At 50.6% G+C, this 47,519-nt stretch carries 46 protein-coding genes, 1 tRNA gene, 7 pseudogenes and 1 riboswitch (1 of these 55 only partly in view); of the genes and pseudogenes, 9 read left to right on the top strand and 45 right to left on the bottom strand.

The features are described 5' to 3' along the window. The 12 genes from DW965_RS09675 to DW965_RS21240 form a co-directional block, all read right to left on the bottom strand. Positions 1 to 1,442 carry the 5' portion of a phospho-sugar mutase gene (locus DW965_RS09675; protein WP_118659914.1) on the bottom strand. Its footprint begins 277 nt before the window's first position, so 1,442 of the gene's 1,719 nt are visible here — the first part of the coding sequence; it begins with the start codon at positions 1,440 to 1,442; its stop codon lies off the left edge, out of view. A gap of 275 nt (positions 1,443 to 1,717) precedes the next feature. Further along, entirely contained in the window at positions 1,718 to 2,977 is a 1,260-nt protein-coding gene (locus tag DW965_RS09680; protein ID WP_055266837.1) for an AfsR/SARP family transcriptional regulator, read from the bottom strand. Positions 2,978 to 3,232: 255 nt separating this feature from the next. Continuing rightward, positions 3,233 to 3,871 carry a metal-dependent hydrolase gene (locus tag DW965_RS09685; protein WP_158579571.1) on the bottom strand — a complete coding sequence of 213 codons (639 nt, stop codon included), beginning with the start codon at positions 3,869 to 3,871 and terminating at the stop codon, positions 3,233 to 3,235. A gap of 260 nt (positions 3,872 to 4,131) precedes the next feature. Continuing rightward, complete coding sequence (locus DW965_RS09690; RefSeq protein ID WP_117805124.1) at positions 4,132 to 5,748, bottom strand: amidohydrolase; 1,617 nt, start codon at positions 5,746 to 5,748, stop codon at positions 4,132 to 4,134. Between the two features lie 117 nt (positions 5,749 to 5,865). After that, positions 5,866 to 7,344 carry an alanine/glycine:cation symporter family protein gene (locus tag DW965_RS09695; RefSeq protein WP_117510525.1) on the bottom strand — a complete coding sequence of 493 codons (1,479 nt, stop codon included), beginning with the start codon at positions 7,342 to 7,344 and terminating at the stop codon, positions 5,866 to 5,868. 185 nt (positions 7,345 to 7,529) lie between these two features. Next, positions 7,530 to 7,704: riboswitch (Lysine riboswitch) on the bottom strand. A gap of 104 nt (positions 7,705 to 7,808) precedes the next feature. Next, positions 7,809 to 7,934, bottom strand: a complete 126-nt coding sequence (locus tag DW965_RS09700) for a maltose acetyltransferase domain-containing protein (RefSeq protein ID WP_117510523.1) — start codon at positions 7,932 to 7,934, stop codon at positions 7,809 to 7,811. Positions 7,935 to 7,977: 43 nt separating this feature from the next. Beyond that, positions 7,978 to 8,388 (bottom strand): peptide deformylase, encoded by a 411-nt coding sequence (locus DW965_RS09705; RefSeq protein WP_117805125.1) that lies wholly within the window; start codon positions 8,386 to 8,388, stop codon positions 7,978 to 7,980. A 41-nt stretch (positions 8,389 to 8,429) separates the two neighbouring features. Then, positions 8,430 to 8,846: a hypothetical protein gene (locus tag DW965_RS19335; RefSeq protein ID WP_173827430.1), complete on the bottom strand. Its 417-nt coding sequence runs from the start codon at positions 8,844 to 8,846 to the stop codon at positions 8,430 to 8,432. 72 nt (positions 8,847 to 8,918) lie between these two features. Then, complete coding sequence (locus DW965_RS09715; protein ID WP_117805126.1) at positions 8,919 to 9,524, bottom strand: class I SAM-dependent methyltransferase; 606 nt, start codon at positions 9,522 to 9,524, stop codon at positions 8,919 to 8,921. Continuing rightward, on the bottom strand, positions 9,511 to 10,062 hold the full coding sequence (locus DW965_RS09720; protein ID WP_117805127.1) for a hypothetical protein: 552 nt from the start codon (positions 10,060 to 10,062) through the stop codon (positions 9,511 to 9,513). The genes DW965_RS09715 and DW965_RS09720 overlap by 14 nt, the downstream gene beginning before the upstream one ends. After that, complete coding sequence (locus tag DW965_RS21235; protein ID WP_330421088.1) at positions 10,059 to 10,292, bottom strand: GNAT family N-acetyltransferase; 234 nt, start codon at positions 10,290 to 10,292, stop codon at positions 10,059 to 10,061. Before DW965_RS21235 ends, DW965_RS09720 begins: the two co-directional genes overlap by 4 nt. Further along, positions 10,280 to 10,627: a GNAT family N-acetyltransferase gene (locus DW965_RS21240; protein WP_330421089.1), complete on the bottom strand. Its 348-nt coding sequence runs from the start codon at positions 10,625 to 10,627 to the stop codon at positions 10,280 to 10,282. The genes DW965_RS21235 and DW965_RS21240 overlap by 13 nt, the downstream gene beginning before the upstream one ends. 195 nt (positions 10,628 to 10,822) lie before the next feature. Between DW965_RS21240 and DW965_RS09730 the strand changes: the two genes are divergently transcribed. The 3 genes from DW965_RS09730 to DW965_RS19935 all read left to right on the top strand — a co-directional run bounded on the left by DW965_RS09730 (position 10,823) and on the right by DW965_RS19935 (position 13,148). Beyond that, positions 10,823 to 11,659, top strand: coding sequence for an AIM24 family protein (locus DW965_RS09730; protein ID WP_117805128.1), 837 nt, complete (start codon positions 10,823 to 10,825; stop codon positions 11,657 to 11,659). Positions 11,660 to 11,820: 161 nt separating this feature from the next. Next, positions 11,821 to 12,792 carry an MATE family efflux transporter gene (locus DW965_RS09735; RefSeq protein WP_243036557.1) on the top strand — a complete coding sequence of 324 codons (972 nt, stop codon included), beginning with the start codon at positions 11,821 to 11,823 and terminating at the stop codon, positions 12,790 to 12,792. Further along, positions 12,687 to 13,148, top strand: coding sequence for an MATE family efflux transporter (locus tag DW965_RS19935; protein WP_243036563.1), 462 nt, complete (start codon positions 12,687 to 12,689; stop codon positions 13,146 to 13,148). The genes DW965_RS09735 and DW965_RS19935 overlap by 106 nt, the downstream gene beginning before the upstream one ends. Positions 13,149 to 13,212: 64 nt before the next feature. Here the strand turns inward: DW965_RS19935 and DW965_RS09740 are convergent, their stop codons facing one another. From DW965_RS09740 to DW965_RS09755, 4 genes are all read right to left on the bottom strand, one after another. Beyond that, a complete protein-coding gene (locus DW965_RS09740) occupies positions 13,213 to 13,887 on the bottom strand; it encodes an FUSC family protein (RefSeq protein ID WP_022461591.1) in 675 nt (224 codons plus the stop codon). 25 nt (positions 13,888 to 13,912) lie between these two features. After that, positions 13,913 to 14,545: a L(+)-tartrate dehydratase subunit beta gene (ttdB, locus tag DW965_RS09745; RefSeq protein ID WP_022461435.1), complete on the bottom strand. Its 633-nt coding sequence runs from the start codon at positions 14,543 to 14,545 to the stop codon at positions 13,913 to 13,915. Between the two features lie 15 nt (positions 14,546 to 14,560). Continuing rightward, entirely contained in the window at positions 14,561 to 15,466 is a 906-nt protein-coding gene (ttdA, locus tag DW965_RS09750; protein WP_022461434.1) for a L(+)-tartrate dehydratase subunit alpha, read from the bottom strand. Positions 15,467 to 15,571: 105 nt separating this feature from the next. Beyond that, positions 15,572 to 16,837, bottom strand: a complete 1,266-nt coding sequence (locus DW965_RS09755; protein WP_117761398.1) for an SLC13 family permease — start codon at positions 16,835 to 16,837, stop codon at positions 15,572 to 15,574. A 283-nt stretch (positions 16,838 to 17,120) separates the two neighbouring features. On the opposite strand from DW965_RS09755, the gene DW965_RS09760 reads away from it, so the two are divergent. Then, the gene (locus DW965_RS09760; RefSeq protein WP_117761374.1) at positions 17,121 to 18,035 is read left to right on the top strand and encodes a LysR family transcriptional regulator; all 915 of its coding nucleotides are present in this window, start codon (positions 17,121 to 17,123) and stop codon (positions 18,033 to 18,035) included. A 31-nt stretch (positions 18,036 to 18,066) separates the two neighbouring features. On the opposite strand, the pseudogene DW965_RS22140 reads toward DW965_RS09760, so the two are convergent. The 5 genes and pseudogenes from DW965_RS22140 to DW965_RS09785 form a co-directional block, all read right to left on the bottom strand. After that, a pseudogene (locus DW965_RS22140) lies at positions 18,067 to 18,614 on the bottom strand (histidine phosphatase family protein). A 154-nt stretch (positions 18,615 to 18,768) separates the two neighbouring features. Then, complete coding sequence (locus DW965_RS09770; RefSeq protein ID WP_117761375.1) at positions 18,769 to 19,749, bottom strand: DUF3878 family protein; 981 nt, start codon at positions 19,747 to 19,749, stop codon at positions 18,769 to 18,771. A 239-nt stretch (positions 19,750 to 19,988) separates the two neighbouring features. Beyond that, the gene (locus DW965_RS09775) at positions 19,989 to 20,231 is read right to left on the bottom strand and encodes a response regulator (RefSeq protein WP_226906357.1); all 243 of its coding nucleotides are present in this window, start codon (positions 20,229 to 20,231) and stop codon (positions 19,989 to 19,991) included. Next, positions 20,207 to 20,647: a hypothetical protein gene (locus tag DW965_RS09780; RefSeq protein ID WP_147398267.1), complete on the bottom strand. Its 441-nt coding sequence runs from the start codon at positions 20,645 to 20,647 to the stop codon at positions 20,207 to 20,209. The genes DW965_RS09775 and DW965_RS09780 overlap by 25 nt, the downstream gene beginning before the upstream one ends. Next, complete coding sequence (locus DW965_RS09785; RefSeq protein WP_117761377.1) at positions 20,601 to 21,320, bottom strand: transporter substrate-binding domain-containing protein; 720 nt, start codon at positions 21,318 to 21,320, stop codon at positions 20,601 to 20,603. The genes DW965_RS09780 and DW965_RS09785 overlap by 47 nt, the downstream gene beginning before the upstream one ends. 268 nt (positions 21,321 to 21,588) lie before the next feature. On the opposite strand from DW965_RS09785, the gene DW965_RS09790 reads away from it, so the two are divergent. Then, a tRNA-Arg gene (locus DW965_RS09790) sits at positions 21,589 to 21,665 on the top strand. Here the strand turns inward: DW965_RS09790 and DW965_RS09795 are convergent. The 9 genes from DW965_RS09795 to DW965_RS09835 form a co-directional block, all read right to left on the bottom strand. Then, positions 21,624 to 23,246 carry a site-specific integrase gene (locus DW965_RS09795; protein ID WP_330421093.1) on the bottom strand — a complete coding sequence of 541 codons (1,623 nt, stop codon included), beginning with the start codon at positions 23,244 to 23,246 and terminating at the stop codon, positions 21,624 to 21,626. The two genes, DW965_RS09790 and DW965_RS09795, sit on opposite strands and share 42 nt — an antisense overlap. A 20-nt stretch (positions 23,247 to 23,266) precedes the next feature. After that, complete coding sequence (locus DW965_RS09800; protein ID WP_005541444.1) at positions 23,267 to 23,473, bottom strand: helix-turn-helix domain-containing protein; 207 nt, start codon at positions 23,471 to 23,473, stop codon at positions 23,267 to 23,269. 528 nt (positions 23,474 to 24,001) lie between these two features. Then, complete coding sequence (locus tag DW965_RS22535) at positions 24,002 to 24,124, bottom strand: helix-turn-helix domain-containing protein (protein ID WP_442857826.1); 123 nt, start codon at positions 24,122 to 24,124, stop codon at positions 24,002 to 24,004. A gap of 117 nt (positions 24,125 to 24,241) precedes the next feature. Next, complete coding sequence (locus DW965_RS09810) at positions 24,242 to 24,676, bottom strand: sigma-70 family RNA polymerase sigma factor (protein ID WP_117761379.1); 435 nt, start codon at positions 24,674 to 24,676, stop codon at positions 24,242 to 24,244. 475 nt (positions 24,677 to 25,151) lie between these two features. Then, positions 25,152 to 27,632, bottom strand: a complete 2,481-nt coding sequence (locus DW965_RS09815) for an FtsX-like permease family protein (protein ID WP_117761380.1) — start codon at positions 27,630 to 27,632, stop codon at positions 25,152 to 25,154. Beyond that, on the bottom strand, positions 27,629 to 28,303 hold the full coding sequence (locus DW965_RS09820) for an ABC transporter ATP-binding protein (RefSeq protein ID WP_117761381.1): 675 nt from the start codon (positions 28,301 to 28,303) through the stop codon (positions 27,629 to 27,631). Before DW965_RS09820 ends, DW965_RS09815 begins: the two co-directional genes overlap by 4 nt. A 66-nt stretch (positions 28,304 to 28,369) precedes the next feature. Beyond that, complete coding sequence (locus tag DW965_RS09825; protein WP_158582833.1) at positions 28,370 to 29,485, bottom strand: HAMP domain-containing sensor histidine kinase; 1,116 nt, start codon at positions 29,483 to 29,485, stop codon at positions 28,370 to 28,372. Between the two features lie 5 nt (positions 29,486 to 29,490). Beyond that, positions 29,491 to 30,165, bottom strand: a complete 675-nt coding sequence (locus DW965_RS09830; RefSeq protein ID WP_117761383.1) for a response regulator transcription factor — start codon at positions 30,163 to 30,165, stop codon at positions 29,491 to 29,493. A 45-nt stretch (positions 30,166 to 30,210) separates the two neighbouring features. Then, positions 30,211 to 30,393 (bottom strand): helix-turn-helix domain-containing protein, encoded by a 183-nt coding sequence (locus DW965_RS09835; protein WP_117761384.1) that lies wholly within the window; start codon positions 30,391 to 30,393, stop codon positions 30,211 to 30,213. Positions 30,394 to 30,550: 157 nt separating this feature from the next. Between DW965_RS09835 and DW965_RS09840 the strand changes: the two genes are divergently transcribed. From DW965_RS09840 to DW965_RS09855, 4 genes and pseudogenes are all read left to right on the top strand, one after another. Further along, positions 30,551 to 30,919, top strand: coding sequence for a helix-turn-helix transcriptional regulator (locus DW965_RS09840; RefSeq protein WP_117492189.1), 369 nt, complete (start codon positions 30,551 to 30,553; stop codon positions 30,917 to 30,919). A 194-nt stretch (positions 30,920 to 31,113) separates the two neighbouring features. After that, complete coding sequence (locus tag DW965_RS09845) at positions 31,114 to 31,443, top strand: MobC family plasmid mobilization relaxosome protein (protein ID WP_016300376.1); 330 nt, start codon at positions 31,114 to 31,116, stop codon at positions 31,441 to 31,443. Next, positions 31,404 to 32,746 (top strand): annotated as a pseudogene (locus DW965_RS09850) (relaxase/mobilization nuclease domain-containing protein). The gene DW965_RS09845 and the pseudogene DW965_RS09850 overlap by 40 nt, the downstream one beginning before the upstream one ends. A 71-nt stretch (positions 32,747 to 32,817) precedes the next feature. Beyond that, the gene (locus tag DW965_RS09855; RefSeq protein ID WP_113999337.1) at positions 32,818 to 33,150 is read left to right on the top strand and encodes a DUF6050 family protein; all 333 of its coding nucleotides are present in this window, start codon (positions 32,818 to 32,820) and stop codon (positions 33,148 to 33,150) included. A 649-nt stretch (positions 33,151 to 33,799) separates the two neighbouring features. Here the strand turns inward: DW965_RS09855 and DW965_RS22540 are convergent. From DW965_RS22540 to DW965_RS09920, 15 genes and pseudogenes are all read right to left on the bottom strand, one after another. Further along, a pseudogene (locus DW965_RS22540) lies at positions 33,800 to 34,252 on the bottom strand (DUF4316 domain-containing protein); the annotation flags it as partial. A gap of 117 nt (positions 34,253 to 34,369) precedes the next feature. After that, positions 34,370 to 34,990, bottom strand: a pseudogene (locus tag DW965_RS22545) (DUF3846 domain-containing protein); the annotation flags it as partial. Beyond that, on the bottom strand, positions 34,990 to 35,625 hold the full coding sequence (locus DW965_RS21255; RefSeq protein ID WP_330421092.1) for an antirestriction protein ArdA: 636 nt from the start codon (positions 35,623 to 35,625) through the stop codon (positions 34,990 to 34,992). The gene DW965_RS21255 and the pseudogene DW965_RS22545, both read right to left, overlap by 1 nt. After that, entirely contained in the window at positions 35,529 to 36,116 is a 588-nt protein-coding gene (locus tag DW965_RS09870; RefSeq protein ID WP_243036561.1) for a hypothetical protein, read from the bottom strand. Before DW965_RS09870 ends, DW965_RS21255 begins: the two co-directional genes overlap by 97 nt. Then, positions 36,103 to 38,202, bottom strand: coding sequence for a type IA DNA topoisomerase (locus tag DW965_RS09875; RefSeq protein ID WP_117761389.1), 2,100 nt, complete (start codon positions 38,200 to 38,202; stop codon positions 36,103 to 36,105). The genes DW965_RS09870 and DW965_RS09875 overlap by 14 nt, the downstream gene beginning before the upstream one ends. Then, positions 38,195 to 39,271, bottom strand: coding sequence for a CD1107 family mobile element protein (locus tag DW965_RS09880; RefSeq protein WP_055266787.1), 1,077 nt, complete (start codon positions 39,269 to 39,271; stop codon positions 38,195 to 38,197). The genes DW965_RS09875 and DW965_RS09880 overlap by 8 nt, the downstream gene beginning before the upstream one ends. Next, positions 39,261 to 39,533 (bottom strand): DUF4315 family protein, encoded by a 273-nt coding sequence (locus DW965_RS09885; protein WP_055266785.1) that lies wholly within the window; start codon positions 39,531 to 39,533, stop codon positions 39,261 to 39,263. The genes DW965_RS09880 and DW965_RS09885 overlap by 11 nt, the downstream gene beginning before the upstream one ends. Positions 39,534 to 39,559: 26 nt before the next feature. Next, the gene (locus DW965_RS09890; protein ID WP_117761390.1) at positions 39,560 to 41,539 is read right to left on the bottom strand and encodes a C40 family peptidase; all 1,980 of its coding nucleotides are present in this window, start codon (positions 41,537 to 41,539) and stop codon (positions 39,560 to 39,562) included. Next, entirely contained in the window at positions 41,536 to 42,558 is a 1,023-nt protein-coding gene (locus tag DW965_RS09895) for a DNA cytosine methyltransferase (RefSeq protein ID WP_117761391.1), read from the bottom strand. The genes DW965_RS09890 and DW965_RS09895 overlap by 4 nt, the downstream gene beginning before the upstream one ends. Continuing rightward, the gene (locus DW965_RS19340; RefSeq protein WP_181983161.1) at positions 42,551 to 42,724 is read right to left on the bottom strand and encodes a hypothetical protein; all 174 of its coding nucleotides are present in this window, start codon (positions 42,722 to 42,724) and stop codon (positions 42,551 to 42,553) included. Before DW965_RS19340 ends, DW965_RS09895 begins: the two co-directional genes overlap by 8 nt. After that, a pseudogene (locus DW965_RS09900) lies at positions 42,717 to 45,145 on the bottom strand (VirB4-like conjugal transfer ATPase, CD1110 family). The gene DW965_RS19340 and the pseudogene DW965_RS09900 overlap by 8 nt, the downstream one beginning before the upstream one ends. Further along, positions 45,063 to 45,497, bottom strand: a complete 435-nt coding sequence (locus tag DW965_RS09905; RefSeq protein WP_117761392.1) for a PrgI family protein — start codon at positions 45,495 to 45,497, stop codon at positions 45,063 to 45,065. The pseudogene DW965_RS09900 and the gene DW965_RS09905 overlap by 83 nt, the downstream one beginning before the upstream one ends. 14 nt (positions 45,498 to 45,511) lie before the next feature. Then, positions 45,512 to 46,381: pseudogene (locus DW965_RS09910) on the bottom strand (VirB6/TrbL-like conjugal transfer protein, CD1112 family). A gap of 20 nt (positions 46,382 to 46,401) precedes the next feature. Then, positions 46,402 to 46,485, bottom strand: a pseudogene (locus DW965_RS09915) (Maff2 family mobile element protein); the annotation flags it as partial. Between the two features lie 90 nt (positions 46,486 to 46,575). Continuing rightward, the coding region (locus tag DW965_RS09920; RefSeq protein ID WP_119198345.1) for a recombinase zinc beta ribbon domain-containing protein at positions 46,576 to 47,519 on the bottom strand (944 nt) is incomplete at its 5' end.

The raw sequence follows: 47,519 nt of genomic DNA on the forward strand, positions 1-47,519 counted from the left end.
CGGAAGTTGGTCATCATGGTCTGGATCTCTTTTGCACCGTCGATACCTTTTAAGGTCATCGTTGCAAGACCCTCTTTGTAATAGCCGTACTCTTCGTACATATCCACCATGGCATCCCACAGTGTCTTGCCCTGCTGTTTGTAGTATGCAGCAACCTCGCACAGCATCATAACTGCCACGCAGGCATCTTTGTCTCTTGCATATGTTCCAGCCAGGCAGCCGTAGCTCTCCTCCAGGCCGAAGACATAGTTGTGTGCACCGCTCTGCTCAAAGAACTTGATCTGCTCGCCGATGTATTTGAAGCCGGTCAGAACTTCGATCAGTGCCACGTTGTAGGCTTTTGCGATTGCTTTTGCCATATCTGTGGTAACGATCGTCTCAACGAGAGCCGGGTTCTCCGGCATGGTTCCGTTCTTGGTGCGCTCGCGCAGGATGTACTCTGCGATCAGCATACCGGACATGTTTCCGGTGAAGCTTACGTACTCGCCGGTCTTGCTGTCTTTTGCATAAACGCCGAGACGATCTGCATCAGGGTCGGTTGCAAGGATGATGTCAGCGTCTACTTCTTTTGCCAGTTTCAGCGCCAGTGTCCATGCTTTCTCGTCTTCCGGGTTCGGGTAAGCCACCGTCGGGAAGTTTCCGTCCGGCATTTTCTGCTCTTTTACAACGTAAACCTGATTAAAGCCAAGCTCGCGCAGAACGCGGCGTACCGGCACATTTCCGGTTCCGTGAAGCGGTGTGTAGACGATCTTCATATCTTTTGCCGCATCTTTGATGATTTCCGGATGAATGCTCTGCTCTTTTAATTTTGCGACGTAACGGTCATCAAAATCGGTTCCGATGACCTGGAACAGGCCTTCTGCTCTTGCATCATCTTCTTCCATCGTTTTAACGGCAGAAAACTCGGTTACTTTTGCTACCTCTGCGAGAATGTTTTTGTCGTGCGGCGGTGTAATCTGTGCGCCGTCCTCCCAGTATACTTTGTATCCGTTGTACTCTCTCGGGTTGTGGCTTGCGGTAATGACGATACCGGAAATACAGCCGAATTCACGGACAGCAAAAGAAAGCTCCGGTGTCGGACGCAGGGACTCGAACAGATACGTTTTGATTCCGTTTGCATTCAGGCAGAGTGCTGCTTCGCGTGCGAATTCCGGAGACATTCTTCTGGAATCGTGTGCGATGGCTACGCCTTTTTCCTGTCCGTTCTGGGAAATGATGTAGTTGGCAAGGCCCTGGGTTGCCTGGCGTACGGTGTAGATGTTCATGCGGTTGGTACCCGCTCCGATGACACCGCGGAGTCCGCCGGTACCGAACTCAAGCTGACGGTAGAAACGGTCTTCGATTTCTGCCTCATTTCCTTCGAGTGCTTTCAGCTCTTCTCTGGATGCCTCATCAAAATATGGATCATTGCACCATTTTTCATATACTTCTCTGTAACTCATGTTTGTTATCCTCCCTGTCTGTTGTACTTTATTTAACTTAAGACAGCAGACTTTTTTCTGGATTTAAGCTCGTTTCATTACAGCTTAAAGTTACCATTTATTTAGTCTGCCGTCAACTTAATTTTTAATTTACAATTATTCAGAGCCATGTAAAAACTCAGAGGCGGCTGTGGATCCTGCTTGCAGGAATGAACAGCTGCTTCTGAATTTTTATAGGACGAGAAACCGCAGCGAGATGCAGCGCAAGCGGAATCTTCCAAGCAGCTGTACGCGAATCATAAAACATCGTCTCCTTCTAAGAACTCAAGCTCTTTTTCGGTCTGAATTGCCGGCAGTGCACTGTATTTCAGATTCTTTGCCCAGCCTTTTTTCTCCTCGGAGAAGCGCTCGCTGATTCTCTTGTAGACGAGTTCGCATCCTCTCTGGCTGCCGCCCTGCAGCAGAATCACATACTGGGACGGGCTGTATTTTGCAAAGAAATCGGAATGACGCAGGCTGCGTTTCATTACCTCAAGCAGCTTTTCGGACATACGGTCAAGGCGCGGACCGCCTTTTGCCGGGTAACCTTTTCCGTCTGTAATGGTGCACAGCATCAGCCACGGCATCTGTCCGTTCAGCTCGGACATACGGTAAACAAGTCGGTAGCAGTCACGGAATCCGGCGAGGGAACAGAAGAATGCTCCGCCCTTTTCTCCCGGGCTCTCCTGAAGATCTGCCTGTACCTCTTCGATCACGCGGTGTCTGCTGCCCATGCGGCTTCCCAGATAGCGGTACTGCTCCACCAGTTTCTCGCTCGGTGTAACGCCAAGCTCTTCAAAGTAATGTTTCGAGGTCTGCTCGTACAGTTTCATGGCCTCTTTGTATCTCTCCAGGCCGATCAGCGCCTGCATCTGGACTGCCTGCCACTCGTCGAACGGATACAGTTCGGAAGCAACAGAAGTCAGTTTCTGCAGCTCATCGAACTCCTCGTTTTTCAGAAGATACTCACTTACTTCTTTCAGTGCATCGGAATATACTTTTTTCAGCTGCGCGCGCTCCGCCTGTACCCACTCTTCCTCGCCGAAATCTGCAAGGAACTCTCCGGTGTACAGCTCCAGTGCTTCGATCATCTGATCCATGCGCGCTTTCTCGTCTGTCTCTTTTCCTGCTTCCAGGATCTTATTTTTGATATCAATCGCATCTACCTCGACCGGCATCGGGCTGGTCCAGTGGTAAACGCCTTTCTGTGTATAAATGTACTCAAACTGCGGAAGTCCTGCCTCGACAAGGCTTCTTTTCAGGCGATGTACGCCGACACGCAGGCTGTTTGCCGCGTCCGCCACATCTTCTCTTCCGTATGTGCTCTCCAACAGTCTTCCTCTGGAAATTCCATTGTCCTTGTTATAGAGGAAAATCTGCAGAAGTCTCATCGATTTTGTTGCCATTGTTTTCCGGAAGGAAATCGGCTGGTCGCCGTACTCCAGGAAAAAACTTCCCATCATGTGTACTTTTAAAAGCGGTAACTGTTCTGTTTGGTTTTTCATTTCTTCGTTCATACTAACTCCTGTATTGCCTGTTGTGCTCTAATCTCTGTTGTCGGTTGCGCTGCGCTCCGCAATCGGCTGCGGTAACGGGCCGGCGGTTCCCTGTTCGTTCATTTCAAAAACAATTACGGACGCCGGATTTCTGTTTTCTATTTTACATCATTTTAATCAAAAATCCTACTATAAAATGTATAAAATATTAACTTTAACACCGAAAAATTCCTGCTTTTTCTTCCTTTGTCTTGTTATCTTTTTGTCAATCCCATCTCATCCGTAAATTGCCCGCATGATTTTAGCCATCAGCCGCCCTGCAGGCGCCGAGATCACCAGTATTACAGCAAGAGATACCATGCCGCACCCGAGCAGTGCGCGGTTCACAAGTCCCCGTGCTGAGCAGAGTCCGAGGCAGAATCCCTTCTTCCAGGGCCAGAACAGCTTTTCCGGTTTCCGGTTGAAAAAATCGAGCACCAGATGGGACAGAAAGCCCACGGCAAAATAAGCGGACACATCCGGGTAGATGATGTCCACGCACGCCGTCAGCAATGCCAGCGCCGCAAATGAATGCATGAAGGAGCGGTGCGGCTGCTGTTTCCCATAGGCGCAGATCAGCAAAAATGCTGCCGTTCCGGCGAGGAGACGCAGCACGCTGCTGTCGCTTGTGAGGCGGCGGTAAATTCCAAGATTCAGTTTATACTCCGCAAGAATTGTGAGCACCGCAACTGCAACTGTTGCCGTAGTGATCTTATCGGCATCGCGGTGCGCCTGTGAAGTGCCGACATCAATGTCACTGATCAAACCGCCGATCGCGGCAGCCCCGGCACCGGCCACAAGCGCGGGAACCGTCTGCGGCTGTAAAACAGCAAGTGCCGCTGCTGTTCCAATAAAAAAATGTGTTCTTCCAAGCATTTGTCTGTTTTTTCCTTTTGTAAAATTTCCTTTATCATAGCACATTCCCTCCCTTTTATGCAACCATTTGTTCGATTCTTTTACGACCGTATGGTCCTATCAGGATCAAAAAAGAACCTCCTGCGACCATTCATCGCCGCAGGAGGTTCTCCTCTGTTTCTGTCTTTATTCCATACTATTTTCAGGTTATCTTATTTTACGTTTTTCCCTTCATTGTATGAATTTTCATTTGACATTTATTACTCATTTGAGTTATGTTCTTATGCTTCATATACCAGTTCACCGGCAAGATACGTCCGGCACACCGGAATGTCTTTGATCGTGCTCTCATCCACCTCAAACGGATTCTGACCCAGTACGACGAAGTCTGCCATCATGCCTTCTGCGATCTGGCCTTTCACGTTCTCCTCGAAACTTGCCTCGGCGCTGCGGATCGTGTAACTGTCGAGTGCTTCCTGTACGGTGAATTTCTGATCCGGCAGGTACGGGCCGACATGGTCGCGCAGCGTTGTTCTTGTGACAGCGCACTGCATGCAGGCGAGGGCATCCGGCAGCTCTACCGGGCAGTCAGTTCCGTTGCTGACGGAGACGCCGTTATTCATCAGCGTCTTCCAGCTGTAGCTTGTGCTCGCAAGCTCTTTGCCGACGCGCTCCTCTACGATATGGTTATCGTAATCGAGGAAGATGCTCTGTGCGTAAACGTGAAGATGCATTTTCGCGATTTTTTCAAGCTGATCGGCTCTTGTGATCTGGCAGTGCACGATGCCGTGGCGGTGATCTTCTCTCGGGTTTTCAGCAAGGGCTTTTTCATAGGCACTTAACACGCGGTCGAGGCACGCATCACCGATCGTGTGAACTGCAGCCTGCATGCCGTGTGCATTGGCGTAGCCGATCATCTCATCCATGGTTTCCTGGGTGAATACCGGGATTCCGCAGGTGGACGGGTCGTCTGCGTATGGGCGACTGAGGAATGCTGTTCTCGCACCGAGTGCGCCGTCGCCGAGCATTTTCAGCGGGCCGATTTTAAAGCGGTCTGTGCCGATGCCGGTCACATTTCCAGCCTCAACGAAACCTTTTAAGGATTCCAGATCGGTAAAGTTGCTCTGCTCGTAAACGCGGACGGTCAGCTCGCCGGAATCCTCGAGTTCTTTGTATGCTTCGTTGACGGTCTGCCACGGAACGGCGCGGTAAACGCAGTAATCATCACTCTGGCTGCTGGTGACGCCGTAGCTGTTCAGGGCTTTGCAGGCGCTGCGGATCATATCTTTGATTTCCTCTTTGCTCGGCACCGGAATGCTGTCGTAAACCGGTTCCATTGCATTGTCGAAGAATCTTCCGTCCGGCTCACCGTTTTCCATACCGATCTCTCCGCCCTCCGGCTGCGGGGTATCTGCGGTGACGCCGAGGAGTTCCAGCGCTTTGCTGTTGACTACGAGGCAGTGGCCGCACGCTCTCGTCGCGCAGATCGGAACTTCAGTTGATACGCGGTCAAGATCGTAGCGGTTCGGCATGCGGTCCACGTCCGTGAAGTAATCCTGATTCCAGCCGCGGCCCATCAGCCATGCGCCGTCTTTTCGCGGATGCTCTTTCTGGAAGGTGTCGAGGCAGGCGAGCATATCTTCCAGGCTTTCGGTATGTGCGGCAAGCTGCGCTTTCAGCAGGGAGCTTCCGTAATTTAAAAGGTGCATATGGCTGTCGTTAAAACCGCTGCAGACGAATTTTCCGCCGAGGTCTACAACTTTGTCGCCGGCTGCTGCAAGGGCATCTGCCTCTGCGCTGCTTCCGGCGAAAACAAATTTGCCGTCTTCTACTGCAAACGCTTCGACAAGCGGCAGTTTTCCGGTGTAGACAGCTCCGTTTTTGTAAATTGTTTTCATATCATTATCCTCCTACTGTCATCTAAATTTGATTCTATTCTTTTCTGCCCATTTGCGCAATATACAAATTCAGACACGCTATTCTCATGCGTGTCTGGATTCGCTTTTGAATATTTTTTATTTCGTTTTCTCTTCGTAGAACAGGCAGGCGTTCTTGTCTACCGTGCCCTGGCCGAAGTTTCTTGCTTTGTAGTCTTTCAGCAGTTTGAAATACTGGTTCGAGAGAATCAGGATCACTGCTACGTTGACGAAGGTCGGGATCGCAGATGTGATATCAACGACAGTCCAGATAAAGCCCTGGTTGTTTGTCTTTACCAGATAGATCGTCCACAGTACGCCCGGCAGAGCGCGGACTGCGTAGAAGATTTTCATGACGATATCTTTCATCTTGCCTTCTTTTTTATACAGATGCTCCAGAATTGCCAGATAGTAGGTGAACCATCCGCCGGAAGTCGTTACAGTGAAAATGACCATGATGACTGCCAGAAGGATGCTTCCAAATTTGCCGAATCCGCTTGCAAATGCACTTAAAGCAAGTGTTCCGCCGTTCGTTCCGTCGGTCCAGTTTCCGCTTAAGATAACGGAAAGTGCGGTGATCGTACAGATAACCATGGTATCAAAGAATACCTCGAAAGATCCCCACAGACCCTGCTCTACCGGATGCGGTGTTTTTGCGGAAGCATGGATCATTGGAGAAGTACCCCATCCAGCCTCATTGGAGTATACGGAACGCGCCATACCCACACGGATAATCTCGCTGACTGCGCAGCCGGCAAAACCGCCGATCGCTGCTGTTCCGGTAAATGCGTTTGTTACGATGGCTGCAAATACGCCAGGAACGCGGTTGATGTTGATGATGATCATGCCAATTCCCATCAAGATATAAAGAACGCTCATAAATGGAACGAGCTTGCTGAACAGACTTGCGATTTTCTTCGTACCGCCGCTTGTAACGACATAGGTCAGAATGCAGAGCAGAACGCCCATCACGATAACGCCTTCTACTTTGAAGCTTCCAAGATTGATATTCTCAATACCGAACGCACCGGCTACGACCTGAGATGCGGTCAGGTTGGAAGAGGTTACGAAGAAGGTGGAGAAAATACCGATGCCGAAGATGAGCGCCGGGATCAGCCACAGCTTGCCCCAGTGGCGCTCCTCGCCAAGTCCGCACTCCATGTAGTAAGTCGGACCGCCGTAGTACTCACCTTTTTCGTTGGTGTGACGGTAGTAGCAGCCGAGGGTAACCTCAACCTGTTTTAATATCATACCAAGCAGAGACGAAAGCCACATCCACATAATGGCTCCCGGGCCGCCTGCTGCAACTGCAGTTGCAACACCGGCGATATTACCGAATCCTACGGTACCGCCGATAGCGGTCGAAATCGCCTCAAACGAGGAAAGCATACCCTTTCCTTCACTTGCTTTGTCTTCTTTCTGGAACAGTTTTCCGCCGGTTCTCTTCATAATCCAGCCAAAGTGACGGAACTGGAAAAATCCAGAACGAACGGTAAAGTACAGACCGGTCAGAATCATCAGCGCGATCAGCGGCACGCCCCAAAGGACACCGTCCAGCCAGTTAAGAAATGCTATCATGTCAAAATCCTCCCTTTTTTCTTTTCCGGCAACAGTTTTCTTCAGACGTATCCTGTAACACCCGTTTCGTCTTTCGTTCTCCAACCAAACAGATTTCCACCCCTGGAACCTTTTGTCACGGTTCCAACTGCAGTACAATAAAAAGAGCAGCGGTCTTCACCACTGCTCCATTAAATCTACGTTCATGAAGCAATAGCTCCTCCACCAGTACGGTGAGAGTGCACAGCCTGTTCGACTGTACCCCAACGCAGACAGTTTTTCGGGAACTGCCCCGTTTCGGCGAATGCTCCTTTCCCTGCCCGTCCCAGACCCCGTTGTCTCAGGACAGCTACTCTTAGCCTTCGCGCCTCTATTGCCGAATATGTATATTGACAGGTATTATCATATGTTTCTTTTCGCTACTTGTCAATCGTTTTTTCGACATTATTTTACAAAAATTTTATATTTTCGAAATTTGTCCTGATTTATTTGACTTTCTTGTCTCCCTCTGACGGCTTCAGCTGGTTGAACTTCCACAGACGCTCCATATAGCCGGACTGCTCTTTGGCCAGCTCTTCCACATTCGGGTTGTAAATGATTCCTTTTACCATTCATTCTCTGTCTGTCATACTGTCCTCCTGTCTGCTGTAGGATCTAAATAAGTATCCCTTCCAGATGATCCATCTCATGCTGGCAGATCTGGGCTGGCCAGCCGGTGAATTTCTGGCGTTGTTTTTTCCAGTTCCAGTCGTAGTATTCGATTTCGATGTTCTGGTACCGCTTTGTTTTCCGCACGCCTGGCAGGGAAAGGCAGCCTTCTTCTGTTTCGTAGGGGCCGCTTTTGCGGACGATCACCGGGTTGAACATGATGATGTCGCGGAATCCGGCGTTTACGATGATGATGCGTTTTTTCACGCCGATCATATTTGCCGCCATGCCGACGCATGCCTCGCGGTTTGCTGCCAGTGTGTCCTGCAGATCTCTTCCCACCTGCAGATCTTCCTCTGTCGCCGGGACGGATTTCTGTCCGAGGAAGAGAACGTCTCTCATAATTGGTTTTACCATTTGTGTTTCCTTTCTCTTTCGGCCTTAAAGGCCAAAATCGTTTAATTTTCTATTTGAATCCACATATCGCACGATGTGCATCCGATTACGTTTTTTCCGCCTTTCTGCTCCAATCGTTCTACTGTTCCGCTGCAGAACGGACAGATCCAGTCAATCTGTTTTCCGGCTTTGACGGCCTGCATCATGTTGACGAATTTTGTCGTATCTACATTTTTCGAATTGCAATTCTGCGTCCAATCACCGGAGAGTACTTTTCGCAATTCGCCGTTTTCATTCAGAATAACGGTGTCGCCCTCCTCGATGTTCCAGTCATACAGCATCTGATCCTCCTGGCGGATGCGCGATTCTGTTCCGTTTTCATCTTTCAAAACAACAACTGCCATGACAGGCTCGTCGGCACCGCGCTCCTCACAGCCGAAATCAAGGTCTTCCTCAATTCGCATTACCTGATATTTCATAAAAACGCCCTTTCTTCAAATATAATTCATGCTTTTTTGTATTCCACACGGTTTTTGCTGTTACAAAACTTTTTATTCCTGAATCGTAAAAATCACAACCCGCTCCCGGCTATCCCCGCCCGGAAACAGATCCATACAGTCGATCTCATCGAGAAATTCCAGTTCCGGCACCGTCATCAGATACGAGATATAAGCATCCGACGGGTAATAGAAAAACAGCTGGATCTCCCGCGGATTTTCGTAGTACGATTCCAGCAGTCTTGCCATCGCTTTTCTTAAGATTTCAAGCGAAAACGGGTTAAAAAAATACACCCGGTCCACTTCCGCAGGAACGGGAAAATTTTCGGCGCTCTCCAGCACAAACTCCGTCCGCGCACCAGAGGCCGCCGCCTTTTTGTTTTCCATTGCCTTCGCATAAATCCGCTCATCATACTCCACACCGATGGACTGGCACCGGGTCTGCGCCGATAAGAAGAAATCTACGCGGCCCTTTCCGCATCCGTAATCGAGCAGCGTATTTCCCTTTCGGATCATCCCCGTGTTTGCCATCCGCTCCAGCACGCAGTACGGGGTCGGCTCATACGGATACCGGTACAGATCCGACCGGCTGTCGTCCCGCCCCATTGTGTGGATCTGAAGCAGCTTGTCCCAGCGGTTTTCGTTTTTATCCTCTCTCATCGCCCGTCTCCCGATACTGTTCGAATAATTCCAGATACTCCTGTTCCACCGCATCAAACGGCCGCACCGCGTAGTCCAGCGTGATGTGAAGCTTCGGTGCATCCCCCTCCTGCGGCTCCTCCAGCAGATTCGTCAAATCGTACCACAGCAGATCATTGTCGATCTGTTTCATCATCCGCTGCTCCTCCGCCGTCAGATCACTGCCAAGATATTTCTCATAAATCACCGAAAGCAGATGGTCCTCGATCTCGCGGTACCGCGGCATTTCCTGTTTTAATGGCCGCGGCACGTCCGACATGTAACACTCGCTCGCGTCATGCAGAAGGCACGCCAGCACCAGCCGCCGGGAATAGCCGCGCGCGGCCGCCTCTTTCGCACAGCAGATGCAGTGCTCTCCCACTGACCAGAACGTCGTCACATGGCCGTTTCCGCGGCAGATCATCGGCAGCGCATGCGCAAAATCCTCCACACAGAGCAGTTCCGGAGCGGGATGCACAGGGTCAAAATGTTTTCTTGTATACGTTGTTATTGTGCTCATTCTTTTATCTCACTATATGATTTTACTGCCGGCTGTCCCGCGTGCGGCTCGCCGATGATTTTTTCCATCCAGACCATATCGTACCAGCGGTCGAATTTGTAGCCGCAGTTGTGGAAGGTTCCCACGAGTTCGAATCCGAGATGCGCATGGAACTCGGCGCTGTTTTTCGTCAGATATTCATCCTCGACCTGCGGATAGCCGATGCAGGCGTAGAGGTTCAGAATGCCCATTTTTTCAGGCGGTCCGCCAGCTCTTCATACAGTCTCCGGCCAAGGCCTCCTTTTCTTGCATTGTGATCGAGATAAATGGTCAGCTCGCTCGACCAGTCGTATGCGGCGCGGCCGACAAAGGCATGTGCGTATGCATAACCTTCGATTTTTCCATCCTGCTCGATGACGAGGTATGGATATTTTTTCATGATATCACGCATGCGGTTCTCAAATTCTTCCAGAGACGGCACGTCCCACTCGAAAGAAATGACGGTGTATTCTACATAGTAAGCATAAATCTCCAGAATGCGTGCGGCATCCTCTATTTTTGCATCTCTGACAGTAATTGTACTCATAATAAACTCCTCCTCTGACCGTACTGCTTGCGTTTTCTGAACTTTATCTTATCACTCCGCTGAAAAATGGACAACATGATTTCCAGATTTCCTTTTTTTCTAAATTTTTCTGTGCTCTTTGCTTTCTTTCCTGTATAATAAAAGAAACAAGACGGATCACTATTTTTCTTCTTAATGAAAGAAAGGAACGTGCCTATGAAAATTTTAAATCTCGAAAACGAAAACCGGAAATTCACCAAGTCCATCGAAAATTTCCACGTCATGGAATATCTCCAGGATTCCAGCGTCTCGCCGATGACTGCCATGGAGGAGTATTACATGAGCAAAATGAATGTGCGCCGCCGCCAGGTTGTCATTGAACTGGACAAGGAGCACTCCGCGATTATCCAGTCCGGTGCGATGCAGTGGATGGGCGGCCATGTACAGGCGACCGCCGGAATCAAAGGGATCGGCGACCTGTTCGGAAAGGCCATCAAAGGCGCCATGACAAAGGAATCTGCCGTAAAACCGGAGTACGTCGGCGACGGATATCTCGTGCTGGAACCGACCTACAAATACATCATTCTTGTGGATGTCGAGAAATGGGGCTCCTCCGGAATGACGATTGAGGACGGCATGTTCCTCGCCTGCGACGGCAGAGTCAAAACCAAACTGACCGCCCGCAAGAGCATTTCCTCCGCTGTCCTCGGCGGCGAAGGCTTCTTCAATCTGAGCCTCGTCGGCAGAGGCGCCGTTGCCCTCGAAAGCAACGTACCTGAGGACGAGCTGATCGAAGTCGAACTCGAAAACGACGAACTGAAAATCGATGGAAACCTCGCCGTCTGCTGGTCCTCCAACCTTGATTTCACCGTAGAGCGCTCCACCGGAACCCTCGTCGGATCCGCCGTCAGCGGTGAAGGCCTCGTCAACGTCTACCGCGGAACCGGCCGCGTCCTCATGAGCCCGGTCGCCCCGACAGATTCCCTGCCGACTGCAACCAACACGACCCAGGCGAACCCCGCTGTGAAGAACAACCTTCCGCCGGAAAATTAAATTCGAATCCTCTCCGCCCCTATGCCTAATACGCATAGAAAAAAGTCAAATTAAACCTCGTTTTTGATTGACACTTTCTTCAAAACATGTTAGCGTAAAATACGCATTTATCTTTACATTCTTAAGAAAAACCATACGATAAAATACATGTTCTGGAGAAAATGATGAATAGAATAAACTGGACTGAACTGAAACCGCAGATTCAGCAGGTCGGGCGATTAAGTCTGCCTGCGATTCTTACACAGATTACTACGATTGCGATGCAATACATTGATTCCGCGATGGTCGGCGCGCTTGGGGCGAATGCTTCGGCGGCGATCGGACTGGTTTCGTCGACGACGTGGCTCCTCAGCGGTACGATTTATGCGGTTTCAGCCGGTTTTTCTGTTCAGGTAGCGCATCAGATCGGGGGAAATCATGACAAGAAGGCAAGGGATGTTGTGCGGCATGGCATCGCGTCCGCGCTTGTTGTGTCGGCTGTTTTGTGCCTGATCGGGCTTCTGATCAGTCATCCGCTGCCGGGGTGGCTCGGCGGTGCGCAGAAGATCCGGCGGAATGCCACGCTCTATTTTATGATGTTTGCCATCATGCTTCCGTTTTCCCAGCTCAACTCGCTGATGTCGTCCTTCCTGCAGTGCAGCGGTGATATGGTGACACCCAGTATTTTAAATGCCGTCATGTGCGTGCTCGATGTCATTTTCAATGCTCTTTTGATTCCGGTTTTCGGTGTCATGGGTGCCGGTATGGGAACGATGCTGGCCTGCGCCGTCATCAGCCTCACGGGTGCCTGGTTCTGTTGTGTCCGCAATCCGCGGCTGCGTCTCCGCCGGAAGGAAAAAACGGTTTTCGATGCGAAAATTCTGAAAACTGCATTCAAAATCGGTTTGCCGGTTGCCGTACAGGAAATCGCGATGAACAGCGCCATGGTTGCTGCCACCATGCTGATTGCCCCGCTCGGCTCCATTGCGATTGCGGCCAATTCGTTCGCCGTCACCGCCGAAGGCTCTGCTACATGCCAGGCTACGGCATCGGTTCCGCCGCGACAACGCTCGTCGGCAGAAGCTACGGCGCCGGAAATTACAAGCTGGCGAAACGCTACGGAAATATCTGCATTGCCATGGGCGCAGTCCTGATGGCCATCACTGGAGGTCTGATGATGATCTTCTGTCCGTTCGTCTTTAGTATTCTGACTCCTGACCCGCAGGTTCGCTCGTTTGCCGCCGAGGTACTCCGCATCGAACTGCTCGCCGAGCCGTTTTTCGGCGCTTCCATCGTTGCCGCCGGAGCCCTCCGCGGAACAGGCGATACGTTTGTGCCAAGCCTTCTGAACCTTGGCAGCATCTGGGTCATCCGCCTCGGTCTCGCGGTGCTTCTCATCACCCCGCTCGGCCTGCGCGGCATGTGGATCGCCATGGCTATCGAGCTCTGCATCCGCGGATTGCTGCTGCTCTACCGCCAGCATACATCGAAATATTATAAAATATCATAAACGCCATACAAAAAAGAGGTGATCTGCCGGCACAGAGCAGATCATCTCTTTTTTTGCATCCTGCTTATTTTTTGTTTTTCATTCCAAAGTTTTTCTGTTCATCCTCGCGGAACAGACGGTTTTTATCCTTATAAGACTGAAACGCATGTTTTGTCGCCTTCCACATGGTCCGGAACGAGAGCCCCTGTTCTTTATCATATTTCGATGGCAGTAAAAGATAGCAGAGAAGGGAAATCAGTACGCCGATGCCGGTATCCAGAATCCGGGCAAGCGTATAGAAAACAACTCGTTCCTCACCAACTGTGTAAAGTACCACAAAGTAGACCACGATTCCCGGCTGGATCGCAGAGTCCGCCTGCAGTGCCAGATTGCACCACAATACCAGGCAGAGCCCTGCCGCCAGCCACAGAAAAGCCGGAATTCCAAACGGCTGTTTCTGATACAGCATGTAGAATGGAATGACCAGGATTCCTCCCACAAACGTTCCGATCAGGCGATTGATTCCATTGTGGAATCCCTCTTCAAACCGGCTCCCAACCCCGTACACTGCGCCGATCAGCGCAAAGCAGGGGTTGCGGCCGCCAGGAATCAGATATTCATAAATCAGGGAAGTCAGCAGAACAACCACCGCTGTCCGCCACATGCGTTCCGTCAGACGGGGTGATTTGAAATCCTTCAGCGGCGTGAGCTGCCACTTATTTTTCACCTCCGCCCGGTCCAGCATTTCCTGTGGTCCCATAGGCTGCTCCTGTCAAAAACTCTTATTATTTGATAAACTTCACTTCCGGATAAATTGCCTGTTTTGCAGCCTCTTTGCGCTCGTTGAAAACAACTTTGTTCTCTTCAAACAGGTTGCGTCCTTCTGCATCAATAGAAACGATCAGCGGACCGAACTCTTTTACTTTATTGCACCATAACGTCTCCGGCATTCCCAGTTCATCCCAGTGATGCTCTGCAATTCTTTCCACCTCAGTCGCGGCAACAACCGCGCAGCCTGCCGGGAAGACACAGTGAATGGCACCGAATTCTTTACATGCACGCTCGGTATTCGGACCCATGCCGCCTTTTCCGACAATGACACGTACGCCGGTCAGTTTTGTAAATTCATACTCGAATTTCTCCATACGCATGGAAGTAGTCGGTCCGACAGAAACCATCTCGTAATCATCTTCTGTTCCCTCAATTTTCCGTACGATCGGGCCGGCATGGAAAATTGCCTTGTCTTTGATATTATATGGAAGCTCTCTTCCGTACTCAACGAGTCTGCGGTGTGCAACGTCACGGCAGGTCATGAGATCGCCGTCCAGCCAAACAATATCTCCGATGTGGATATCTTTCAGGTCTTCTGCGCTTACCGGTGTAATCAGAACTTTTTTATCTCCTCTAATTTCGATCATAATTCGTACCTCCGTTTATGCATTAAATTTCCAGGTGGAATGTGTATCACAAGTTACTGTCAGATCAGGATTTACCACGATATGGCCGCGGCGGTGGGACCAGCATCCCACATTTACGGCAACGCCGATCGTGGATGGATGGCGGGCGGTGTTTTCAATGTTTACACCCATAACGGAATATTTTCCGCCCATTCCCTGCGGTCCAAGGCCGATGGCATTGATGCCGTCTTCCAGCAGACGCTCCATTTTTGCTGCATTTGCATTTTCATTGTGGGAACCGATCGGGCGCATCAGCGCTTTCTTTGAATTTAATGCTGCGGTTTCGATGGATGTTCCAACTCCAACGCCGACAAGAAGCGGAGGACACGCATTTAAGCCGTAGCTTGTCATCTGATCCAGTACGAAATCGGTGATTCCTTCATATCCTGCACCTGGCATCAGAACCATCGCTTTTCCAGGAAGCGTACATCCGCCGCCTGCCATGTAAGCGTAGATTTCGCATTTGTCACTGTTCGGAACGATATCCCACCATACGGTCGGGGTTCCTTTTCCTACGTTTTTCTTGGTATTGTACTCATCAAAAGTCTCTACCGAGTTGTGGCGGAGCGGTGCTGCAAAGGTAGCCTGTACAACAGCCTCTTTCAGCAGGCCTTCCAGTTCATTGATGTACGGAAAATTCGTTCCGCATTTCAGCCAGAACTGAAGCACGCCGGTGTCCTGGCAGCTCGGACGGTTTAATTCCACCGCCAGTTTCTGGTTTTTGGTCATCGTCTCATACAGTGCTTTCGGAAGCGCTGCTGTTTCCTGGGAGCCCAGCTCCTCCAGCTTTGCAACTACATCGTCCGGCAGCTTTTTGCCGATGTGGGCAACAAAATCAGCTACCATGTCTGTTAAAACTTTTACTCCATTTTCGTTTGTCATAATATACCTCCTATGAATGATTTTCATGAGTGAACTTTGTGGTGCGGGGCAGGAATTTTCTGCCCCTTGTGGTGTGTGATACCTGTTTATGCGAAGGAATGCTTATCATGGATAAAAAGGAAACAGGATGGGCAGCAGTATCATGCAGATTGCAAAGGATACGAGGATCAGAGGCAGGCCGGATTTTACATAATCCTTGAATTTATAGCCTCCGAGTCCGACTACCATCGTGTTTGCAGGCATACCAATTGGTGTTGCATACGCGCAGGAACCGGCGATAACAGTTGCAATCACAACGGACCGCGGGTCTGCTCCAAGGCTGTTTGCAAGAGAAACAGCGATCGGAATCATAAGTGCCGTAGTGGCTGTATTTGACATAAAGTTGGTCAGTACACAGGTTACCAGGAAAATTACCAGGAGAAGCAGAATCGGATTTGGATTGGATCCGAGCAGACCGACGATTTTATCGGCGATCATACTTCCTGCCCCTGTGACATCCAGTGCTTTTGCCAGGGAAAGAGAGCCTCCAAAGAGGAGAACTACTTTTAAGTCAATGGAATTCAACGCTTCTTTTTCTGTCAGAACCCCGGTCAGCACCAAAAAGAGTGCGCCAAGACAGGCGGAAAGCTGAATGCTGATTCCAATTAATTCTTCGAAAATCATAGCGAAAATTACAACGATCAGAACAACAAGTGAAATGATCTGTTTCCATTTCGGAACATTGCTGAAATCTTTCTGCTCTTCCAGGTTCTGGGCTGCTTCGTTCTGATTCTGCGTAAGAAGTTTATATCCAAAACAGACGAAGTAGAGGATTCCTATCAGCAGCATCGGAATTCCGATTGGCGCGTACATGAAAAAGCTGGTTTTGATTCCCATCTCCTGCAGTGCATTGACGCCCATCAAATTTCCCGGCGCTCCGATGATAGAGAGGTTTCCGCCGAGGGCTGCCGCGAATACAAGCGGCATCAGCAGGTGGCTTCTGGAATAACCGGACTCATCTGCGATTCCACAGACAACCGGGATCAGTACGGCAGCGGTTCCGGTGTTGGATAAGAATCCGGACATCACGCCGGCAATTACCATAATGGCGATGATCAGTGTTTTTTCGGTTTTGGCAAAGCGGGTTACAAGTCCTCCGATTTTGTTTGCCATTCCCGTCTCGAAAAGTGCCTGGCCGACAACAAACATGCCGATGCAGAGGATAACGTTGCTGTTTACGTATTGAGAGAAAGTCGTTGATACATCCAGAATTCCGGTGAGAGTCAATCCAAGCGCACAGATCGAAGCTGTCAGACCCAGCGGAATTTTCTCCAGAATGAAGCTGACAATCGCAAATACCAGAAACAGCAATGTGATTGTGGTTTGAGACATTCCCAAATCTCCTTTCGTTTTTTCAGTTTTCTTTTTCTTGAAAAGCATCGGCCGAACACGTTTCTTTTGTTACTTGTATTATACGGCGTGTACTGGTTAAAAAACAAATTGGTGGAATACATGACCCCATAAAAAATTTTTATATTCGCAAAACAGGGGCTCTTTTTTTGTGCATTTTTACCTGGTTTTGCGGGAAACCGAAAAAAAATATAGAAACATTTACGTCTCTATGGTATCTTAATGGTAATATAACGTTGTCTCAACGAACATTTGGAGGGGAAAAATGACTTTAAATCAGCTTCGTTACTTCTGTATGGCAAGCCGGTGCCACAGTATTACAAAAGCAGCCGAGGAATTGTACGTGACGCAGCCGACCGTATCGGTTGCTATCCGTGATCTTGAAATTGAATTCGGCGTCAGTCTCTTTTCCAGAAAGGGAAATCAGTTAATTCTGACGCGTGAAGGGGAGGAATTTTATCAGAAAGCAAATTATATTCTCCAGTACTGCAATGAGCTGCAGGCGGATTATTCCAATCTCTCCCGTGTGCGCCCGCCGATCCGCATTGGTATTCCGCCGATGCTGAGCACCGTCTTTTTTCCCGAGCTTCTTCTCGCTTTTTCAGAAGAGCATCCCGAAATTGCGGTATCTCTTGAGGAGTATGGTTCGGTCCGTGCCTGTAATCTGGTGCAGGATGACACACTGGATCTGGCGCTTGTCAATATGGAACAGTATAATATTGATAAATTTCACCATGCCGTTCTTGCGGATGACCAGGTCGTATTTTGTGTAGCAAAAAACCACCCCCTGGCAGGCAGAGAAGTGGTTTCCATTCAGGATATGGCAAAACAGCCCTTAATTTTCTTTAATGCTGACTCGGTGCAGAATCAGCTCCTGAAGCTGCGGTTCGAACTTGAGGGGTATACACCGAATATCATCATGCGGAGCAGCCAGATTTACACGACACTGCAGTTTTTAAAGACGGGCCGCTATGCCTGTTTTCTGTATTCCAGCATGACTGATAAATTTCCGGAAATCATCGGCATTCCGATGCAGACACCAATTCGAGTGAAAATCGGCATGATATGGAAGAAAAGCAGATACATCAGCAGCGATATGCAGACGCTGATCTCTTTTACAAAAAAGTATTATCAGATGCATTCGTTGATTCCATCGGACAAAAAAACGAACGGGGATTGAATATATCCCCGCCGTTTTCTGTAATCTTTTTTTATTTCTCTGGAAAATCGTATCGTACAATCTCACAGTTTTTCACACCAAATGCCGCATATTCTTCATTCGTCATATCGTGAAAATACGACTGCACGACACGCGCAATGCCGTTGTGTGCGACGAGAATATACGTTTTTTCATCGGATTCTTCCCGAATTTCATCCAGCAGATTATAGATTCTCTGCGCCAGCCGCAGAGTCGATTCGCCGCCCTCGTGGCTCATTGCGAAGCTTCCTTCGCCTTTTTGAAGTCCGCTCCATCGCGTGCTGTGGACTCCCATTTTCCAAAATTCTGCTCCGTCAGCCGCGGCTCCGGCCGCGCCGGGATGCCGGTCATCTCGGAAATATGTTTCGCGGTGTCTGCCGCACGAACCAGCGGGGAATACAGAATCTCATCCGCCTGAATCCCCTCTTTCAGGATTTTCTCCCCGGTCTCAACCGCCTGCTGATGCCCAAATTCCGTCAATGCAATATCCGTCGCCCCACAGATCTTATTCTCCACATTCCAGATCGTCTGCCCGTGACGCACAAAATAAAAATGTCCCATGAAATGATTCCTCCTGCTTATCCTCGTCAAATGTTTCTTTCTTTTCAGAATATCACAAGCCCGCATCTGCCGCAATGAACTGTTTTTAAAAACTCCATTTCCACCAGATGAATCTTATTTTATTCACTTTTTGTACCTTTTCTTTAATTCATTTTCAATTTTTAAACGTCTCAACCTCCACAACCCGGTCTTTCCCTTTCGTTCCCCAGATCATCAGATGGGCCTTATATTCCACCGAATCCCGTGCATAAAAGAATGGCTCCTCGCGCAGCAATGATGCGCGTTTTCCTTCGGCTTCCAGTATCTTTTTCCGTTTCATTGCCTGCTCCTGGATTTTTCGGATCTGGGTTCCTTCTTCGCCAGTGAAGCGTCGTTTCGGGTAATTCTGTGCTTCGCGGGCCAGTTTTTTTTCCAGTAAATCCACGACTTTCGCGTGGCGGCTCGTATGCAGCAGTTTTGCGATCTGTTTTGCGAGGAGTTTTCCCTGCCATTTTTCATAAAGTGCAAGATACCTCAGCAGCACTTTATCGCCTGCCTCCGATGCCAGTTTTTTCATCTCCGTAATTGCCTCTTCCGTCGCTTCCCACCACGGGCATGACGGTACGAGATACTGATCCGGCACGGCCGGGTAGCAGCAGAAATTGAGCGGCGGGAAATTGGCCAGCGATGCCAGACGCATTTCTTCCTCGGTGCAGAACGCCTCGCCGAGGTATTCCAGCTTGTCCCGCAGGATCGCAATACGGAACTCAATCTGCCGCAGATACTCGTATCCGTCCACCCAGAAATGACCCGTTTTTCCGTAATCAAACAGATGCACTTCCAATGAAAGGCGGCTGAAAAACAGCGTGCACACCGTCTCTCCCTGCCGCACGATCAGAACGTACTGCTCCCCGTCTTTTTCCAGTGCAGCATCTATTTCTCCCTCGTATTCCTTCTGATACGTTCCCGTCAGCTCCGCGTCATGAAAAACGAGAAAGCTCTCTGCCGCATCGTTCATCAGATAGACAAGCCAGATCTCCTTTTCTCCTCCCCCGTACCGCTCACCCGGAAGCAGCAGCTCGAACTGCCCCTGCGAAAGAAGCACATCCAGCCTTTCCAGTTCCTCGGTCCATGTGATATTTTCTGCAATTTCCATTCCGTGATTCTCCCCTGTTTTCTTTTACTTCCTATGATACACTATAAAAAGGCTCCACTGCAATCCAAAGCAGTAGAGCCCCTTCTCCAAATTTTTCTGTTATTAATCCGTCCCGTTATCCGGCGCATGCCGTCCGCACTTTCTCGTCCAGCGTCGTCTGAATTTCTTTTAAGTTCACCGGTTTCAGAATATGCCCGCGTCCGCGCACCGCTTGCGATCCGTTGCAAAGGTATTTGCTGTCATCGCAAAAATCGGAACATCATTGTCCTCACGCACACTGTTTCGAATTTTTTCGTCGCCTCGATGCCCTCCATCACCGGCATCTGCATATCCATGAAGATCGCAAAATAGCTTCCCGGATCCGACGCTTCAAACTGATCCACGGCCTCGGAACCATTCTCCGCCCAGTCCACGACAAGGCCGAGGCTTCCGAGCAGCTCCGTCGCAACCTCTGCATTCAGTGCATTATCCTCCGCAAGCAGAACAGCAGCACACCTGCAATCAGTGCCACCAGATACAGCGGGTGGTCAAACAGATACGCCATGATGGTCGGTGTCCCCACATCTTCCACATAGCTCTGCACAATTTCCGCTCTGCTCTTTCGTGATACGTTGTAAAGCGTTTTTTCCCACAGACCGTAGAAACTCCGGTCAACCTCTGAGAGTACGCCCATCCGCAGGGACATCGATGCACCTGGCACAACTTCCACGCGGAGGCGGTTCTGCGTATCATCTCTTGCCAGCTTCTGCGCTGTGTAGGTCATCAGCAGTGCACCGTCCACATTCTCATTGACCAGTCTCTGCACACATTCGTCCGTATCTTTCACCGACACAATTTCTGCATTCGGCCATTCATTGTTCAGGATTTCTTTGACCGTCACACCATCGTCGATTACCACTATTCTCTGCAGTTTTCCCGACGCACCGCGCCGCCGCAATTCCTTTTGCCTCCCCGTTTTCATACCACGAGTATTGATTTCCGTCCGGATTCATCACGCCGCGGATCACGGCGCCGCTCTCTTTCAGCTGGGAAAGAAGCGCTTTTTCCTCTGCCGTGTAATCAGTATTCACTTCCACGGAACCGTAATATTTATTGTACAGATCAGACCGCCAGTTCGGTGTCTCCACGTTCATGCTCGTAAATGCGGTGATCGCCGGATGGCGGGAAAATGCAAACTCCTCCTCGCGCTCCGGTATCTTTTTGGCAGCCGTATAAATGTCTGCTTCTCCATTTTGCAGCATCTCCTCACATTCCTTCGCCGTCTTATCGTATCCGACGTAGGAAAACGTACACTGCATATATTTGGCAATGCCCTGCATCATCTCATATCCATATCCGCTCCACAGTCCGTTTTCGTCCTGCATGTGATAGCTGTCGAAGGCTGCTGCTGGACCTATGAAAAAGCCTATAAGAGAATTTATCAGGTACTCACAATGGAAAATTCCTGAAGTAAACTGCGGAATCGCAAGTATGTGTTTCGTCTTGAAAAAGCAGCAAAAATATAGTATAATATTTTTGTTGCTGACCCGGCTGAAACATTTATAATTCTTGTTTCTGTAGCTCAGTAGGATATAGCGTCCGCCTCCTAAGAGAAAGCCGAGGCATTCCCCAAATTGGGGAACGTTCTAATGTTACCAAATCAAAAAAAATCTGTAGATTGACAACTCGAAAAAGAGTTGATAATCTTATATATGGCCGAAGGGAAAAATCCCAGAAACCCAGTAAAATCAAGGGTTTGCGGCATGTGTCGTCATAGCTCAGCTGGATAGAGCACTCGCCTCCTAAGCGGCAGATTGTTCGATTCCTTCGAGCAATGAAAATTGCATAAATCTTAAAAATGTCTCAGTAGCTCAGCTGGATAGAGCACACGCCTCCTAAGCGTGGGGTCGGAGGTTCAAATCCTCTCTGGGACGCCAGAAAGCACCGCTGCAAGCCTTTTTTCGGGGTTTGCAGCGTTTTTTTGTTCCTCCTTCTCCAGGTAATTTCACTTCCGTTACCGGGAGATTTTTATACGCCGCATGATGTATATTTGCTAATTGGACTCGAACGCTTTTCAGAAATTTGCTAAGAAAATTCTGCGTTTTGCTAATTCGATTTTTCGGATCACTTTGCCGGGCTTGCGCCGCTATCAGGGCTGCGAGCGCACTTGCCAGCTCCGGCGACTTTTGAAGCTGCTCCACAAGGCTTTCAAGGTCCAGGGTCGCAGGCTCCGATTTTGCCGGTTCCTCCGGCGGACGGACATTGCGAAGATCAGGCTTGGCATAGAAAGCTGTCTCGAATTTCTGAGCATTGACCTTTCTATCCTCGTCCAGAATGTGAGCATAGATACTGGTTATCATGTCGATCTCGGCATGGCCTGTATCGCCCTGGGTAGCTTTCAGATCACCGTGGTTCAGTTTCAGCTTGTAGGTGGTACTGGAATGACGGAGAGAATGAAAGACCACCTTCGGCAGCCCTGCGTCCTCACGGAGCTTTGCAAACTCTTTGAGGATGATCCGATCCTCGCAGGGCCGTCCATTGGGAAGTGCCACCACCAGATCGAAGTCCTGATACTCGTCGCCCAGGAAGCCTTTCAACTCGTCTTGGGACTTCTTCCATTCCCGCAGGATGTAAGCCAGCGTTTTCGGCAGCCACACCTTACGGATACTGGAATCGGTTTTCGGCTTTTTCAGGATAATTCTTGTGCTGGTGTTCGGCATGAGCGGAGTGAAGATGTAATAGATATCCTTCTCACCCAGCGTTTCAATCGCCCGTTTGGAAGCCCGTGTCAGCTCCTTGTCGATGTAGACATAGGCATTATCCGCCGCAATATCTTCATCGGAAATATGGACGTTTTCCCAGGTCAGCCCCAGGATTTCACCCATACGCAGAGAGCAGGCAAAGGAAAGGTTCATTGCCACATAGAGCTTGCTGTCCGTGCATTTGTCCAGGGCAAGGCGGATCATATCCGCCGTCCAGATATCTCGTTTCGCATACTCCGTTTTCGGGAGGATCACATTGTCAAAGGGATTTCTTGCAATGATTTCCCATCGTACCGCCTGCTTAAACGCACACCGCAGGAGCTTGATGATCTTTTCAATGGTCTTGTCGCTGACATAGGTGGTAACAGCCTTTCGGGTCTTGGTAGACACCGACTTGGTTTTCTGCAAGGTCTGGATATAACCGTCAACCGCACGGGGAGTAACCGCCTGTACCTCCATATCACCGATGATCGGATTGATATAGTTCGCAATCAGCGCCGTTTGGCTGTCATACATAGACACGCCCCATTTCTTTTCTCCGTAAAGAGATACGAAGTCATAAAGGAATTCGGTGATCGTCTGATTGCTTGGTGGGAGAAAAGTTCCCGTGTGCTGCTGATTTTCGATTTCCGCCTTGCGCTTCAAGGCCTCTTTGTGGGTATGCCAGGTTTCCCACTTCTGTTTGGTTTCTCCGTTTTCGTCCACATAGTTGTAAACAACGGAATAGTTTTTCTTTCGCTTGATTATAGATGCCATATCGTTCTTCCTTTCTTGGATCACAGGTCGAGGGAGTCAAGCCACTCGTCAAATGACCGCTTGGAAATGCGTATGGCGTTACCAATTCGCACGATTTTGAAGTGCCCTTCTTTTACAAGGATATATGCGGAAGTTCTTCCAATGCCCAGGATTTGAGCAATATCGTCAACCGTATATGTCCTTCTTTCAGGGGTTTCTTTCTTCGTGCCGTTCCATGTTTGAGACATGAGAACCCCCTTTCAGTTATGAAAAGGAACAGCACGAATATGTGTGGGTAATATAACTTCCACCATCATTTTACCGTGCTGCTCCGTGTTTGTCTGCTGCTAATTGAAAAGTTTACGATCTATCCATAAACTTTCAAAAAAGAAAAGTAGGCTTACGGACGGCTGTTGGCACAGCTCCACGGGAGTTTCACCCCGGCCCATGCTGATGGGTGCGGCGCACAATGCTTTGTGGGCGTTCAATGCGCGAGTATCTTTAACCCTGCCCGTGTGTCATCGCCCACAAGCTGCCACGCTTGCTTTGCGGTCTGGCGCTGTTCGCTCGCCCGTTACAGTGGTCCCGTCCTGCGGACTTGAAACGAGGTCATGGCGCACCGGCCGTATGGCTCGGCACAAACAGGAATGTATCCGTTTGCCTTATACTGCGGCGTTGGCCTCCCAACGGGCTTTCTTTGTCAAGGTGCTGCCTCCGGCCACGAAAGAGAGGAAACAGGGAAAGGGTAAGCTGTTTTCGCTTTCAGACCGGGCTTGTCAACTCATGCTGACAATGGAATGAATGAGCTTGATCTCCAATCGGCGCTTCATGTATTCGTCCACCCGAACATGGGGCTGGCCGTCAGGATCGTAAAGTGTCCGGGTGCAGAGCTTGTTGATATAGCCTCATAGTACCGAAGCACCTGATCCACAGCCTGGGAATCCCCATCACGGGCGGCGTCGATCACCGAAAGAGGAAGAAGCTCCTTGCTCTTGTATGTAGGCTTCATCGTTTCTTTAACCTCCCTTCGGCATGAGTGCAGCCAATTTGATCCGCAGCTCATTGAGTGATTTTGCCCGTCGCCGCTGCACGGCGCTGCGGGACATTCCCACAAGGCGGCCAACCTCCTGATCCGGCAGGTCCAAAACAAAATGCAGAACCAAAATACTCTGCTCCTGAACAGACAAACCGGCGAAGGCATCAGCCACAAGCTCGTTTTCAATATGTAGGTCATACCCGTGGGACGAGAATGTAAATCTGTCACTGGGGTAATGATCTACAACGCAGAGCTTGTCTATCTCCATTTGCGGAAGGTCGCTGAATGACAGTTCCCTGTCACGGCGCCTCTGCATTTCCCGGAGGTAGTCGATTGCCTCATGGTACAGTACCAGCTTGCAGTAAGCATCGAACTGGCACCGCTCGCCATAGTCATTGCGGGGGATCATATCCATCTTTTCACCCCCTTTCCTGGGGGAATGAGGTGGGTTTCTCCCTTTCCGCTAACAAGGCGAACGCAAAGCCGCTCGCTACCCGCTAAAAGCCTCCTTTTTGAAAATTTATCAAAAATTTTTTTCGAGGCGGGCTTGTCCTCGGAAAACAGCAAAAAGCGCCCAGCAAGTCGCAACGGACCTGCTGGACGCAGAAATGTTTTATAAAGAAGATTACTTGCATGGTATAGTTCATATCCAAAGCCGGACGACTCCGACGGAGGGGCTACGCTTTTTTTAGCTGGTGCAGATCATGGGCACTGCAAAAAGGCAAAAATGACACGGCGATACCTCCTCGGACACCGCCGTATCCTTAAAAAAGGGCGACTTTATCACACCCTCCGTAAATCCATTTTTTCAAAAGGAAAACGGCGGCCTGAAATGCAATATTTTCAAGCCGCCGTCATCTTTGCAAAGCCGGACGGCTTTTGCTCAGGTGTTATTCGATATTCTCAATTGTTTCAACAATGTTCATTTTTGCAATAGAGTGCAGCGGGATCGCCGTTGCCAGCAGACAGGCAGCAACAGAAACCACAGCAGCCTCTATAATCGCAATAACGGGAACGGCAACCAGTTGTAAGGCATCCGTCTTTGCAGCCCCGACAAAGATACAGCAGACATAGCCCAGCACTGCGCCAATCACAGAGGCAAAGATAGCGTAATAGGCACCTTCCCACAAGAATGTTTTATAAAGGCTTGCGGCACTCATGCCAATAGCCCGCTGCATACCAATTTCATTGACACGTGTATGGATGTTGCTGTAAACGGTGTTTATGATATTCAATATGCCAATGATGCCAATAAAGATAATCAGTACCCAGCAAAGCATTTTGATTTGTTCAAAACTCTCTGCCATTTCATTGCTGCTTTCAAGGTAAGAAAGCCAGTGAGCACCCGGATATTTGCTGCACCAATCATCCAATATACTTTCAAAAGAATTCGTATCTACGCCATCCTGCAATGTCAAATAGATTTCAGAATAGGTATCATCCTGCATCAGCGAGCAATATATTTCTTCGTTCACGATAAGTTGCACACCGTTGGTGAAACCTTCATTGTTGATTGTAATAGGAGTATCAATTATCCCTATCACACGAAGCGCCCTGCTGCCCAACTGGATCGTATCACCAATAGAAAGCTCCGTATGCTCCACAGGCATATCCCCGTAAGAAAAGGGAATAGGATTTTTGACAAGGCAGCCTGTTCCATTATTTAGCGCCTGCTTATCCTGATCAGAAAGATTGGGAGCGTAGATTTCTAATAGCCCATCGTCAATATTGACAAGCTGAAAAGTTTCGTGGCTCTGCACGGACAAATCTGTTTCAAAGGGAAGTTCGTCACCAGCACCCGGCGTAAATACAGAAAGCCTGACAGTGGAAATGTCTTTTACAGTGTCGTTTGCCTCCAATGTGCTTATAGCTTCTGCCGGAATACCTGATGTTTCATTTGTAACAGCATAATCGCTGAAATACATATCCTGAATCGAACTGCTGGCATCAAGCAGCCCAGTAAAGCTCTGCAGAGCAACAAAGACGGTAATGCTCATAACAAGAGACAGTATTGTAAGAAGCGTCCTGCCACGCCCGCGTTTCAAATTGAGTCTTGCATAGTAGGCTTCAAAATTGTAGATTTTGTGATTTCTTTTCCTGCGGCGTTTGATCTTAACAGACTGGCCAGACATAGCAACTGTCGGGGATACACGCGATGCGTACCGAGCAGCTGGAAAGGCAGCCATTAGCGCAAATAAAAGTGTGACCGCAATACTTGCAAGGAGCATGGGGAATTTTACCGTACTGGCAGCGCTGATTGCTTCGTTTAATTCGGAAACACTATTTGCCATGAATATATCAGGATTGAGAGCACCCGTAGCAGCAATTAGCGTAGCCTTTGCTGCTAATGTGCCAAGTACCAGCCCAATCGGAATACCGATTCCGCAAAGGATCAGGAGCTGCAAGGAAACAAGACGATAGATTTGTCCACGCTCTCCGCCGATTGCACGAAGTGTTCCATATTCTTTAATTCGTTTTGTAATGGAAATTTTTAGAATATTATAAATTACCAGTCCGGCTGCAAACAAAACCAACAAGCCTACCAAAACACACGCCACCGTCATAAAGGAAAAACCTGCACCAGCATCACTGTTGGATGTCTCATCATAAGAAATACCGACAGCATCAAGAAGAATCCAGTTATATTGGATATACCGATCCTCTACATCCAAGTTCTTCGCAAGATCATAAACGATGCTCTGAAAGTTTTTCTTGTCATGGGTCTTAAAGTCAGTAGAATAAAGCAGATATTTTTCTGGTAATAGTTTTTCTGCGGTTCCGTTTCCTACAATTCCTTCAACTGTACCTGTTGAATAGCCGATATAGCTGCTTTCAAGAATACCCGTTAATATGAATTTTCCGCAATATTCAAATTCAGGAAGTGAACCATCCATAACAGATACGCGCACATCCAAAGAAACGGTATCTCCAACCGCAGCATCTAATCCAAGATACCTCAAGCTATCCTCTGATAATGCAATTTCACTTGCTTTCTCCGGCAAATGCCCCTCTTTTATCTTGCTGATTGCTGGGTACATCGCCAAAGCGTTGTCATGATACTCTCTGAGATACAAGTTCAGGCTGCTATTACCAAGGGTTGTGCTGCCTACAAAGACGGTATCTCCTACATCATATACTCGATCATCCTCGTGGAGTTTCTGTGCTTGTTCCCTGCTGAGTTGATGAAATGTTACATATCGGTTTCCGTTTAGGCTCGCAGCCTGCTCTATTCTCATAGACTGCAAAATTCCAATGGACTGACCAACAACGGTTGTTATGATCGTTGACATGATAACTGCAATCAGGATTAAAGTCGCTGTAATTTTTTGCGTTTTTAGTTCTTTCCATGTAAGAGCTAAATAGGATTTCATCTTACTGTCACCTCCGAAAGCACTCCGTCAATGATGGTAAAACGACGCTCTGCCATTTCTGCAATATGAGGGTCGTGAGTAATGACAATAAGTGTCTTTTTCATTTTCGCCCGAAGATCGCAGAGCATTTTCATGACCTCGCCGCCGCTTTTGCTGTCAAGGTTTCCCGTAGGTTCATCAGCAAAGATGATGTCTGGTTTTGTAATCAGAGCGCGGGCGATTGCCACGCGCTGCTGCTGCCCGCCGGACAGTTCATGGGGCAGATGGTTCAAACGGCTGTCGATCCCTAAAAAGGCTGCGATCTCCTGTAAATAGGCATTGTCCGGCTGGCGCTTGTCGAGAAGCAGCGGCATGATGATATTCTCCTGCGCTGTCAGCACCGGGAGCAGATTGAATTGCTGGAAGATGAAGCCGATCTTTTGGCGGCGGAACGCCGATAACTCCTTGTCACTGCCGTGATGGATGTCAGTATCGCCATACAACACCTTGCCGGAAGTTGGCGTATCCAATCCGCTGATGATGTGAAGCAGCGTACTTTTGCCACTGCCTGACGGCCCCATAATGGAGATGAAGTCACCGGAGTGGATTGTCATATTTGCATGGCACAGCGCAACGACTTTGTTCTCGCCTGTACCGTAGATTTTGGAAACATCGTTTACTTGAATATCCATGAAAAACTCTCCTTATCGGTTTGATAAGGAGAGTATAAAAGGCAAATCTCAAAAAACGCTCAAGAGTTATGAGATTTTCAAAATAGCGGAGGCAACAGCCCCGATATCGGTATTTGCGATTTTCAACGTACCGCCGTGTTTGCGGCAAAGAAGATCGCAGATATAAAGTCCCATGCCCAAATGCTCCGCTTCTTCCGTACCTTTGCGGAACGGCTGGATGCCGTTTTTCAAAAACTCCGCCGGAAATCCGTCGCCATCATCCGCAATTTCCAGTTTCAGATTTTCGCCCTCTATGGAGAGTTCTACCGAAACATTCTCTTTTGCAAATCGGAGAGCATTTGTTGTAAGGTTCTCAGCAACTTGAAACAACATCCCTTTATCCAGTGTGACAGTGCTGCCTGCGGATAGACCGTGAAAGTAAAGCTGCTTTCCATGATCGGCTGCGGAAAAGCCAAGGGCTCTTTCCAAATCGGCACTCAGCGCAGCGGTGTCAAAAGTCACTTTTTCCGGCTGCACCTGCTCCAACCGTTGAACCTTGCTCATAGTTTCTACATAGCGTTCGATGCGCCCTGTATAGGCTTCCATGCGCTCAAGATTATCCATGAGCTGCGGCGTATTGCCGCTATCTGCACACTGTTTTGCCATTTTTGCCGAGCCTTTTAAGACCGTTATCGGGTTTCGGAGATCGTGGGAGAACGCGGCGTTCAGCCGTTTCCGTTCCTCAGTTTGCCGCCACAGCTCGCGGTTGCTGTTCAATAGCGATTGCCGCATGGTTTCAAATGCAACACAGAGCTGTCCCAGCTCGTCCCCAGACACGGATGGAATGGTAAAGTCCAAATCATTCTCCATCATGCGGTTTGCTCCATCCATAAGAATAGCAAGTGGCTCTTTCAGCTTACAGCGATAGAACAGAGATGCAGTTAATATCAAAGCGACAATGAAGAATAGCATCGGCAAAACGAACTGAAAAATGGCCAACGCATTTCTAACTGCGGTTGCTCCTACTACCGGTTCCGGAAACTCTGTCTTTATTGTGGAATCTGCTCCAACGATAATTTGCACGCCAGATGGGGCGAATACTGCACTCAATTTTGTGCAGCCCACAAAAACAACAGCCGAAAGGCTTAATGCCAGCAATAGGTTGATGAGCGTCAGCGTGAACAAGGACTTTTTCAGGCTCATATTTTTTATCCATTCCATTTGTAACCCACCCCCCAAACTGTTTCGATATAACTGTGATGCGACAAGGCAGTAAACTTGCTTCGAATTTTTCGGATATGCTCCATAATGGTATCACTGTTGCCTTCGCCATCAAGTCCCCACACAGCTTCATAAATCCGTTCCCGGTCAAATACCTGCCCAGCGTTCAGTGAAAGCAGCTCCACAATGTCAAATTCCTTTTTTGATAAGTTGACAGGCGTTCCGTTGATAGATACCTCTCGTTTAGAGTAGTCGATCACCATTTCAGAGAAAAAGCGGAGTTCGGATTGCCCCTGCTTTCTGTTTTCCCGCCGCAAGTGTGCAGCGACCCTTGCGCCTAATTCATCAATGTCAAACGGCTTTATGATATAGTCATCCGCTCCAACCTGAAACCCTTTGATCTTATCGGCGGTTTCTATTCTGGCCGTCAAAAATAAGATGGGACAAGAAATGTGGCTGCGGATTTTCTCGCATACGATAAGTCCGTCCATGCCGGGCATATTGATGTCCAGCAGCACAAGATCAGGATGGCAAGCCGCCTGTTTCAATGCTGTTTCGCCATCATACGCCGTATAGACCACAAAGCTCTGCATTTCAAAATAGCTTTTCAGAACATCAACGATGCCTTTTTCATCATCAACGATGAGTAGCTTTTCGTTCACAAATCAACGCCTCCTTTTGCAAGCATATAGTATCGCATGAAAATCTCAAAAATTTCTCAACTTTTTCGTTCTTCCATCAACAGGCTTTTCAGCGTCCTTTGGTATCAACCACATACGGCTGAATTTTGCAACACCCGGTATTCGGTTTTCTTCGCACAACTTTTGAACCCGTCGTTCGGAAATGCCCCACTTTTTTGCCGCTTCTGGGGCAGAGATATATTCAAGCATTTTGCTATCCTCCCGTAAAAAATCCTTTGTCATTATTATATACGGTTAGCCGAATGATAGCAATACCGAGATATGAAATATAAAGTGTATGAAGAATGGATATCACATCATTCCATGTGCAGACTATGAAATATAGAATGTATGTGGGTGATGTTGAATGGCAAAAGTTGAAGACTGCCCTGGCTTTGAAACCTTCGGTGCAGATGTAAAAGAAGCACGGAAGGCGAAGAACCTTGCACGAAAAGATTTAGCCGAAAAGGTGAACATTGATACCAGGTATCTTGCCAACATCGAAAACGAGGGCACGATCCCAAGCCTGCCGGTCATCATTCAGCTTGTAAAAATCTGCGGCCTGCCGATGGAGAGATATTTCAATCCAGAGGTCATGCGAGAGGAAAGCGAGCTGCGCCAGCGGGTCGGACAGAAGTTAAAACTCTGCCCGGAACAGTATTTGCCTATCGTGGAAGGTGCCATTGACGGGGCCTTAAAAATTGAAAAGCCGAATGAAGAAACGGAGGGTGTCTGAACATCCTCTGTTTTTCTTATTTTGTGGGCATTTTGGGGCTTCCGCAACGCTTTATAAGTAGGGATAAGATACGGTAGCAAGCACAGCAAGCGAGTACCCGCTTGCGAATTTTGAGATTTTCAGGTCCCTTGCCCGAAAATTCAAAATTGCTTGTTGGGATAGTCCCAAACCCTTATAAAGAACGGAGGCGGCGCATGGCAAATCGAAAACGGAATATCCAAATGAAATTCTATGTTACGGAGGATGAAAAACGGCTCATAGACGAGAAAATGAGCCAGCTCCCCACACGCAGATATGGTGCATACCTCCGAAAGATGGCGATTGACGGATATATCATCTATACGGACACCGCAGATATCAAGGCATTTACCAAAGAGCTTTCTGCCATCGGCCGGAACATCAACCAGATAGCCAAGCGGATCAACGCCGGAGGTCCTGCGTATCAGGCCGACATGGACGAGATACGGGAAAGGCTGGACGAGATATGGCAGTTACAAAGACACATCCTATCAAATCAACGCTGAAAGCAGCCATTGACTATATCTGCAACCCGGAAAAGACGGACGGAAAGCTGCTTGTTTCTTCCTATGGCTGTGCCGCCGAAACTGCGGATATCGAATTTTCCTGGACCCGCCGCCATGCCATCGACAAGGGAACGAACCTGGGCCGCCACCTGATCCAAGCCTTTCAGCCTGGGGAGGTCACGCCGGAGCGGGCCCATGAAATAGGCATGGAACTTGCAAAAGAAATCCTGGGCGGCAAGTATGAATTTGTCCTTACCACCCACATAGACAAAGATCATGTTCATAACCACCTGATTTTCAATACGGTCAGCTTTGCGGATCACAAGCACTATCATTCCAACAAGCGGAGTTATCACTATATCCGCCGCACTTCGGACCGGCTTTGCAAGGAACACGGTCTGTCTGTCATCATCCCAGGACAGGACAAGGGCAAGAGCTATATTGAACATCAGGCTGCACAGAACGGCACCAGCTATAAGGCAAAGTTGAAAGCTGCCATTGACCGGCTTCTGCCAGCCTGTTCCGATTTAGAAGAACTGCTTCGTCGCCTGCAGAGAGAAGGCTATGAGATCAAGCGGGGCAAATATATCTCCGCCAGAGCGCCGGATCAGGAACGATTCACCCGTCTGAAAACCCTGGGTGTGGACTACACCGAAGAAGCCCTTGCCGCCCGGATTGCCGGACGTTCCAGACCTTCCCGCCAGCCGAAACAGCGGAACGGAAAGATCAGCCTGCTCATTGATATCCAGAACAACATCAAGGCACAGCAGAGTGCAGGCTTCACCCATTGGGCGAAGCTGAACAATCTGAAACAGGCCGCCAAGACCATGAATTTCCTGACGGAACATGGGATAAGCAGTTATGGAGAACTGGAAAGCAAATTGACCGCAGTATCCGCACGCAGGGATACCGCTCATGCAGAGATCAAGCGGATAGAAAGCAGAAGTGCCGAACTTGCCCTTGTGATGAAGCATGCCGGAACTTACCGTCAGCTAAAGCCGCTTTATGAAAGATACCGTAAATCGAATGATAAAGAAAAGTTTCTGCGGGGGCATGAGAGCGAGATCATCCTTTTTGAAGCGGCCGCCAGAGAATAAAACGGCTGGGGACTGTGCCGCTGCCGACAACGGAAAGCATGAAAACGGAGCTTGCTAATCTCAACGCAGAAAAGGAACGGCTCCTTGCTGAATATAAAGCCGCAAGAGCCGAAGCCCAGGAATACGAGACCGTCAAGCAAAATGTGGATGCGCTGCTGACCGTTGCAAAGGAACAGGAACAACAGCGGCGGCATGAACTGGAATAAATTTCATTGAAAGACGCTGGGCGCAGCTCCCGGCATCCTGTATAATGGAACTGCGGAAGGAGGTTTTACCGATGACAAGAAGCGAAGCAATCAAAGCATTTTTCTTCAAAAGCGTATTGCCCGTGACCGTGGCACTGATCCTGTATTGTATCTTCAAATCTGCCTGCGTGAAGAACGGAGAGGTTGACTATGTATGGCTCTGGATACTCTGCGGGCTGCCGTTTGGCCTCCATCGGATGTGCCTCTGGATCGTGCCGGGCGGCGGCTCCCTGGGTGGAGGAATCGCCTTGTTTGCATTGAACTTTATTATCGGCGGCGTGATTGGTGGTTTCGTCCTGGCATGGCGGCTGATCGTGGCGGTGTGGTATGTGCCGCTGACGGTGTACCGGCTGATTGTTGGATGATTTTCTTGCGTCATGGAAATATGGAAAACTGCCGCTCGTGCCGATGGAAAAACCATTCACAACCTGATGGAAAAAGACAAGCCTTTTCCCACAGGCCTGCAAACAGCTTTCCCACAGCCTCGCAATTCTGACAGTTTACGCACATTCCCACAACGCCTACTGCGGCGGCTATCCATCCTTTCCTATCCAATCCTAATGAGAAAATACTATGGAAATTCCTTTTCAACGGAGGTACAATTTGTACCCCTGTTCAAACAACAGAACCGTGTTAAAGTAATTTGATGATAGCAAAAAGAAAAAGCGGGAGTACAGCCAATCGGATGAACCGAAAAGCTGTACTCCCGTTTTGTGTATCAGAAAGTGTTTGGAATCGAGCCATTTTCTCTATGTGCCAGCAAGCAGACCGACACATGAGAAATCATAAAGGCTCCCATTGAAAATACGAATACAGGGAATTATTCTGCGTTTTTCGCCCCCTTATCTTCACATATTTTAGACCGTTTGGAATTGTAATGCGGACAAGCGACCAGACACGCCCGGAAACTCTGCTTGCAGCCGTGAACACATTTTTTACAGATATGGTTATACTGCCGCCTGCCGTTCTCACCCAGGAAGAACGCCCATTCCAACCTCCACTTCTTGCTTCGGCTCATAGGCAGTCGTGCTCCGGCACATCACGGCCGGGCTTTTTGACCTCCTGGGGCTTATGCTCGGCACATTCCCGTTTGGCATCCTCCAACCGCTCGCGGATGGAAGGCTTCTCCGGCGTTGTCCGTTCTGTGTACTCCTGAGCTTTTTCCAATTCCTCGCCGCGTCTGCCGTTGTTGATAACACCGTCTATCATGCCGTAGTCATCCTCCAGCGTCATTTCAGCGGTGCGGAGAGGATTGTCCTTTTCCGGCTGTTCCGCTGCCACGGCAAAGGCCCGTGTGCCGTTTCCCATGATAAGATACTTTCCATCATCGGAAATATGGTGGACACCGTAACCGGCCGCCTCCATCTGCTCCCGGCTCATAGCCGTCACCTGAAAGCTTCCCCTCGGTGTCTGCACACGTTCGCCAGTTTCAAAACGGTCTGGCAGATAAGTGAGGTCTTGCTTCTCTGCCGGGACAGGGAGAACAACAATATTGCCATTGATCTGCATAAATCGTTCCGGCGTTTTGAACTGTTCCGTGTATTTCTGAATCAGTTCCGGGGACAGGGAGGCGAAATCTTCCTCACCAAGTCCAACCACCAGGAAAGTCCCTGCTACGATATCATAAATTTCTCCATCTTCATCCCGCAGTCCACGGTTCAGATCAAGCCCGATGAGCTTCCCTTCATCATTGCAGACCAGCGCCACCGGGTCGGAATAGGGATAGGTCGCTCCAATATCACCGCCAACCTCTGCCTGCAGGGAACGAAGGTTGGGGTCGATCTCCTTCACATAGGGTTCCTTCATAGGTTCCACTACAAGCACAGTCATCTTTTCCGCGGCAGCCCTTTCCGCAGCGGACAGCATTTCACCCGCATGGGACTTCTCCGGGTCCTCCAAAGCTGCCTTGACCTCCGCCGGGTCAAAATCAAGAAATTCCTCATAGCCCGTGGCGTCCTTGAACTTTTCAATCTCCGAAGGAAGATAGTCCTCCTGCGTCTGCCCCAGTGCTGCCAGCTTTTCATCCAAAGCGGAAATGCGTCCGACCATCAGGTTTTCGTAAAGTTCTTCCTTTGCGGCGTGTGCCTCCGGGTGCTCCGCCGCATACTGCGGATCGTTCTGACGGAAAAACTCGTCCATGTCAAAGGCAATATCCATAGCCCACTCGGATTTTTCTTCTTCGGGAAGATTGTCCTGGAAGGTCATCACCCGGTATTCGTCGGGGATACTGCCGCGCTCACCGTCGTAATACTCATGGAACTGTCACCCGTATCACGCACATAGCCCTGATCCGTGAAGGTGCCGTTTTCCTCCAACGCAACGTCCCGGCCGTAGGCCTCATAGTCGATGTAATTCTGCAAATGCTCTGGCACCTGCATAACGTCCAGTTCTTCGATGTAATAGCGCCCCAGATCGTCATAGTCCTCAATGTTGGGGTAAATCTCATAGCAGTCCAGATTTTCCGTCAGGTTGATGATCTCCTGCACGCTGCCGCAATGGTCGCCCATCTCCATACCGGCCTGGAACCGCGCATAATCGCTCTGGTCCATTTCATCCAACTTGGACGCCAGATAGTTCAGCTCGTCCAGATTCTCGTATTCGCCCAGCTTACTGTAAAGACCGTCCACATAGCAGTCATAGTCCGTGATGAACCATTCCTCATAGGGATTGCCGAAGTCATCCTTCTGGCCGATCCCGATCCGCTTAAATACTTCCTTCAATTCCTCGGCGGTGGTGGGAAACTTCACCCACTCGCCCACAAGCTCGCCCTCATTATACTTCCCAAGATTAGTGATAAAGGCGGCAAAGGGATAATCCTTGTCGTGATCGTAATATGGCATATCAGCACCTCCTTACAGTTCCGGCGCAGCTTTTCCTTGTAAGGCTGCGCCTTGTGTTTTTCCGCACATTCCTTTTTGCCCTGTTCCAGCCGTTCCCGGATGGAAGGCTTTTTCTCCAGCTTCGCAGGGCGTTCCTGTTCCCACTTGTCGCCGGAGAGAGAAATGTATCCGTGTTCCGTAAAATGCCCCTGTTCCTCCTGCATGGCGTACTTGCCAAAAGGAACAGGGTCGATTGCTTTCAGAAGTTCCGGGGGTAACGGCGTATCTATGTGCTGTGCCAGATACCGCCAGCCCAGATCGTTCAGATCGTGGATGTTGGGCTCAAATACGAAATAGTCGATGTTGTCCACGAACTCCTTAAATTGTTCTGGTGTTGTCAGCTTGAAGGGCGAGGCCTGCACCGCCGCCAACAGTTCCCGGTCCTCCGGGGAGAGGGCAGCCACCGCCGCCCTCACTTCGGGTAAATGTTCCAAAGTCTTATTTTCTGCCATCAGCACCAACCTTTCTTTTCGGAAATTCCAGCTTGAAATTGATGTACTTGCCGCCCGTATCGTCCAGGATTACCGCAGCGTCATAAGCAGCCTGTTTCTTTTCAGACCACATTCCCTTGACATTGGTGCGACCCTTTTTCAGAAGGTCCGTTGCCATCTTCTTTGTCAGCTCCTTCTTGCGGCTCGTCCAGAAGCGGTCATTTTTCCAGAGGACGAAACCGCAGGAGCGATCCGAACAGGCAAAATTCTTCTTACCCTCATAAACCGGCTGGCCGCAGCGGGGGCAGGTACCGATCATTTCCTTCTCCGGGGCAAACAGCTTTTTGCCATCCTCGGAAATGCAGGAATAGGTGGACACGATCTCTTGAACCATCGTGCGGATACCGTCCATGAAGGTATCCGGGTCAGCGCCGCCCTTTGCGATCTCCGTCAATTTCTGTTCCCATTCCGCTGTCAGCATGGGAGAGGTCAGTGGCTCCGGCAGAATCGTGACAAGGTTGATACCGGCTTTTGTGGGGATCAGGCTCTTGCCCTTGCGTTCCACAAATCCGGCTGCCACCAGCTTTTCGATGATGGCCGCCCTGGTCGCAGGCGTGCCAAGTCCTTTTCGCTCCGCCTCATCGGGAATATCATCCTTGCCTGCGTTCTCCATCGCGGACAGGAGGGTATCTTCGGTATAGGTCTTCGGCGGCTGGGTGAAATGCTCGGTAACAGCAATTTCCGCACTGTCAAAAATCTGCCCTTCGGTGAAGTCCGGGAGCGTGCCGCCGTCCCCATCCGCAGGCTTTTCTTTCAGAAAGGCACGGAAAATGCGGTCGATCTCCCGCCAGCCTTCGGAGAGGATGCGCTTGCCCTTTGCGGTGAAGGAATAGCCGCCGCAATCAAAGGTGGCCGTGACCGCCTCATACACATACAGCTCCGCCGATGCACACAGCAGCTTGCAGCAGACTAACAGCAGAAGGTTTCGTTCACCAACGGGGAGCAATTTCAAATCCGCTTTTTCAATCTCCATAGTCGGGATGATAGCATGGTGGTCAGATACATCCTTGTCGGAGATCATGGTCTCCACCAGCGGGAAGAAGTTGGAGCAGCCATCAAAGGGCGGCAGCTTCGCCGCCAGGTGGATCACACAGGAGGCTGTTTCCGCCATGTCGGAGGTCAGATACCGGCTGTCCGTGCGGGGATAGGTCAGCAGCTTCTTTTCGTAGAGGCTCTGGGCGTAGTCAAGGGTCTGCTTCGCCGTGTATCCGAACAGGCGGTTCGCTTCACGCTGCAAGGTGGTAAGATCATAGAGCTTCGGCGGCTGCTCCTTTTTCTGCTCCTTCGTGACGGAAGTACAGGTGACGGTCACACCCTTGCACATAGCCGCTGCCTGTTCCGCCTCCGCCGGATCAGTGAACTTCTCCGACACCGCTTCGGCTCCGTTCAGCGTCAAGCGCAGCAGATGATATTTTTCCTTGTGGAACAGCGTGATCTTCGCGTCACGCTCCGCCAGCATTGCCAGTGTGGGGGTCTGAACACGGCCCACATTCAGGGTACGGTGATAGAGAACGGAGAAAAGGCGCGTGGCGTTGATTCCCACCAGCCAATCCGCTTTCTGGCGGCAGAGGGCAGATTGATACAGGGCTTCATAGTCGGCGCCGGGGCGCAGATCAGAAAAACCCTCTCGGATAGCGCTGTCCTCCATCGAGGAAATCCAGAGGCGAAGGACCGGCTTGCGGCAGCCGGTCATTTCATACACCAGACGGAAGATCAGTTCCCCTTCACGCCCGGCATCACAGGCATTGACGATGGTATCCACATCGGGGCGGTCCATCAGGGCACGGAGATTTTCAAAAGCATCCTCCTTGCCTGGTGCCAGCACATAGCGGAACGACTCCGGCAGAATGGGAAGATCATCATAGCGCCATTTCTTGAAACGTTCGTCATAGCCGCCAGCATCCATCGGGGATACCAGGTGCCCTACACACCAGGACACAAGAAGGCCGCTGCCCTCATAAAAGCCGTCGGCCCTGGATGAAGCACCCAGGGCCGATGCGATAGATTTTGCCACACTCGGTTTTTCTGCGATAATCAGTTTACTCATTCTTTTCCTCCGTTTCCTCGTCCTCAGTCAGATATTCTTCTTCATCCTCCAGGTCGAAATCATCCAGATCAGCGGGAACTTTCTTTCCCTGCTTCGGTTTCAGCACCAGGAAATAGACCGCCGCGCCGCCTCCGGCTGCAAGGATCAGCAGCACCGCCAGGATCACCCCGGCATTGCTTTTCTTTTCGGGTTCCGGATTCTCCGGTTCGGTGGGTTCCGCAGCTTTCTGTTCCGTGCCAACACATTCACTAAGGTTCTTTACGCAGACCGGGCAAGCGGTATTGACCGCTCCGGCCTGGCACTTTTCCGTACAGGTGCAGACAATGGGCGTTTCCGCCTTTTCCCCATCCTCCGTCAGCGCCATGAGATCGGCTTCATCCACCTGGTTCAGAAAATGCACGGTTTCCTCGCCCTCATCGTCACGGTCGATAATGAGATAGAACACATTGCCGTTCTTCGTTTCCACTGTAATAAACTGCTTGCCGCTGGCGGTCGGACTGCCGATATCGTCAATCAGCGAAAGGTTCCCGTCCGGCGTCAGGGCGGCACCGTCATTCAAACCACCGCCCAGCATCCCCAGCAGATTTTCCAGTGTTTCCGCATCCAGAGAGAAAGAACCTTCTCCGGGACCAGCCTCGCCGTCACTTACCGTCATGTAGCCGGAATAGACATATCCGACCTTTTCCGGCAGGATGACCTTCAGCCAGTCGCCGTCCGTGCCGATCACCTTCACGGTCGTTCCGTTGGGAAGCTGGGTGAAGGCGGTATAATCCATTCCGGCGCCAGTGCGGACATTTAGATTGCCGCCGCCCGTGGTGACGGTGCCGGTCTGCCCGGAGTCATTTTCGCCGGAACTGAACTGGATACCGTCCTCGGTGACGGATACCGTGACCTGGCTGCCTGCCAGAGCGGAAAGCAGATCAGAAACATCCCCAGCCGTTTCCTGTTCAGCCACGGACTCCGTGGTTTCCTCGCCGCCGCTGGCAAAGGCGGTGACAGAAAAAGCGGCAGTGCTGAGCACTACCGCCAAAAGAGCCGATGCCATTTTTGTCATAAAGTTATGCTTCATCCTCGTATCCCTCCGTTTCCTCATTCTCGGTGTCTCCCTCCTGCAGCATACCTTCCGGCAGGGAGATCATGCCGCTGGCATAGGCTTTCAGGAAAGCGGTCAGCTCCTTGTTGTCCATCTTCACGGCTTTCACCATGCGGACGATTTCCAGATTTTCTTCCTCCGCAAGCTGGGCCTCCAGCGCACGAAGGCGTTTCTGCTGTTCCGCGATCTTTTCTTTGGTTTTCGCAATGTCATTGCGGATCTTCTGTGTCGTTGCCATAAATCAAATTACCTCCATATCGTTTTTTAGTTGTAGGGCGGTCGCCCGAAAGCGTAAAAGTGGGATTGCCAATAGCTTGTGTTGATATCTGCATACTGAATGGGGTCGCCGCAATGCAGCATTTTCCCGCCGCTCACATAGATACCCACATGGGAAACGCCCGGTGTATCGTAAGTGCCGACGAAAAAGATCAGGTCGCCGGGTCTTGCGTTGGCAGAGGATACCGGGGTGGAAATATTGTAGAGTCCTTGGGCTCCCAGCCTGCCCGTATTGCAGACGCCGCTTTGCGTCAGCACCCAGGACACGAATCCGGAGCAATCAAAAGAAGTGTTTGGATTGCTGCCGCCCCAGACATAGGGATAGCCGATATACTTCTCCGCCTCGGTAATGAGCGCTGCAAAGGTTTCATCTTCCAGTGCGGAAGGCGGAATATCATAGGTGGTGGGCGGTTTGGTGTACTTGTCTACATAGCCGGAGCCGGGGAACAAATCTTCCCGGTTTCCCAGCGTTGCCATATAGACCGCATACAAGGAAAGTGTTTCTTCGTCCATGATGTAGACCGGCACATGGGAAAGATCGAAGTTTTCCAGCTTCACATTGCAGATATAGTAGTTATACGGTACTTCCACGTCATAGTCATTTCCCTCGCTGTCCGTCCGGGTCACCGTCCGATAGCGTACCTCCACCTCCACGGTCTGCGTCAGGATGTACTGCTTTTCAAAGAGCATTTGCAGCTCCGCCTGAACCTCGTCGATGGTGAACACCCCTTCATGGAACGCCGTGAGAATGGAAATCAGCACATAAGGGTCATGCTCGATCTCGTCCAGATCAAAACGGTATTCGTCATATCCGGGGTGCAGAGCCTCATAGTGGTCCAGCTCATATTGAAGTTCCTGCTCCAATTCGCAGTAGGCCGCCTCCGCAGCCAGCATATCCGCATCCTCGGAGAGATAAGAGGAAGTGAACACGCCGCCCACGCCGGAGCCCGCCATCATGGAACAGGAAGATACCCCGCCAAACAGCAGGGCAACACAGGCGCCAATGCCGATCACCAGTAGCACCGCACGGCTATGGTGCTTGATGTAGAGGAAAGTTTCCTTGAAGGCGTCCTTTGCTTTTTGCGCCGCACTTTTCGCCGTGGCTGCGGTATTCTTTGCGGTTTTCTCCGCCTGTCGCAACTCCTTTGCATAGTTCCGCTTGATCCGCTGTTTCTGCAGAAAGCGGGATACCGGGTTAGAAGCCGCCAATGCAGGATCATCATGCAGTGCCTTTTGGTAAAGGTAGTCGGCGTTTGCCTTAAAAGAAGCCTGCTCTGCCTTCGCCGCGTCACGCCAGGGCTTTGTGAGGTGATGGTGGACGGCGGCACGGACTTTGCCTTTTCCGTAGGCAAGCCCACGCTCCGTCAGCACCTCGCCCTTGTGTCCGGCCTCAACACCCACATTTTCCTGTTCCACCTCATGCACCTTCGCATGGGCAGCGTGGACGATCTCATGGACCGGCCGGGAAAGCGGATTGTGCCGCAATCGTCCGTTGGGGCGTTTCTCCACTTCTTCAAAGTGAAGCTGCATTTTGCCTTTTCCGGCTGTCTCGTCAAAAACACGCTCGATACGGAGAACTTTCTTTGTAGGGATAGCGGCCTTTGCCGCGTCCAGCCTGTCCGCCGCACGGTCGGAACGGTCGATGTACTTCCCAAGTGCGGGATCGACACGTTCTTCCTCGGTGAATTGCAGACGGGAGGACGGGCGCTGCCTTGCGGCAGAACCATCCCGTACCGCCTGGGTGTCAGCCTTTTCCGCTTTTCGTGCGGCTTTCCTCTCATGGCGTTCCGCCGCACGCAGGGCAAGATCAGCCGCAGCGCCAGCGGATTCTTCCGAAGAAACGGACAGCTCCGTTTCCGGCTCCCGGCTGCTGATATGTTCCACCTCGCCCGTGGCAAGGTTTTCCGATACCGCACCGTCACGGGTCATTTTCTGCGTGATCTTATCGGTCGCTTTCAGTTCCCTCATAGGCAGTCACCTTCCTTTCCATAGGGGCAGAAGTTACCGCAGGTGCCATTCTCAATCATGGCGATATAGCGGAAAATGGGATAGGCCTGGGGCGGGCAAACCGCATTTCCCAATGTTTTCAGCCGCAGCGCCCGGTCATCCATGCGCTCGGTCATGCGGGGGATTCCTTCCGGTTCGGCGGTCCAGAGGATACGTCCGTCCATCCTTTCGGGAAGCCCATGAGCCATTCCACCCAATCCGGGTTCAGCGCCGCCGTTTCGGAAACCGGCTGTTCCTGAGAGATGATCTGCGCCGACAGGTTCCCGTCCTTCTTCGATGGATCGAAGGCCGACGGCTTCAAGGTCGAGCGGAAACCGTCCGACGCCACCGGGGTCAGATAGAATACCGCCGCCGACAGGCTCAGGCTCCAGATCGCCCCGTTTCGGTTCCTCTTGCGGAATATCCCATTGTCCGACAGGAACACATCCAGGCTTGCCGCGTCCCTGGCGGTGTTGTTGTCGGAGGCAAGGGGTGTGGGAAACATCAGCCGCGACGATAAAAGTTCGCTGGCGCTCATGCCATGCGCCGACGCCGCAAGCCGGAAATACGAATGGGAGAACAGCGTATCCCGCTTTTGCCAGGTCAAAGATCGTTTTGTCGAGCCCCATATTGATGAAGCCAGCAACATTTTCCCCAAGCACCCAACGGGGCCGCAGCTCGGTAATAACGCGGCACATTTCCGGCCACAGGTAGCGTTCATCCGCAAAGCCCTTCCGTTTTCCGGCGGTGGAGAAGGGCTGACAGGGAAAGCCGCCTGAGATAACGGTAACTGTTTCAAGTCCTGTTTTTTCAAAAAACGCCTCCTTCGTGAAAGTAGTAATATCCCGGAACCTGGGAACATCCGGCCATCGTGCGGAAAGGACGGAGTGCGGAAAATCCGCCCACTCACACTGGCAGACGGTTTCAAACCCGGCAGCCTCCGCCGCCAGGTCCAGACCGCCAATGCCGGAAAACAGGCTCACATGGGTCAGTTTATTCATAGTCCTTCGGCGCACGGAACGGTTCGATCTCACTTTCCAGCTCCGCAAGGACCGCCTCCATATCCGCCGTGACCGCCTTGCTTCTGGCAATCAGCCGGTTCATCACATCAAAGAAGGTTTCGCCCTCCTGTTTTTCTTCTGTATGCAAATAGCGGGGATCATTCATGTTCGTTTTCTCCTTTCCCGGTTTCACCAAGTTTTGTCGTCATAATGCTGTAAAGCTCGTTGTCCTTCGGGAAGTCATCCACAAAAGGAAGGATCACATTACCGAAGAAGATCAGCCCCTCGCCGGGGCCTGCGTTGCTGATATGCGCCGCCTGCTGGTTGGAGATATTCAGGCGCTCGCAGAGGATTTTCCTGTCTCCGCTGGCCTGGTTCAGAAGGTACACAAAATCGCTGTTTTCAAAGATATTCTCGATCTCCGGGGAGGAAAGCAGATCCTTGATGTTCTGCGTAATTCCCGTGGGGATACCGCCCCATTTGCGAAAGCGTTTCCAAATCTCCACACTCCAGGAACCAACTTCACCGCGCAGAAGAAGGTGGAACTCGTCCACGAAATACCAGGTAGATTTGCCCTGATCCCGGTTCTGGGAAACACGGTTCCATACCTGGTCCTGGATCACCAGCATACCCAGGCTTTTGAGCTGCTTTCCCAGCTCCTTGATATCGAAGCAGACAATGCGGTTGTTGATATCCACATTGGTGCGGTGGTTAAAAACATTCAGGCTGCCATGCACATACAGTTCCAGTGCCGCCGCGATCCGCTGTGCCTCCGGCTCCGGCTGCCGTTTGATCTCGTCATACAAATCTTCCAGCAGCGGCATATTCTCCGGGCGGGGGTCTGCGATATATGGGCGGTACACGATCCGCACGGCACGGTCAATGACCGTTTTTCCACTGGCTCCAGACCGTTCCGGCCGCCTGCCGCCAGTTCACAGAACGACAAGATAAAGTCAGATTTCAACGCCAGCGGGTTATCATCCTCGCTGTAATTGAGGTTGATATCCATAGGGTTCACATACTGCGTACTGGTAGGTGAGATTTTGATGACCTGACCTTCCAAACGGTTCACCAGCGGAAAATATTCCGCCTCTGGGTCGCAGATCAGGATATCGTCCTTTGTGTTCAGGAATACCCCAACGATGGAACGCTTTGCGGAAAAACTCTTGCCGCTGCCGGGTGTGCCTAAGATCATGCCGTTGGGCGTTTTCAGCTTTTTGCGGTCAGCAAGAATCATGTTGCCGGAAGTGGCATTGAGCCCGTAGTAGAGAGCCTCGCCGCCGTGGAAAATCTCCTGTGTGGTGAAGGGAACGAACACCGCCACCGCCGAAGTGGTAAGCCCGCGCTGTATCTTAATGCGGTTGACACCCAGGGGCAGAGCCGATACGAAGCCGTCCTCCTGCTGAAAGTCCAGCCGCACCAGGGAGCAGTTATATTTCTGCGCCACGCTTGCCGCACGGAGAAGGTCATTCTCCAGCTTTTGCTTGCTGTCCGCAAAGTTCACCACCAGGAAGGTCATCAAAAACATTCGCTCATTTCTGCTTTGCAGATCACGGAGGATATTCTTTGCCTCGCCTGCGTAGGTGGCAAGATCGGTGGGGATGATATCCATGTCGAAACCTTCCCGCACCGCCTTTTTCTGCGCGTCGATCTTCATACTGTCAATGTCGGTGATTTTTCGCTTGACCGTTTTGATTGCCTCGTTCTGATCCATACTGCGGATATGGAGGCTGACAAGCAGCCCGCTGTCCGTATCCAGCAGTTCGGTGAGCATACGGTCATCCATTTCCGGTGCGCTGATCTGCAGAAATGACACGGCACAGAATTTATCCGCCATCGTGAACTTCCTTGCTTCACCGAAGCGGAAAGAAGAAGGTGCGACAAAATCCTGGACCGACAGGCCGGAAGGGGCAAGCCAACTCCATTCAAAGGCAAACCGTTCTCCGTACGGGTGCAGGATGCCGTGGAGCATTTCCAGCCACTCCTTGCCGCCAAGCTCCTTTGCCAGAGCGCCCATGACCTTGAAATGGTTGAGGGCGTCCATGACGATTCGGGAAAATCGTGCCCGTGCGGTTTTGCTGTCCCGTGCCTCGATGGTGAGGGTCAGGTACTTTGTTTTGATAAGACCGTTGTTGCCCCGTTCAAGCTGCTTGCGGAGCATTTGCGTGTAAAGCTCACGGATATGGTCGAAGTGATCTCCCTGCGCCGCGATCTCGATACGCTTCACAAAATCCTCCCGGTTCATGCGGCGGCTCACAAGGGAGAGCTGCATCCCGATAGAAGCGTCATGGGCGTTATACATATCGCAGAGGGCTTCAAAAATCGCCGTCTGATCGTCAAGTTTCGCAAGCTGATAATTCACATCCTCGAACTCGATACACTTCGACCAGGTGTGATCGTCCAGCTTGCACAGGCCGTCCGGGTACATCTGGCGGAACGGTAAGGTATCCTGTGCGGAATGTACCTTGCCGTCACCTCTGGCGGTTTCCAGGATACGGCTGATCTCACGCTTTTCCGCGGCGGTTAGCTTTACCGTGGGTTTGGACGCCTGCCGTGCCTGCGGCTCTGGCTTTCGCTTTCTGAACAATGGCTTTCACCTCCTTTTCCGCCTGGGCCTGCCGCTCCAAGGCTGCGTAGAAATTGTTTGTCCGGTAAGGCCGCTCTTTCGTCCGCAGGAACATACAGCGGATGACCTGTCCGGCCACCACTTCCAGGGGTTGGCCGTGCCGCTCATACATGGCGAGCAGAAAGAACGGGAGCATGACGATAATCATGCAGAACGCGGCGGCACTGTTGCTGGCCGTGCGTCTGAGCAAAAAGAAAAGCGGTACTCCGATGAGTGCCGCCGCTCCGAAACATATAAGCTGCCGTTTGGTAAGCCCAAACAGCACTTTGGATTTTACTTTCGTCAAATCCTTTGGAATGGTTACATACGCCAATTTATCAAGCCTCCTTAATGCGCTCCGAACAGGCTCTTAGAGAGGCTGCCGGTCTTGAACAGGGCGAAGCACAGCAGGACCGTGTAGCCCATGCAGGCCCATATCGCGCCTGAGATATTTCCGTCCGTGGCGATACTCTGTACCAAAACAGAGTAGATTCCCACGCACACCATGATTAGAAATGCCTGGAACGCCAATGCAAACAGGGATTTCAAGTAGTTCTGTCCTGTATGGCTCTAATCCCGGTTTGTCATAGTGGCAAGCGGAATCGGTCCAACGGAAGTCGTCAAATACACCTCGATCATGCGGCCGTAGATGACAAGCATGATACAGATGGAAAGGGCGTTCATGGTAAGTCCCACAAAAAGGGACTGAAACCACAGCCCGAACAGTTCTCCCGTGCCCAGGGCTTCAAGCTGCGCCTCCATATCCGTGATGACGCTGCTGATATCAATGGAGGTATTCCCAATGATGACGCCCGCGCTGCTGTTCACAACGCTTTGCCCCACATCGAAGATACCCATGACGATATTCCATGTGTTCGTTACAATGAGGACGGCACAGAAGGTCTTGAAAATCCACTTGAAGAACATCCAGGTATCTACATCGTGCAGATTGTTTTTCTCTGTCACAAGCTGGATCAGCTCATAACACATTACGAATGTCAGGATAACCCCGGCGATTGGAACGATCACCGTTTCAGAGAGGTTTCGGATCATAGAAAAGACGCCGCTGTTCCATGCCAGCGGCGTCTGTCCCACTTCACCGGCGATCTCGCCTACTTTGGTATTGACCGTATCGAACATGCCCGACAGGTTTCCCGTGATTCCCTCGATGAGCAGTCCTCGGAGCCATTCATCGAGTTTGTCGAGTATGCCGCCCATAAGCGATCACCGCCAGACGATCAACCGAACAGGCCGGAGAGCAGAGGTACAAGGGTGATGCCGATGAGGGCGACACCGCCGCCGGCCATCAACTGTTTTATCCCCAATTAGGTGTAAAACTCTGCTCGATGGCGGGCGGCGGCGTACAAAAAATCTATATGGTGTTTTTAAGAGAACCGTCCCGGCGGGACAGGTCAGGCAGTGACCTGTTCCACCTCCGGGATGGGTTTGAGATTAAAATGAATTTCGATAGAAATGTGTCTTGTTTTATCTTCGTCAATGCGCTCATGCACGACGATTTCTTTGATTAAGCGGTTGAGGGTGGCTGCGTCCAGCTCTGTGATGTTGGCGTATTCCTGAATGGCTTCCACCCATTGTTTTGCGTCATTGGCAAGCTGGACTTCATCGGACAGCCGCTTTCTGCCCTCGGACACTTTTGTTTTAAGCTCCGTCTGCTCGGTCTGTGTCTTTTTCAGCATGGTGTTGAAATTCTGCTCACTGATACGCCCTGCAATCATATCCTCATAAAGCCGCATGACCATTTTGTCCAGAACCTCAATCCGTTCCTCGTCCCTTGTGAGGGAGCGTTCCATTGCTTCCCGCTGTTCCCGCTGCTCGGTTTCACAGGTATTGGTCAGGCGGTCGGCAACCGCTTCCCCGTCCATCAGGGCAGCTCTGGCACATTCCCTGATTTTCCGCAGCACATGGCTGCAAAGGGTGTCATAGTCAATCCGGTGCTGGGTGCAGTGGTTCTTTCCAAAGGCATTGTAGGTCTTGCAGGAATAAATCTGCTGGGGATGTTTTGCGTTTGTGTAGCGTATCGTCAGCGACTTCCCACACTCGCCGCATTTTATCAATCCGGCAAACAGGCTGATTTCATTGGTCTGCCCCGGACGCTGGCGAGATTTCAGCTTGTTCTGCACAATGTCAAAGCTCATGCGGTCAATCAGCGGTTCATGCTGTCCCTCCACCACAATCCAGTCCTCCGGCTTCTTTTCCCCAATCGTGCCGATTTTGAAACGGTAGTCTTTTTTCTGGGAAGCAATCGCCCCGGTGTAGACGGGATTCATCAAAAGGTCTTTGATAACGGAGAAGTCCCACATATACCGTCCTTTTTCTGGGTCTTTCTTTTCCCATT

Source organism: Blautia sp. AM47-4, assembly GCF_003479865.1.
Classification (GTDB): domain Bacteria; phylum Bacillota; class Clostridia; order Lachnospirales; family Lachnospiraceae; genus Fusicatenibacter; species Fusicatenibacter saccharivorans.

What these genes read in the sequence shown, in the direction of transcription:
- DW965_RS09680 (WP_055266837.1), bottom strand. Translation starts at nt 2,977, where the DNA reads ATGAACGAAGAAATGAAAAACCAAACAGAACAGTTACCGCTTTTAAAA.
- DW965_RS09685 (WP_158579571.1), bottom strand. Translation starts at nt 3,871, where the DNA reads ATGCTTGGAAGAACACATTTTTTTATTGGAACAGCAGCGGCACTTGCT.
- DW965_RS09690 (WP_117805124.1), bottom strand. Translation starts at nt 5,748, where the DNA reads ATGAAAACAATTTACAAAAACGGAGCTGTCTACACCGGAAAACTGCCG.
- DW965_RS09695 (WP_117510525.1), bottom strand. Translation starts at nt 7,344, where the DNA reads ATGATAGCATTTCTTAACTGGCTGGACGGTGTCCTTTGGGGCGTGCCG.
- DW965_RS09700 (WP_117510523.1), bottom strand. Translation starts at nt 7,934, where the DNA reads ATGGTAAAAGGAATCATTTACAACCCGAATGTGGAAGAGCTGGCCAAA.
- DW965_RS09705 (WP_117805125.1), bottom strand. Translation starts at nt 8,388, where the DNA reads ATGGTAAAACCAATTATGAGAGACGTTCTCTTCCTCGGACAGAAATCC.
- DW965_RS19335 (WP_173827430.1), bottom strand. Translation starts at nt 8,846, where the DNA reads ATGAAATATCAGGTAATGCGAATTGAGGAAGACCTTGATTTCGGCTGT.
- DW965_RS09715 (WP_117805126.1), bottom strand. Translation starts at nt 9,524, where the DNA reads ATGAGAGAGGATAAAAACGAAAACCGCTGGGACAAGCTGCTTCAGATC.
- DW965_RS09720 (WP_117805127.1), bottom strand. Translation starts at nt 10,062, where the DNA reads ATGAGCACAATAACAACGTATACAAGAAAACATTTTGACCCTGTGCAT.
- DW965_RS21235 (WP_330421088.1), bottom strand. Translation starts at nt 10,292, where the DNA reads ATGGGCATTCTGAACCTCTACGCCTGCATCGGCTATCCGCAGGTCGAG.
- DW965_RS21240 (WP_330421089.1), bottom strand. Translation starts at nt 10,627, where the DNA reads ATGAGTACAATTACTGTCAGAGATGCAAAAATAGAGGATGCCGCACGC.
- DW965_RS09730 (WP_117805128.1), top strand. Translation starts at nt 10,823, where the DNA reads ATGAAAATTTTAAATCTCGAAAACGAAAACCGGAAATTCACCAAGTCC.
- DW965_RS09735 (WP_243036557.1), top strand. Translation starts at nt 11,821, where the DNA reads ATGATGAATAGAATAAACTGGACTGAACTGAAACCGCAGATTCAGCAG.
- DW965_RS09740 (WP_022461591.1), bottom strand. Translation starts at nt 13,887, where the DNA reads ATGGGACCACAGGAAATGCTGGACCGGGCGGAGGTGAAAAATAAGTGG.
- ttdB (WP_022461435.1), bottom strand. Translation starts at nt 14,545, where the DNA reads ATGATCGAAATTAGAGGAGATAAAAAAGTTCTGATTACACCGGTAAGC.
- ttdA (WP_022461434.1), bottom strand. Translation starts at nt 15,466, where the DNA reads ATGACAAACGAAAATGGAGTAAAAGTTTTAACAGACATGGTAGCTGAT.
- DW965_RS09755 (WP_117761398.1), bottom strand. Translation starts at nt 16,837, where the DNA reads ATGTCTCAAACCACAATCACATTGCTGTTTCTGGTATTTGCGATTGTC.
- DW965_RS09760 (WP_117761374.1), top strand. Translation starts at nt 17,121, where the DNA reads ATGACTTTAAATCAGCTTCGTTACTTCTGTATGGCAAGCCGGTGCCAC.
- DW965_RS09770 (WP_117761375.1), bottom strand. Translation starts at nt 19,749, where the DNA reads ATGGAAATTGCAGAAAATATCACATGGACCGAGGAACTGGAAAGGCTG.
- DW965_RS09795 (WP_330421093.1), bottom strand. Translation starts at nt 23,246, where the DNA reads ATGGCATCTATAATCAAGCGAAAGAAAAACTATTCCGTTGTTTACAAC.
- DW965_RS09800 (WP_005541444.1), bottom strand. Translation starts at nt 23,473, where the DNA reads ATGTCTCAAACATGGAACGGCACGAAGAAAGAAACCCCTGAAAGAAGG.
- DW965_RS09810 (WP_117761379.1), bottom strand. Translation starts at nt 24,676, where the DNA reads ATGGATATGATCCCCCGCAATGACTATGGCGAGCGGTGCCAGTTCGAT.
- DW965_RS09815 (WP_117761380.1), bottom strand. Translation starts at nt 27,632, where the DNA reads ATGAAATCCTATTTAGCTCTTACATGGAAAGAACTAAAAACGCAAAAA.
- DW965_RS09820 (WP_117761381.1), bottom strand. Translation starts at nt 28,303, where the DNA reads ATGGATATTCAAGTAAACGATGTTTCCAAAATCTACGGTACAGGCGAG.
- DW965_RS09825 (WP_158582833.1), bottom strand. Translation starts at nt 29,485, where the DNA reads ATGAGCCTGAAAAAGTCCTTGTTCACGCTGACGCTCATCAACCTATTG.
- DW965_RS09835 (WP_117761384.1), bottom strand. Translation starts at nt 30,393, where the DNA reads ATGCTTGAATATATCTCTGCCCCAGAAGCGGCAAAAAAGTGGGGCATT.
- DW965_RS09840 (WP_117492189.1), top strand. Translation starts at nt 30,551, where the DNA reads ATGGCAAAAGTTGAAGACTGCCCTGGCTTTGAAACCTTCGGTGCAGAT.
- DW965_RS09845 (WP_016300376.1), top strand. Translation starts at nt 31,114, where the DNA reads ATGGCAAATCGAAAACGGAATATCCAAATGAAATTCTATGTTACGGAG.
- DW965_RS09855 (WP_113999337.1), top strand. Translation starts at nt 32,818, where the DNA reads ATGACAAGAAGCGAAGCAATCAAAGCATTTTTCTTCAAAAGCGTATTG.
- DW965_RS21255 (WP_330421092.1), bottom strand. Translation starts at nt 35,625, where the DNA reads ATGCCATATTACGATCACGACAAGGATTATCCCTTTGCCGCCTTTATC.
- DW965_RS09870 (WP_243036561.1), bottom strand. Translation starts at nt 36,116, where the DNA reads ATGGCAGAAAATAAGACTTTGGAACATTTACCCGAAGTGAGGGCGGCG.
- DW965_RS09875 (WP_117761389.1), bottom strand. Translation starts at nt 38,202, where the DNA reads ATGAGTAAACTGATTATCGCAGAAAAACCGAGTGTGGCAAAATCTATC.
- DW965_RS09880 (WP_055266787.1), bottom strand. Translation starts at nt 39,271, where the DNA reads ATGAAGCATAACTTTATGACAAAAATGGCATCGGCTCTTTTGGCGGTA.
- DW965_RS09885 (WP_055266785.1), bottom strand. Translation starts at nt 39,533, where the DNA reads ATGGCAACGACACAGAAGATCCGCAATGACATTGCGAAAACCAAAGAA.
- DW965_RS09890 (WP_117761390.1), bottom strand. Translation starts at nt 41,539, where the DNA reads ATGAGGGAACTGAAAGCGACCGATAAGATCACGCAGAAAATGACCCGT.
- DW965_RS09895 (WP_117761391.1), bottom strand. Translation starts at nt 42,558, where the DNA reads ATGAATAAACTGACCCATGTGAGCCTGTTTTCCGGCATTGGCGGTCTG.
- DW965_RS19340 (WP_181983161.1), bottom strand. Translation starts at nt 42,724, where the DNA reads ATGAATGATCCCCGCTATTTGCATACAGAAGAAAAACAGGAGGGCGAA.